This is a genomic window from Psychrobacter sp. 1Y4 (assembly GCF_051847555.1).
On record NZ_JBPYDE010000008.1, the window covers coordinates 115,344 to 173,014 of the forward strand.

Consider the following 57,671-nt stretch of genomic DNA (forward strand, 5'->3'; position numbering starts at 1 on the left):
CGCGTGACGGTCGCTACATTGAAAACATTGGCTTTTTTAACCCACTTGCCAAAGAGTCTGAAGAAGCAGTACGCTTAAACATGGAAGCGTATAATGCGTGGATCGCAAAAGGCGCACAGCCTTCAGATCGCGTTGCTTCATTAGCGAAAGCTTACAACAAATCAGCGACAACAAGCACTGAAGCAACTGCTTAAATGCTTAGCGTTGAGTACTTATAGTCAGTTTTTAGACTATTTAGTATGTTTAAAATAGATAGCGTAGCTGATTTGATCAGTATACGCGGTTAACTGTTTTTATTATTTAATTGCTTTTTTATTAGCAATCTCTGTTTTATTTATTGTTAGGTTAGACGTTATGTCATCTGTACCAGACGCTAGTACACTTATGAAAATTGGTCAGCTTAAGAAACCTTATGGTATCAAAGGCTGGTTATGGGTGTTTAGCGATACAGATGATCGTTCGGATATCTTTGGTATGCAGCCGTGGTGGATAAAAACTGCCACTGGTATTAAGCCATTGACAGTAAGTAAGTGGCGTCAGCAGGGTACAGGGCTTGTGGCTCAATTTGAGCAAGTTCCTGATCGTAATATTGCTGAAACTATGAATGGTGTTGCTATCTGGGTTGCAAAAGACTCATTACCTGAACCTGAAGAGGACGAGTTTTACTGGTCTGAACTGGTTGGACTTAGAGTTTTGAATGAGCAGGATGAGTATCTTGGTGATATTACTGAGATGTTTGAAACTGGCGCGCATGACATTATGCGGGTAGCAGCACATTCAGACAGCCTAGATAACGAAGAGCGCTTGATACCGTGGCATGCTCAAACTGTAATTGAAGTCGATATGACCAATAAAGCAGTTTATGTGGCTTGGCCAAGCGATTATTGATTCGATCTTTACGATTGAAGCAATTATATGTTCATGTAGGTGTCATTTAACGAGCATTATTTAAACAGAGGTCTGATGTATTTTGCTGTGATTAGTATTTTTCCTGAGATGTTTGCCACGATTCGTGAGTTTGGTATCACGGGACGAGCAGTGACTCAGGAGCAAGTCACAATTGAGTGCATCAATCCACGCGATTATACTACGGATAATTATCGCCGTATTGATGAACGTCCCTACGGTGGGGGTCCTGGTATGGTGATGATGGCTGAGCCATTATCAAAAGCAATTGAAGATGCGCGCCTGCGTGCCAGCCAGTATGGTTGCCGTATTGACAAAGCACATTGTCCAGTGATTTACATGTCACCGCAAGGACAAGTGCTAAGTGAGAACAACGTGGTCAGCATGACTGATTATGATGGCATGATTCTATTATGCGGTCGTTATGAAGGGATTGATGAGCGTTTATTATCACAGTATGTTGATATGGAAGTGTCACTTGGTGATTATGTACTGACTGGCGGCGAGCTACCAGCAATGGTACTCATGGATAGTGTGATACGTCGTCTACCCAATATAATGGGTGATGACAAGTCAGCTGAGCAAGATTCGTTCGTCGATGGTTTGCTTGATTGTCCACATTATACTAAACCGCATGTGTTTGCTGGTATGGAAGTGCCTAAAGTATTGCTCTCTGGACATCACGCCAATATTGCTAAATGGCGTTTTAGTCAACAGGTCGAGCGTACCAAAGTACGACGTCCAGATTTGTGGCAAGCATTTACCCCAAATACGCAGCAAGTTGCTTGGCTAAAAGCATTGGCAAAACAAAATAGTTTAAACACAGTTAACAACGAAGATTTTGATCAATAATGAAACAGGTCATACGACAATGGCCGTTTGTTAGACCCCATTTATGTTGTATCTCGTAAATGCGTGATACGATTAATTATTACAAACAGGTGATATGCGTAAAGCCTCTATTATCTAATGTGAGGAGATAACTCTCATGAGCAACAAGCATCCATTGGTTCAGGTCATCGAAAACGAACAACTACTTGAACGCCCAAATTTTGCACCAGGTGATACTATCGTGGTTCAAGTAAAAGTACGTGAAGGTGAGCGTGAGCGTTTACAGGCCTTTGAAGGTGTGGTTATCGCTAAGCGTAACCGCGGTCTGAACTCAGCGTTTACTGTCCGTAAAATGTCAAGTGGCGTTGGTGTTGAGCGTGCATTTCAATTGCATTCACCAATCATTGATAGCATTGAAGTGAAACGCCGCGGTGCTGTTCGCCGTGCGAAACTGTACTACTTACGTGAGCGTTCTGGTAAATCAGCTCGTATTCGCGAAAAGCTTGGTGGTCGTCCAGCTGCTCAGAAAAAGACTGATGCTGGTGTACCTGATGCAGTTGAAACTGCACCTGGTATCTAAGTTTAAGCATTACGTTTAAGCTTGCCAAAGCGCCTTAGCTGTTAATATGCCGCTTAGGAGTAAAGCAACAGTAGATACAAGCCCTTATTCATAGGTTTATTTATAAATAAGCGGGCCATACCAAAAAGACAAAACCCCAATCTGAGCACACGCCAGATTGGGGTTTTTGTATGTATGGCCTTAAATTCAAACCTAGGAGTCAACATTATCTATACGATTGCTTTGTTCCTTGGACTTGCTGTACTTACGCAAACGGATATAAATGGTCTTAGTGACCGTAGCGATAACTTTTTGCTGACTATCCACGATATCTGTTTGATATTCACGAAATACAGGTTCGCCGTCTTTTGCCAGCTCCTGAATAGTGGCAATTTCTGTACTAGGAATTTTCATGCGCGTTGTCACTTTGCTATTACCAGGGGCAACGAACTCAATATGCGAGCTTTTATCCCATACTACATAGGTACTGCCAAGTTGATGCATGAGCATAAGCATATAAAAAGGATCAACCATCGAGTATAAGCTACCACCAAATTGTGTGCCGACGATATTTTTATTCAGACTATTAAGACCCATACTGACCACACACAAGCCTTGATCTAAATCAACATGCTCGACCTTGATACCAGCGCCGACATAAGGAGCGTAGGTATTAATACGCAATTTAAGTAAGTGAGGCGTTAAAAGAGGCATGACGTTCTTTTTAGTTTTACGTTTTAAATTTTCTAGATTCTTGGGTAGGAAGCTCATATTATTATTCCTTTATATTTCTCTATCTTTTACGGTACGTAAAGATGCTCGTATATTGATAACCATCATTTTTATTAATGATGGCCTGAGCTAATTATAAACTGAACAAAAAACACCTATCATAGTCAAAAATAAAAACTGCTACCAGTTTTAAAGCGTAACGAATATTAATTATTCAACAATATCAATACTATAATAAACGTTTATCCTGTTATCAATGTAGAAGATGTCTGTTTATTAGGACTAAATGGTCTTTAAGAGCGGTGCTAGTCATACATCAAAATGCGAAGAAAAGGTCAAGAGTTGTGACGGCAAAACTCGCAATCTTAGTCTTGATAGCATACAATGGCTGCCAATTTGTGTTGAGCAGCTTATTTTTTGTACAATTTTGGGCAAAAAGTCGTTATAGATAAAAAACGAATCCTCAGTTGGCATAAGGAGATGTGATGAGTAGTAACGAGACCCCCGTTTCAAGCACCAATCCGCAGCAGTCAAATTCAGCTCACTACGATGATGAATTGCAAGGTAGCTATACTGATTTGCATCAGCCAAGCTCAAGCTTTGACAGTCGTGACGCCTATTTAAATCATGAACTACAGATTATGCAGCCCAAGCGCTGGCGCATAAATTTGCCATTTCGTGATTATCGTTTTGAATATGAAGATACCATTCCAGCAATGGCCGCGACAATCGGTAAAGTAGTAATGGTGGGCGCTATTGCCGCTACGTTTGCAGGGCCGCTTGGTCTCAGTGATGCCTTTGTGTTAGAAAACGTCCGTTATGAGCTATTAATCGTCGCGTTCTTTGTGATCTTATTCTCAGGCTTTTTGCTACCGACTGCCAACCTTGCGGGTACGCATGGCCCGCTTATTCCTCTTATTCCTATTGTAGTGGCAGCTGGTGGTCACCCGATGGCCTTTGGTCTGCTAATCGGTGCCTTTGGTCTACTATTGGCTATTAGTAAGGGTGGTAGTCTGCTGGCGAACCTGACCAGTAAAGGCGTGTGCGGTGGTCTGCTGCTGTATTTAGGCTTTATTGGTACCATCTCACAAGTCAAAAATCTGTTTGCTTGGGCAGAGGGGATTGGCATGGCACATATTGCCTTTGTGGTGATTTTGCTGACTATCATACTGTATGCCGTATTAGAAAATTTTCAAAAGCGTTGGCTTGCTGTGCCGCTTAGCTGCTTATTAGGTGGTGGCGTAGCTTTTGCGATGGGTGCGCCCTTTGCTTTCGAAACTGCACCTGGCTTGCCAAATATGAATCCAATGTATTGGTGGGGTGAAAACACTGGTTGGATGCTAGGTCTGCCAACGGTTGAAAGCTTCGTTGTGGTATTGCCGTTTGCGGTATTGGCCGTCGCTATGTGGTCGCCCGACTTTTTAGGTCATCAAGTCTTTCAAAAAATCAGCTATCCAAAGCGTACTGAGCGTGTCTTGATGGATATCGATGATACGATGACCAGCGCTTCTATTCGTCAGGTGGCAGGCTCTGTATTGGGCGGCGCAAACTTTGCCTCATCATGGGGTACCTATATCGTGCCAGCAGCGATCGCTAAGCGTCCGATTCCAGCAGGTGCGGTACTAACTGGACTGTTTTGTCTGATCGCTGGTATCTGGGGCTACCCAATGGATCTGGCTATTTGGGAGCCGGTAATGTGTGTGGCGTTGATCGTCGGTGTCTTTATCCCACTGCTCGAGGCTGGCATGGAGATGACGCGCGAAGGTAAAACCACGCAGTCAGCTGCCATTGTGGTATTTGCATCAGCACTGGTAAACCCAGCCTTTGGTTGGTCGATAACCTTAGTACTTGATAACCTTGGACTAATAGGCTCTAAAGAGCGAAGTGCGAGTTTATCAAAAATGAGTCGCTGGATTATACCTGTGATTACCTTTGTGATATTAACAGGTGTTATGGCGGTCGTTGGTATGTTGCCAGGTATTCCAGCACTATTACCGAACTTCCGTCATTAGAAATTTTGCCTACCCCAAAAAAATAAAAGCCAGCTTCATGCTGGTTTTTTTGTGCATAAACCTATAGTAAGCGATAGCTTGTAAAACTCAGGCTATCGCCCCATAATTAGCTGTATATCAGTATCTTAAGAGCAGCAAATTTATGGTTAACGTCTCAGAAACAAGTCCCGCAGATGATAAAAAAGCCCGTCTTAAGCATCTTATCAAACGCCTGCCAAATCTGCCAGGAGTCTATAAAATGCTGGGAAAAAACGGCGATATTTTATATGTGGGTAAAGCGAAGTCGCTAAAAAGTCGCGTCAATAGCTACTTCGCTAAGACCATTGACCATCCAAAGACGCGAGCATTGGTGGCACGGATTCACGATATCGAGACCATCATTACCCGTAGTGAAACCGAGGCACTGCTGCTTGAGCAAAACCTGATTAAAGAATATCGTCCCCCCTATAACGTATTATTGCGTGATGATAAGTCTTATCTATATGTGTTTATTTCAGCTGATAAACCTTATCCGAGATTGGCTTATGGACGCGGCAAAGGCAATCATCAAAAGGGGCGCTTCTTTGGTCCTTTTCCATCTGCTCACGCGGCAAAAGAGACATTGGTTTTGATGCAAAAAATGTTTCAGATGCGACAATGTACCAATACCTTTTTTAAGCAGCGTAAGCGTCCATGCCTTGAGTATCAGATTAAGCGTTGCCGTGCGCCCTGTGTCGGTTTGGTATCGCCAGAAGAATATGCAGAGGATGTGAATAACACCATTCGGTTCCTAAAGGGTGACTCAAGCGACATTCATAGTGCGTTAATTGAAAAAATGGAAGGTGCGGCTGAAGAATTAGACTTTGAAAAGGCGGTTTTTTATCGTGACCAGCTGTCTATGCTACGCGAAGTGCAAGCGCGGCAAGCAGTATATACCGTGCAGGGTGAGGCTGATGTGATTGCGATTGCCAGTCAGGCAGGCATGACTTGTGTTAACGTGTTGACGGTACGCGGCGGGCGCGTACTTGGTGGTAAAAACTACTTCCCTGATGTCGATAGCAGTGAGTCGCTCGCTGATAATTTATCCGCCTTCATTACCTCATTTTATTTTCAGGTGACCGATGACTTGCCGAGCGAGATTATATTAAGTCATAAACTGCCTGATCAGACAGCAATCAGCGAAGCACTAGCAACGCATTTTGATAGCAAAGTCGTTATCAAAACCAACGTACGTGAACATCGCTCAGAGTGGCTGGACTTAGCCAAACTGAATACCAACAATGCGCTTAAAACTAAGCTGGGTGATTATCTAGAGCTGCATTCGCGCTTTGGCGCTCTCAAAGACGTATTGTCTGATGTCACCGATCGAACGATTGATCGAATCGAATGCTTTGATATTTCCCATACCATGGGTGAGGCGACCATCGGCAGCTGCGTGGTCTTTGATCAAGGAGGCTCACGCCGCCGTGATTACCGTCAATATGCCATCCATGATATTCAAGGCGGTGATGACTATGCTGCAATGAAGCAAGTGTTGACACGGCGCTATAAAAAGCAGCCATTACCTGACTTATTGCTTATTGATGGCGGTAAAGGACAGCTGGGCATCGCTAAAGAAGTATTAACAGAGCTGGGTATTCTTAATGATACATTGCTCATCAGTGTGGCAAAAGGTGAGGGGCGCAAGGCCGGACTTGAAGTATTGCACTTTATCGATCATGAGCCGCTTGATTTGCCGATGGATAGCAAGGCGCTACATTTATTGATGCACATTCGTGATGAGGCGCACCGTTTTGCCATCACAGCGCACCGTAAGAAGCGTGATAAGCGCCGTTCATCGTCAGTACTAGAGGTTATACCAGGGCTGGGGGAGAAGCGCCGTCGTGACTTGCTGAATCATTTTGGCGGACTGCAGCAGTTGCTAGGTGCTTCCCAACAAGAGCTGGCAGGCGTGCAAGGAATTGGTCCGGTATTAGCAAAAACGGTTTATAAAGTGCTGCATGAGTAGTTGTGGTTTTTACAAAAAAAATGACAACAGCCTAAGACTGTTGTCATTCTAAAGTTAAATTCTATAACTGCTAAAAATCAAAACTCAATTGTTGATTTGGATAACTGCGACAGTGTTCGCAAACGCGCTCCCAACGATCAAATCGATAGCGCCAATACCAACGAACATGCACAGCTTTAGGATAATTACATTGAATGATCATAATGATCTCCATAATTATGATAGAAAATTCATAACCGTGCAGACATAGACATCTATTAGCAATTACTATAAAGTATGTAGACCTTCCCCAAGGTAAACAAACTCATAAGTAAGCTAAACGTTGAATATATTTTCACGATTATCTTATATAAAAGTTTTTTAAGCTCAGCAATTAATTTTGCTGAGCTTTTTTAATTTTTCATACTTGGTTTCTCCTTTGCAGTAGTAAACAATAAATGTCACATCAATGATATTAGCCTTCTTTTTTTACATAAGTCGCAAATCTAAAATTTAACCCACTTTTCTCATCATGCATCTGCTCAGACTCTTCTGCGACTTCAAATTCGCTTGGTAGCTCTGGATAAAAGGCATCGCAGTCAATTATTTCTGTGTCTACATACGTTAGCTCAATACGATCGGTATACATGAATGCTTCTCTAAAGACGCGCTCGCCACCAATCACGCAAATCGTATCAAGATGCGCACCGTGTGCGAGACTGGCTGCTTGTGTTAATGCGTCATCTAAATTATGTACGACATGAGCGTCGTTACGACCTTTGAGGCCTTTTTTCTCGGCATAATCTAGTTGCGTCGTAATGATAAAGCTAACACGCTTTGGCAATGGCTTACTGTTCATCGACTCAAAAGTCTTACGCCCCATTATGACGATACCTTGAACCTCGCCATTATTTGCTTTAGTCGTCATTTTTTTAAAGTGCTGCAAATCTGCTGAGATATGCCATGGCAGCTCGTTATCTTTACCGATACAGCGATTGCTACCGATAGCGACGATTTGGGCAACTTCAGTATGGGCATAACTCATAATGTATCCTTATTGTTTTCATCAGAAATATGAAGTAAAAAACAGATTTTTATACCGCGACTTTAGCTTTAATAGCAGGATGAGATTCATAACCATCAACGCTAATATCTTCATAGTTAAACGCAAAAATATCATCAATATCAGGGTTAAGCGTTAATGTCGGTAGTGTATAAAGCTCGCGCGTTAGTTGCAGCTCAACTTGCTCACGATGGTTTTGATAAATATGACAATCACCGCCTGTCCAGATAAACTCACCAACGTCCAACCCGCAAACTTGCGCGACCATATGGGTTAGCAGTGCATAGCTGGCGATATTAAACGGCACACCTAAGAATAAATCTGCTGAGCGCTGGTAAAGCTGACAGGATAGCTTATTATCCGCGACAAAAAACTGAAACAAGGTGTGACAAGGCGGCAGGGCCACTTGCTCGGCTTCACCTGGATTCCAGCCCGAGACGATTAAACGTCGCGAATTGGGATTGGTCTTTATTTGCTCTATGACTTGGGTAATTTGATCAATGCCATCTTTATTGTAGCCGCCTTCTTCGTTCTTTGTCGCGCTATAATTGCGCCATTGATGACCATAAACTGGCCCTAAATCGCCAGCAGAACGATTAAAGCGCGCTGTTTGTTCGCTCGTTGCCCATTCATTCCAAATACGTACGCCATTCTCTTGCAAGTAATCAACGTGGGTACTACCGCTTAAAAACCATAATAGCTCATAAACGATCGATTTAAAGTGAACTTTTTTAGTGGTTAACAACGGAAATCCTGACGCCAAATCAAAACGCAGCTGCGCACCAAAATGACTTAACGTACCAGTACCAGTACGATCACCTTTTTCAGTACCATCAGCCAATACTAGTTTTAATAAATCAAGATAAGCCGCTTCGTTCTTAGTAGTAATCATGACTTTTTAGATTCCATAGTCTTTGGTTTTAATGTATATCAATTTTAATGTCTCTCAACTTTCATACGTCTTAATAAGCAGATTGACGACCCCAATCATAAATATCGCGCTTGTAAGCATAAATGATTAAGAAAATACCGATAAGAATCATTGGTGCGCTTAGTATCTGCCCTTTAGTGACCCAGCCCAATAATATAAAGCCTTGATCGGCATCTGGCTGACGGAAGAACTCGACGATGAAGCGACCAAACCCATAACCCAGCATGAAGACGCCAGTGACTGCCATACGTGGACGCGGCTTGGACGAATACCACCACAATAACAAAAATAATAGCAGACCTTCAGTAAGCGCTTGATAAAGCTGTGAAGGGTGACGGGGCAGTAAGTACTGTCCATTTATTTCCATCATCAACTCTTGCAACTGAGGGTTGGCTTGCAATTGCTGCATATCAAAGGCGGCGGCTTGTGGAAAGTAAGTCAGCCAATTATAGCCGCCATCAGATACGCGTCCCCATAGCTCGCCATTAATGTAGTTGCCGATACGTCCAAATAACAGCCCTGTTGGCACACAAGGCACAATGAAGTCGAGCACTTGAAAAGGCGTCTTTTTATATTTACGGGCAAAATACAGCATACCAAGCCCAACACCGATCAGGCCGCCATGAAACGACATTCCGCCTTCCCAGACTTTAAAGAGATAGGCTGGGTTTTGTAGTAATTCACCGAACTGATAGAACAAGACGTAGCCGATACGGCCACCTAAAATAACCCCGAGCGCACCGAAAAACACTAAGTCTGAGACCATGTCACTTGACCAGCTATCACGCTTAGTACTGCGATACCAAGCCAAACCATAAGCGGCGGCAAAGGCCAATAAATACATTAGACCATACCAATGCACTTCTACTGGACCCAAGGACAGTGCCACGGGATCATACTGAGGATGAATCATCATAAGGGTGTCATAATTATTGATAATAGAATGCTGGTCATAATAGCAAAAATAGCTACTTAGGCATACCAAATTACTGTCAGGTTAGGTTCATCGTAACAACTTATCTGCCGCTGGCAACATCTAGAAAGAAAGACAGAAAACCGCTAAGATATAAAGCTGGGTTTAGAATAAGTACCATAAAGAATACCGGATAAAAATACTGTACAACAACAATAAGCAGATCAATAAGTCATTTTATATAGCGTCAGATCACGTAAGCTTGCGCTAACCAGCGATATTAACGGATTAATATTATTTTTGAGGATTATTATGCGCGCTTACTTTTTAATAGCATCAGTTTTTACTGATCACAATGATTCAAAGAAACCGAGCAGGTTGGTATTAAAACGGTTCATGATACCGCTAAGTCTAGTTAGCCTAGCAGCTTTAAGTGTGTCTTCTGTCCAAGCTGCCATGAGTAGCGTTGAACAAGTGACCATTTATCAAGGCTTAGCAAGTGTGACCCGTGCATTACCAATAAATGGTACCGGCGAGCAGACGCTGATATTTTCATGTTTATCGCCGTCTATTGATCAAGATAGTGTCAGCGTGCAGGCACTTGGCACTGTAAATGTCGGCGAAGTCAGTATTGAAACCTTGAGCGGTGAGCAAGCCGCGCAATGTCAGTACCAAGGTGATGCAAAAGTACAAACGCAGCAGAATAACTTGGCTGATATTACTGCAGAGTTAGAAGCGGCACGCTTAGCCAAAGCATACTTGCAAAATTTGACCAAAGTCACGCAAATAAGTACGGATGGTACATTGGCGAACAATGCGCGTGATTTAGAAACGCAAGCGGCAAGCATTAATAAAAGAATCCTGGATATTCGGCAGCGCCAAGCTCGCGCGCAAGATGCCCTTAATCAGATGATGGTAGGTAGTGCGACCTCAACACGTAATAGAGTGACGCAAGTGAGTGTGCGTACGGCTAGCCGTTCCCCAAGCTCAGTGAAACTGCATTATCAAGTACGCGGCGCAGGTTGGGAGCCAACCTATCAGGCACGCTTAAATACTGAGAGTAAAGAGCTTAGCATCACAGCTTCTGCCGTCATCGCCCAACAAACGGGAGAGAACTGGTCAAATATACCCGTTACTTTGAGCACTGCTAATCCCAATCAAAATACTACTAGTCAGCTGCCAAAAGTACAGCGTTTATCTTTATATGAAGCGCTGCAAGCTAAACGCGCTAGGTATGCGCCAGCTGCTATGGAAGCTGTCCCTGTGGTTGTTTCTGCAAGCGATAACTATGGCGGCGCCGAGTCTGCTGCGAACATGGCACCGCTGCCAAGTTTTACTGTTAGTAGCCAAAACAAAAATGGTATTACTGAGTATCGTTTGCCGCAGCGCGTCAGCATCCCAAGTGATGGTAGACGGGTACGGACGGTCATTGATGAGCAATCTGGTAACAGTAAGCTGTGGCTACGCAGTACACCAAGTGTCGAGCAAGCCGCCTATTGGTACGCATCAGCGCCTTTTTTGACCCCAGCTTGGATCGATGGCTCATTACAGTTATATCGCGATGATAACTATGTCGGACAGTCGCGCTATAGCTATCAATCGCTAAAAGAGCAGGGCATTGGTTTTGGGATTGATCCTAACGTGTTAGTAAAGCAGCTGACCGATGAAGACAAACAAGGCGATAAAGGGGTGTTCAATCGTTTGCAAACCTTGACGACTAAACAGGCCTATCAATTTACCAATCAGCACAATCGCAGCGTGCATTTGCAAGTTTTAAGCGCTGAGCCTATCAGCCGCGATGAGGATATCAACGTTACAGCGACCCATACACCAGCAGTTACTGAGCAGGATTGGAATGACAATAAGGGCATGGTCGCTTGGGAATTTGATTTGCCAAGTAGGCAATCGCGAGTGGTACAGTCTACTTATCAAATTAGCTACCCTGCCGATAAGAAGCTAAACACTAATTAATTATTAAAAATATAAAATAACAGTCGCGCTAAATGACAGGCTCTTAACAACTATAATTTTTAAAATATAAAGGAATTTTATGTGCATCGTGGCCATCGCTTGGCAACTATTTGATGAGTTGCCATTAGTACTACTGTCTAATCGCGATGAGTTTTTGCAGCGTCCAACTGAGCCGCTGCATCAGTGGTCTGATAAACCTATCTATGCTGGACGGGATAGCCAAAGTGGTGGTACTTGGCTGGGTATTCATCAAGAGCAGCATACCGGTTTTTATGAGCAAAACGGACGCTGGGCCGCCGTACTGAATTTTCGCGATGGTGTGCAGGGAAGCTTGGATGAACGCTCACGTGGTGCACTCGTCACAGATTTTTTGACCAGCAATATAAGTCCAATGGATTTTGCACGGCAAATCAGCTTGCAAGACTACGCGGGTTTTAACCTCATTATTGGTGATGCAGCGCAGGCCGTCATTGTTAATAATCGCGGCCATGCACCAACACCCTTGTATGCAGGCTTGCATGTTCTTTCTAATGGTCAGCCAGAAGATAGCTGGTTTAAGACTGAGCGCTTGCGTGGTCGGCTACGTCAAGAAGTACTGCCGCTAATTGCAGAAGATAACTCGTTTGAGTACTGGCGAGATGCTGCTCTCAGTGTGTTGTCAGACAATACTCCAGCGCCAGCAGATAAGCTACCAAATACTGGTATGGCTGCAGAGATTGAGCAGATGCTGTCTTCTGTTTATATCAAGCCTGTTGCTTTTGATGATACAGAAAAAAATGTACCAACTTATGGGACTCGCACGCAAAGTATTTTGACGCTACGTAATGATGCCAAAAATACAAAAGTTACTGCGAATATTATTAGTCGCGAATTTGATTATCATTCAAATCTGCAATAAAAAATGCTCACATTCATATCTAAAGTTTCTAGATATCAATGTGAGCATCCGTAATGCGCTTTGCATTAAATTGTCTAATTATTCCATCAACAAATGGTTGTCCTGTTCAGGAATAATTAACTCTTGTCTAAGAGGTAATTCGCGTGCCAGCTCTTGCAAAGCACGGCGGTATACCCCGCGTTTAAAATGAATCACTTGTCCTAGTGGATACCAGTAACTGACCCACTGCCAGTGATCAAATTCAGGTTTACCCGCATCAAAGCGGATGTGTTGCGCGTTCGGCTCATCTAAGCGCAGCAAAAACCATTTTTGTTTTTGCCCAATACACAGTGGATATTGCCCATGGCGCACGTAGCGCTTTGGCAGACGGTAACGTAACCAATCTTGCGTTACTGCCAATAAATCTACGTGACGAGGATATAATCCGACCTCTTCCCAGAGCTCCCGATACATTGCATCCATCGGCGTCTCCCCGCGGTCGATACCGCCTTGAGGGAACTGCCAAGCGTTGTGACCAATACGTTTCGCCCACAGTACTTGCCCCTGTGTATTTGCCAAGATGATACCGACATTGGCGCGAAAGCCGTCTGCATCTATCATGAACAAACCCTTAAAGTTGTTTAAAAATAGCTTATCTCAATAGCATAAAAATACAGCAATCATAATTATTGTTAGGTGAACGGTATATTCATACTAGTAAAACAAGCTTTATTACCATCATTAAACCAAGAAATAGACCAAATGTGTAACAGTATTTTGCTATAAAATGTTTCGTGAATTTAAACGTTAAAAATCAGTCACTTATGCAAAGGGTTTTATAGGTTTTATAAAACCTTCACTTTCATGAGCCAAGAGGAAAAGTACAGTAAGATTTAGTGATATCGTTAAAGTAATAAAATGACTTAAGTTATATGACAGATCGTCTATAAAACCTTGTTTTATCCTATGCTAAACTAACCTTGTACTGTTAGTATTCTCAAATATAAAAATATCTAAGCGTTTTAACCAAAGTTTATGAAAGGATAGCAAACAATGACAGAGTCAAAAGCGAGCGTTACCTGGCAAGAAAACAAAGCATTTATGGGTGTGTCGCCATCGGGGCATAACGTCCAAATTGATGCCGATAAAGAAAAAGGTGCCAGCCCAATGGAGTTGATACTATTAGGGTTAGGAGGTTGTGCCAGTTATGACGTTGTTGCAATTTTGCAAAAGTCTCGCCAAGACGTGACGGACGTGCGCTGTGAGTTGACGGCACAACGTGCTGAGACTGTACCAGCAGTATATACTGACATTCATATGCATTTTGTGGTCACGGGTCAAGATATCAAAGATAAGCAAGTTGAAAAGGCCATTCAATTGTCAGCAGAGAAGTACTGCTCTGCCAGTCGAATGTTGGTACAGGGCGGGGTAAATGTTACTCATGATTTTGAAGTCATTGCAGGGTAAAGGTAGAGACAATTATGAGTGCATTATTTGGGTTAATACCTGATACCGCTGCCGCTGCAATTTGGGCAATGGTGGTTGCAAGTTTGCTTCCACTAGCCATGGCGCTGATAGCAAAAGCTGTTGGTGGCTTTAAATTGGCTGACAATGCACATCCACGTGATTTTTTGCAACGTACGACAGGAGCAGCAGCACGTGCCAATGCAGCCCAGCAAAACAGCTATGAGACCTTACCTGTCTTTTTGGCAGCAGTCTTGGTTGCGATGTTATTCTTTGTGCCGCAATCGATTATCAATACCTTAGCATGGCTTTACGTGCTGATTCGTATTGGTTATGGCATGGCTTATGTTGCCAATTTATCAATGTTTCGTTCAGTGCTTTGGGTATTGTCAATAATATGCTGTTTGATGTTATTTTATCTTGCAATCCGAATTAGCATTTAATTTTTAGCCAATTTCTATTAGCTATGCAGTTATCTAAGCTGTTTTATCTTTGTAAAAAGTTATACAGTTATTGAACAGATAAATGGCTAATTATGACTGCGTACTCGACTGTAACGCAGCTATAATAGCAGCTTTACTTTTTTCTCGTTTGACCTTTTCCCACAGTGTCTGTGCTTCACTATAGCCTTTAGTGAGCATACCAAGCCACTGCTTATAACGGCCAACTAATACAAGGTCGTTTTTGGCTTGACCTTTCAAAAACTGAATCTGATTCGTAATTAAATCTTCCCACAATAAGGTTGTGCTACTTTCTAGATTCTGCTGATGGCCATGATCAATCTGTGCAATCAGATCTGGACGAGTAACAGCGCCGCGTCCTAACATAAGATGTGTTGTCCCTGACTGCACCATACAGCGTTGCGATTGTTCCACGTTCCAAATCTCGCCATTGGCAATGACTGGAATACTAAGTTTATTAAATGCTTTAATCTTGTCCCAATAAGCAGGTGGCTTATAACCTTGAGTTTTGGTACGCGCGTGAATAGTAAGCCAGTCTGCACCGCTATCGCTAATCGCCCCGCGAATATCATCCATACGACTGGTATCAGTATAGCCCAATCGAATCTTGGCAGAGACTGGAATGTGAGTAGGCACTGCCCGCCGTACCGCACTGATAATCTCATACATGACTTCTGGCTCATCCAATAGCACAGAGCCGCCTCGGTGATTGTTGACCGTCTTGGCAGGACAACCAAAGTTGATATCGATAGCAGGTGCGCCAAGCGTGCAGGCAAACGCTGCATTCTCAGCCATCAGCTGTGCTTCACTACCTAATAGTTGTACATGGATAGGGGTACCCGAGGCGGTCTTGGCATTATGATGCAATTCTGGGACATATTTATAAAACACGTGCGCTGGCAAGAGATGCTGGGTGATGCGAATAAACTCACTGACTGACCAATCATAAGGACGACCCAAATCTGACGCAATTTGAGTTAAGATTTGCCGCATTAACGGATCGGTCAGCCCTTCCATAGGCGCAAGGAGGCGGACGGGTTGTTTAAAAAATTGCTGCTTAATTTCCATAAATTACTTTTTTGCCAGTCTGTAATCCTGATATTAAATCTTGAATATTATGTACATCTAAGTTGGCCTGCGCGCGCGTACAAGCGACGTAAAGTAAACGCAATTCTTCAGGATTAATTTTCACGCCATTGGTTGTGACATCATAATAAAAGTCATCATCGAGCTGAACGCGCGACCACTCAAGTCCCTTCGCTTTGTGCGCGGTTGAGATCACATAATCAGCATTTTCAATACTGGTCAAGCTATTGACTGCTTGACTTAAAACATTGGTGCCGTGATCATCGACCAGTTTCACCAAAGTTTTAAGATCGCTACCTTCGTTGGTTTCAGAGTACTCTTGCACGTCGCCCCAATGATAAAAATAAGCCAGTTCAGGGACACCATAAGCTGATTTACCGTTTTTTAGATTTTCGGCAGCTTGGCAGAACTTGAGCATACGGTCAGTATCAGCCTGTAGCGCAACGCGATGTCCGAGTTTAAGCCCAGTTAGTAGTTGCGCCATAGCGGCGGCGTTGGTCCGGCAAAGGATGGCATCTTTTTTACTGTGTACCATGCCTTTTTCAGTAGATGAGTGTTTGTCTGGGTTGCCCTTGAGAGGCACATCTTCTTGTAGTGCCTTTAATAAGGTATTGGCCACTTCTGCAATCGGTTCACCAAAGCGAAAGGATTGGGTCAACAACGTTTGCGGTAATGGTAGCTTTTTCATCGCATTGACTGCACCGCGCCACTCATAAATCTGCTGATGGGCGTCACCAACATAAATGACTTGCTTTGATTGCTGAGTCAAAATGCCCATCATCAATGGGTCGGCATCTTGCGCTTCATCGAATAAAATGAAGTCAGCAGGTATGCTTGGCTTAGACAACGCCCATAATTTTAGATAGATATCATGACCGATACCGGCAGGATGGCGCGCATCGATAGACTGTAACCAGCGTTGTTCGACAGCAGGGTAGAGCATCTCACGCAGCTGTTCGGCGTCAGACTCATCGAGCCAGCTTGGAAATAAAATATGTCTTGGCGCCGGGTAGCTTGCATGAGTACTACAAAAATTGCTGATCGCGTCACTCACGAAACGCGCTAATCTGGCGGGCGTTAGTGTAATATATTTATTAATCCCATCCATTTGGCGCCGTACCTGTACTGGCTGCAAACCCAAATCGTCACCGAGGCGTTTGGGTGAAAAGCGCGGTAAAGATAGCTTGGCTGTTATATCACGAGCAACATGCCGATAAGCAAGCGAATGAAAGGTGCGGCAGTCCACATGACCTGGGAATTTTTGCCGTGCATCATTGGCAATGGCTTTATTGAATGCTAGGTATAAGCCGCGTCCCCGCAGGCGCTCACCGATAAGCTTTAACGTGGTGGTTTTACCAGCACCTGCATAGGCGACTACTTTAAATGACTTGTGATCCATCGCCATATTAAGCGCGCTGAGCTGCTCATCAGTGGGATCGCTCATATAAGCTGGCATAGATGCGGACATAAAAAGGCTACCTAAAATGCAAAAAATGATTAAGAACAACTGGGGTAAAAAAAACCACTGGATATTACCAATGGCTGGCTGGCAATTTAGTGATCATAACAAATGAAAAGAGCTACGTATGAAGGGAAAATGGATAACTGAGGTAGTGTCGGTTTAATTTAAGTCAGACACGCTGCCAGATTTACTCAGTTTGCTAACTGTCGTGTTTAAAGACGTATATTATCGAATCTAAAGACATATGTTTTAAACGGTACGCCTTTAAAAATAACACTGCCAAGCTAGTCATTATCAGATGTTAGGGCCGCGTTTTTGTCTTCTTTAATCAATATTTTGGCCAACAATAAACCAAGCTCAAACAGCAACCACATGGGGATTGCTAACATCAGCATAGACACCCCATCCGGCGGTGTTACCACTGCTGCAATGGCAAAGCAACCAACGATGATATAGCGGCGCTTATCTTCTAAACCCTGAATGGAGACAATGCCAACCAATATCAATAGCAAGGTGACTACAGGAATCTCAAACGTTAAGCCAAATACCATGAATAGTTTGAGCGCAAAACTCAAATAACTGTCGATATCAGTCATCGGTAATACGTTTTGCGGCGCAAACACGATAAAGAACTTTAAAACACCTTTAAGCACAATGAAGTAAGAGAAGGCGACACCAGCATAAAATAAAAAGATAGACGATGTCAGCACTGGTATAGCGATTCTTTTCTCTTTTTTATACAAACCTGGAGCGACAAACGACCAAATTTGATAAAGAATATAAGGCATCGCTACGAAGGCGGCAACGAACACAGTTAGGCGTATCGGCGCCATAAAGTTGGAAGTGATATCTGTCGCAATCATGGTCGAATTAACTGGTAGCTGCGCGACCAATGGATCTGATAGAAAGTTATATAGCTCGCGTGAAAACCCAACCAATGCCAAAAATATAACTAATATCGCCACGCAGATTTTGATTAAATGGCGACGCAGCTCTATCAAATGCTCTGTGATGGGCATATCGACAAGCTTGCTCACTATATCATCAGGATTGTCATCGAGCGATTCATTTGGCTGATCTAATGAGCTGTCTTCAATTGCCGCTATTTTCTCTTTGCGACTCTTTTGTCGTTTAAACAAACTCATTTGGGTGCCTCGCGTTTTGATAACGAGAGGGGAGTAGTTGAACCGTCTTGATCTGTATTATAGGCAGAAGAGTTTTGTGACGCATGCCTTTCTGATTGCTCAAATTCATCCTCATCAAATTCAGACTCCCAATACTCATCAATAGGTGGCATTTTTTCATCTAAATCATGATGTGAAAAACTCGAATGTGAAAAGTCGTCATGCAACAGATGGTCTGCTTCATAGTTCGGTAGATAGGGCGGTGCAGGTAGGCGACGTGACTGATCATAATCACTAAGACGAAACCACATCTTTTCCCATGGTTTGGTAATAAAGCGCGGCGGTGTATTGCTAGAAGCGTCTAAGGAGTCTTTAGTGTTGTTAGCAGTCTGATCAAAGCTTCCATCAACCGACTCTGTAACTTTGTATGGATCAGATGAAGACACATCAGATGAGTAGTTTGACAAACGATCTTGCTCATAGTCATAAGCAAATTCAGCTGGCATGTCTGAGTCTGAGAACAAGCCTTCCTCCGACATATGCATCATATGTTCATCATAGTCGTCTTCGAAGGACTCATCATTTGAGTTGTAGCTATTTGGATTATTGATAGCATCCATGCTTTGGTGCTGCGAATATTCAAAATCTTGCATACTACCACGCAATTCTGCCATTTCGCGCTTCATGTCCGCTTCAGTTTGGCGGATTTTAGCAAGTTCATCCTGCATTTGTTTGCGTGTCTCAGCCAAGTCAAGCTCAGCTTCAATTTCAGACTGCAGGGTTGAGACTGTACGGCGCAGCTTAGCGTACCATTGTCCAGCAGTACGTGCAGCCTGAGGTAACTTTTCAGGGCCAAGCACGATTAAGGCAATGACACCAAACAAGAGTAGTTCAGAAAATCCAATATCAAACATAATTGTCAAATATAGTCATAAATATACTATTCAGTGACGTTATTTATAAATAACATCTCTTATACTTTATGTTCATCATTAGAGGTGGTAGGGCTGATTTCTACATCATCAACCTTAGTACCAGTCTGTGAATTTGCTGAAGTAGTCGATTGAGTATTTGAGCTGGCATCGTGATCGAGTACACGGCGTTTACGCGCCTGTTCTGTCTCTTCGTCCTTGACAGCTTCTTTAAAGCCCTTTACTGCGCCGCCCAGATCTTTACCAGCGTTTCTAAGCTTGGAGGTGCCAAATACGACAACCACTACAACCAACAAAATTAGCCAATGGGTGATGGAAAAACTGCCCATAACGGTATCCTTATATCTTAATGAGACCAATATATCTTGTATTGTCTTACATTTATTACTTGCACAATAAACTGTTATTGCCAAATAAGAAGCAAGTTATTAAAGATACATTATAACGCGCACTGACAATAAAAAGTTGAAAACAACAATAATTACACAAGCTTATTTCAATTAAAGCTATCTTGCTGCTTTCTCATCAATACCCGAAAGTCCAAAACGTCGTCCCAGCTCGTTCAATACAGCATCAGATTCGATATCGAACCACGCCAGTCCTACTAATGTATGAAACCACACATCAGCCACTTCATAAATAAGCTCATGTCGCGCAGCGTTGTACTGTGTCTCATCTGTAAGCTGATCACAATTAGCGAAGTCCTTGGCAGCAATGATACTCTCAGTCGTCTCTTCACCCACTTTTTCTAGTATCTTGTTAAGTCCGCGAGCATATAAACTTGCTACATAAGAGCTGTCTGCAGATGCTTGTTTACGTTCAGCTAACACACGATCAAGCTGGCGCAATATTGCAGTCTGAGTCTCTTGGCTTGATAAACCATTCATATTAGAAACAGTATTTTTATGAGCAGTGCTTTTTACATTGCTATTAGTATTTTTATTTGACTGATAAATATCAGCAGGATCCTTTAATACAGCATCGACTGTTTGCCAGACGGGCTCTGCACCTGTCATGTCTAAACGCTGATAAAAACAAGACTCACGTCCAGTATGACAAGCGATACCACCGATTTGAGTGACGCTTAACACGATGACATCGGCATCACAGTCCAAGCGAATATCGTGTACCTGCTGAGTGTGCCCTGACGTTTCACCTTTATGCCACAGCTGATTACGCGAGCGCGAAAAATAGACTGCAGTTTGCGTTTTTGCCGTCAGCTGTAAGGACTCAGCGTTCATCCACGCCATCATTAGGATGCGTCCTGTCTCATAATCTTGAGCGATTGCAGGAATCAGGCCATCAGTATTGAATTTTATAGAGGTTAGCCAGTTAGGTGTGGTCATAATCTATCTTCTTATAGTTATAGACGTTTAGGTTGATAGAGAAATGGCAAGCATAAGGGTTATAAGGCTCACGTAATCGACGCCATTATAGCTCAAATGATGCTTGTTGGTTTAGTGCCTCTTTAATATCATTATTAAAAACTATACTTCTATTGGAGCGATAATCATACTGAACAAAAGATTTGCGGGCTTTTGCTACTAGTGAGCCATCATACATACGTGTCACTTTGATAGCCATCTCGCCATCCTTATCAGATATGTGCTCTATACCGACTTCAAATAGTAGCTCTTCACGAGCGCGTACACGACTAATAACGTTCAGCTGTAAATTGCTAACAATCAAACCTTGGCATTCTGCATTGATCTCTTTGATACCTTTAGAGTACAAAAACCTCGCCCTTGCCTCGGCCAATAATGCGATGAGTGATTCTAACGTTAGATGCTGCCCAACATCAATCTCTGTGTTACGGACACGCATAACTGTCTCAAAGACGAATACTCTATCATCAAACTCTAACTCACGGTCTATCAACGTTATCTCCTACATAAGTTTTCATAACGTCTGAGACGCCATTGTCATCAATAAAACATAGCTTAAGCAGACATTCAATCAATTTAGGAATAAGCGGTAGTATTATTTTACTAACTGCTTTAATTATGAGCAAGATTGAACATTTAAAGGCCTTTTCACCAAAGCGATGCTTGACATCTTATGCTGGTCTTATAACGTTACTTATTGTTGCAAAGCTGATGGATCTATAAAGAGGTAACCTTTGCAAACGATAGGTTGAATCATGCTGTTAAAACTTTATTTGGCAAAATCGTGACACTTCTGCTAAAATAGCGCCTCCCACCTCGAGGCAAATAAAGGTTTAGTGGTTGTTTTTGAAACCACTATATATAACCGACTATTTGACGACCAGGTTCTATTAAAGACAAAGAGGCAACTCATCATGAAAGTTAAGATGAAAACCAGAAGCGGTGCCGCTAAACGCTTCAAAAGAACAGCGAACGGCTTTAAGCGTAAGCAAGCCTTCAAAAGCCATATCTTGACCAAGAAATCAGCTAAGCGTATTCGCCAACTGCGTGGTCTAAAGATGGTGGACAAGTCTGACGAAGCAGCAGTTCGTCGTATGTGCCCATACATCTAATAGCCTATTGTCATCTGTTTTATTAAATATTTGACTTTGCAATTTGACAGCGATGTCTATCATTTATAGACATCGTGATTCGTTTAATAATGATTAAAATCTTGGAGTAATTTATGGCCCGTGTAAAACGTGGTGTACAGGCAAATCGCCGTCACAAAAAAATCTTAAAGCGTGCTAAAGGCTACTACGGTGCCCGTTCACGTGTTTATCGCGTAGCGGTACAAGCAGTGACCAAAGCTGGTCAATACGCTTATCGTGACCGTCGCAACAAAAAACGTACTTTCCGTCGTCTTTGGATTGCACGTATCAATGCTGGTGCACGCTTAAACGGTTTGAGCTATAGCCGTCTTATCAATGGCTTGAAAAAAGCAAACATCGCAATCGATCGTCGCGTACTTGCTGACATCGCTATGCATGATGCAGTCGCTTTCACAGCCTTGGTTGAAAAAGCAAAAGCGGAATTGGCCTAAGTATTAGTCATCCTTTAGGTTTGACGCTTTTTTAAGCAAATATCTATATGGATAGGACTAATATCAATTAATAGTACGATATTAATAAAAGCTACCGCTGGTCGGTGGCTTTTTTTATATTAACTATTTTAACTGTCTACATATTCAAGCCATTTATATAACGAGCCTTGGTATTGAAAATACTAGGTAAATGATTTGCAATATTTGGTCAAACCCCTACAATTACATACCATCAATAATCCGTTTAAATCAGGAATAATACGTCTTATGACTACCCCTGCTGCCACCAACGATTTGTCGGCGCTACCGACCTTGTCCTCAGAGCTTAGCGAGCTAAATGAGACTCAGCTACATGAGTTTACCAGTGCTGCTGAAGCCTTAATTCTACAAGTAACCGATGCGCGTACCTTACAAGACTTACGTGTTCAGCTAACGGGCAAAAAAAGCGCGCTGACAGGTTGGTCAAAGCAGATGGGTAAGCTTGGCCCCGATGACAAAAAAACCTATGGCGCCTGGTTACACAGCGTGCGTAGCCGTATCGGGCAAGCATTGACGGATCAGCAGCAGCAGTTAGAGGTGGCGGCGCTTAACGCTAAACTTGCAAGTGAAAGTATCGATATTACCTTGCCAGCACGTGGTGGTCAAAAAGGCCATCTACATCCAGTGACGATGATTACTCAGCGCATGCAACAGTATTTTGTGCAAGCAGGTTTTAACGTGGCGACCGGACCTGAAGTTGAGAGCGACTACTATAATTTTGAAGCGCTCAATATTCCATCACATCACCCTGCACGTGCGATGCATGATACGTTCTACTTTGATGCGCACTATCTATTACGTACACATACCAGTCCCGTGCAAATTCGTACCATGGAAAAAAGTGCGCCACCGATTCGTATCATTTGTCCAGGTCGCGTGTATCGTAATGACTCGGACCAAACCCATTCGCCGATGTTTCATCAGTTAGAAGGGCTTATGGTTACCGAGTCAAGCACCTTCGCTGAGCTAAAAGGCTTGATTAGTGAGTTCTTAGAAGCGTTCTTTGCCAAAGAGTTGACCGTTCGTTTTCGTCCGTCATTCTTCCCATTTACTGAGCCTTCTGCTGAAGTAGATATCCTTGATGATAATGGCAAATGGCTTGAGGTCATGGGCTGCGGCATGGTGCATCCACAAGTGCTGACCAACTGCGGTATTGATAGCGATAAATACACGGGCTTTGCTTTTGGCATGGGTATTGAGCGCTTTGCGATGTTGTATTACGGTATCGATGATTTGCGCCTATTTTTCCAAAACGACGTACGCTTCTTAAAACAGTTTGGCTAGATTTGGATTGTAATAAAAATACGCCTACCTTTATTCTAAAATCTTTACTATGAAATTTTGATCCGAGATATTTATGAAAATTAGCGAACAGTGGCTACGTCAATGGGTGAACCCCAACAATACCAGTGAGCAATTGGCTGAACAGTTGACCATGGCAGGGCTTGAGATTGATGATCGTTTTGCAGTTGCGCGCGCCTTTAGTGGTGTGGTGGTTGGTGAAGTCATCAGTGTCGAGCAACATCCTGATGCCGACAAACTACGCGTCACACAGGTCAATATCGGTGAAGCTGAACCGTTACAAATCGTCTGCGGTGCGCCCAATGTCACAGTCGGTATGAAAGCGCCCGTGGCAACCGTTGGTGCTGTGTTACCTAGTGATGACTCAAAAGGCTTTAAAATTAAAAACGGCAACCTTCGCGGTGTTGCCTCAAACGGCATGCTTTGCGGTGCCTCCGAGATTGATTTGACTGATAGCATCGATGGTTTGCTTGAACTGCCAGCTGATGCACCAATCGGCACTGATATCCGCGACTATCTAGGTTTAGACAATCAAATACTAGATATCTCTATCACGCCAAACCGTGGCGATTGCTTTAGCGTACGCGGCATTGCTCGTGAGATATCAGTCATCAACGACTTGCCGATGCAGCAGCCAGAGATTGCGACCAACGCTGTAACTGATGATGGCGCAAACGTTGCGGCAAGTGTAGAAGCAGTAGAGGCTTGCCCGCGTTATTTATTGCAGGCGATTAGCAATATCGATCGCAGTATCGATACGCCAAAGTGGATGCAGGATGCCTTGATTCAGTCAGGCTTACGTTCGCATAACTTTTTGGTGGACGTCACCAACTATGTGTTGATGGAGCTTGGCCAGCCGTTACATGCATTTGATGCCGATACCATCAAAGGTGATATTGTAGTGCGTTTGGCACAGCCTAAAGAAACGCTGATATTGCTTAACGAGCAAACCATTACCTTAACGGGCGATGAGTTAGTCATTGCTGATAATGAAGGCGTGCTGGCTCTTGCTGGGATTATGGGCGGTAAGCGTAGTAGTGTGACCGACAGCACAACCAATATCGTATTAGAGAGTGCGTTTTTTAATCCACTCGCCATCGCTGCTCGTGCGCGCCGTTTTGGCTTACATACCGATGCCTCACAGCGTTTTGAGCGCGGTGTAGACTTTGCGCTGCCAGAGTTGGCATTGGCCCGTGCTTGTGACTTGCTTACCAGTGTCACAGGCTCGCAGGCCGGTCAAGTTATAAAAACAGAAAGTAGCGAGCACTTGCCAGCCCGTGCACCTATTACGCTACCGCTGACAAAGATTTTTGATGTCATCGGTATCGACATTGAACCTGCGGTAATGGTACGTATCTTAACTCAGTTAGGGTTTTGGGTAGAGCAGCAAGCAGACGCACTTGTTTGTACGCCGCCATCGTATCGCTTCGATATGAGCATTAAAGAGGACCTCATCGAAGAGATCGCGCGTATCTATGGCTATGATAATATTCCAAGTGTCCTACCTCATTTGCAAGTCAGTATGGATTATGATGATACTGCCGATTTGACGCATGAGATGAAGCTAGCATTAGTCGATAATGGCTATATGGAAGCAATTAGCTTTAGCTTTAGCGATGCTAAGCTTGAGACGCTACTTGATGATGAGGCGTTAGGGGAGGTATTAGCACTGGCCAATCCCATCTCTAGTGATTTGGCAGTGATGCGCCGTACGTTGCTCTCAAGCTTGTTGCCTTGTGTACAATATAACCTAAACCGTCAGCAGCCGCGTGTACGTTTTTTTGAGACAGGTCTTAGCTTTGTTGGGCAAAGCATCAATGACTTGGTGCAGACGCCAAGTATCGCTTTGGTAGCAGTCGGTGATATCTGGGATGAACAAGCCTACCAAAACCGCGCCTTAGACTTTTATGATCTCAAGCATGATATCGAACAGCTGTTACCAGCTCAGATTGATCCTGCGCGTGTTCGCTATGAGCGTAGCGCGCTGGCCTTTTTGCACCCAGGTCAAAGCGCCAAACTCTATATCGACGATATTTATATCGGCTGGTTGGGTCAGCTGCATCCTAGCACTGCTAAACAGTTAGACATGCCTATGACTTGGGTTGCACAATTATCGCTTGCACCATTGTTAGACTTGGCTCGTGAGCAGCAAGTTATCGCTACCCCAAGTAAATTTCCACAAGTGCGCCGTGATATTGCTATTTTGGTAGATAGTGACATCAGCTTGCAAACGCTAGAGTCGACAATACGTAAAGCTGCAGGTACGTTACTGACTAATCTATGGTTGTTTGATGTTTATCAAGGGGACAAAGTGCCAGCAGGTCAGCGTTCGTTAGCCTTTGCTTTAGTATGGCAAGATAATATTCAGACTCTATCTGATGAAGTAGTAAAAATAGCAACGGATAAAGTTATTGAATCATTAGTTCAACAACATAGTGCTCAATTACGCGATAGTTAACTATATTTAGCTAAGTGACTATTAATAAAGAGATTTATTTCGAGATTTGTTAAAAATAGAGTAAAAATACTTTATAATACCTACACTTGAATTAAAGACTCGGTGATTTAATGATTGTAATCAGTGAGTCATTTATCTTTATATAGTAGTCATACCGCTAAACCATGATACCCGATATCTCGACATAGCATAGGAGTCGTACTTGTGAGTACCTTAACCAAATCTGACATGATCGAGCATTTGATGAATCATCTTAACTTGACAAGACAAGAAGGACGCTGTCTGGTTGAGAACTTTTTTGATGAGTTGTCAGATAGTTTGATTGAAGGCAAAGAAGTCAAGCTTTCAGGCTTTGGCAATTTTGAGCTTAAAGATAAAAACAGCCGTCCAGGTCGTAACCCTAAAACTGGAGAGCCTGTTGCAGTATCTGCGCGCCGTGTAGTGACGTTTAAAACTGGGCAAAAATTCCGTCAACAAGTTGATCAGCATCTATTTGATCAATAATATTAAGTTTAATGACTGAGTTTGAGGATGATGAGTGAAAGAGTGGATAGTCACTCTTATGTGGTCATACTGAAGGTTAAATATTTATAATTTTAATTAATTTATTATTGAAAAGTATAAATATCATGCATAAAAAAAGAGAGCATCGGCTCTCTTTTTTTATTAGTATATTCTATTATATGAGTAGCAAAAATTACTGAGCTGGCTCTTCAACAACTACAACTTCGTCAGCAGCATCAACAGCAGCAGTATCAGTTTCGCTAGCTACGTCCATGCTAGTAGTATCGCCGTCTACAGGAACTTCAGCGTCCATTTCGTCAGTAGCAGTTGCAGCTTGTGCTTCAGCAATGTCAGCTTCGGCATCGGCAGCAGCAGCTTCGGCATCAGCAGGAACAGCTTCGCCTTCAGCATCAGCTTCGTTAAGCTCTTCTTGTGCGTCTTGAACTTCTTCTTGTGCATCAGATAAGTCTTCAGCAGCGTTTTCTGTGCTGCTGTCGCAAGCAGTTAAGCCCATAGAAGCAGTCATGATACCAGCAAGAGCAAGTAATTTAAGTTTCATAAGATAATCTCCGTAAAATAAAATGAGCAGTAGCCACAACAAAAGGTTGAACGTTCGAATTATTTCGAAAGTCAACTAATACTAAGTGCAGCTACTCAGCTTTCACGCATTCTATATGTTTTCTTTTCAAATGAGAAGAGAATGTACAATTAAGTAACAATAAAATAGTGAAGAAACTTGGGCAATGTCACTTTGATATAATTTTTAATACAACTTACAAAAGTGTTTTCCGTATAATTAATTGAAACATAGAATAATAAACAACTAATAGATAAATTTTGTAACTAAGGTTAAGGAGTCGTAAAATTCTTTGTTAGCGATAAAAGAATGTAACAGACTGGTTTTACATATATTATTCGTTGTTCGATTATTCAAGAGATGGGCAGACAAACAGTGAAAAAATCATATCAAGAAAGAATATTTTTAATAAAATCTATATTAATAATTAGGTAATAATATTAATTATCTAAAAGATAGGTTCTGAAAGAAGTATAATTTTTGACTTATCAATAGTGATAGTTGTAATCATAACAATATTTATCATAAATTTAGGGGATGTATTATGAAATGGCGAGGCAGACGAGGGAGCTCTAACGTTCGTACCAGTAGTGGCGGTGGAAAAATGATCGGTGGCGGTATTGGCGGCATCATTATAGCTGGTATCTTGTGGTTAGTTTTTGGCGTAAATCCAATGACTGCTCTACAGACTGGTCAAGTGATAACAGGTGGTGGTACCAGTACCTCAACTGAACCAGCCACAAGTGACGATCGTGATACACAGTTTGTTAAGGTAGTACTGGCTGACACAGAAGAGGTTTGGCATCAAGTATTTAATGAAGGTGGTCAAACTTACCAAGAGCCTTCACTTATCCTCTTTAATGGTCAAGTAAGCTCAGCTTGTGGTAGTGCTACTGCTGCTACAGGTCCTTTCTACTGCCCAAGCGACCAGACTGTCTATTTAGATACATCATTTTTTGCAGAAATGCGCCAAAATCTTGGCATCTCTGGAGATCAGCAAGGCTCAGGTGATGATGAAAACCAAGGTAGAGCTGGCGATTTTGCACAGGCTTATGTCATATCGCATGAAGTAGGTCATCACGTACAGACATTGCTTGGTATCACTCAGCAAGTCAATGAAGCAAGTCGTCAGGTGACTCGCACGCAGGCTAACAAGCTTTCTGTATTACAAGAATTGCAGGCCGATTGCTTTGCAGGGGTTTGGGCGCAGCGCAACCAACAGCGTGTACAATTTTTGGAGTCAGGTGATATTGATGAAGCAATCAACGCTGCAAGTCAAATCGGTGATGATCGTCTTGCGCGTGCAAGCGGTCGTGCAGTGACACCAGACAGCTTTACTCATGGCACCAGTCAACAACGTGTGCAATGGTTCACGCGCGGTTTGGAGAGTGGTAATGTACAATCATGTGATACCTTTAGTGGTGCTTTATAATTAATGACAATGTAAAAGCTTATTTATAATAGACAACAAACAATAAAAGGCCTGCAATATCAATTGCAGGCCTTTTATAAAATTAACTCATATCTTATAAATTAAATACATTTTAAATAAAAAATATTCAAAACATAGAATAGAGAAAATAACGACTTATTTATTATCTGCTGTTTTCAAGGATATACGCACCAGCACCACCAACAGCTGCACCACCAAGTGCACCACGAGCGATATCTTTACTATCACCACCACTTCTAATAAGTGCACCAGCCGCAGCGCCTGCAGCTGCACCTTTAGCGGTATTACTGACACCGCTATTATATCCACCATATCCACCAGTTGAGTTGCAACCAGTCATGATCAAAGCTGAACTTGCAATAGCAGTCATCGCGATAGATTTAGCAAATTTCATATTATCACCTATTAAATAATCAAAATTAAAAAGTATATTATGTAAAGCTTATTTATACTGTAGTTAATAATATACTCATAATATTTATATAGTCGTAGTAGATTGGCTAAGCTTTACAAACACTTTGTAATTTATGTTGCCCCACTGTGTCATTGGTAGTGCTTTTACTTATAATTCTTGTATTTATTAAACTATTAAGCTAACACTTTTGGACTTTTTTATCAGGTTAAAGATAATAGAACTCATTAAACTTTAACTATTAATATCTGATAGAACTATCTTGTATAAAATAAATGAAATAATAGAAGTCAAATTGATAAATAATAATTGCTTAGTTTTGAGATTTACGTTTCATTTGTTCAAAAAACTCATCGTTCGTCTTAGCTTCTTTTAAACGATCTAATAAAAACTCAGTTGCTTGAACACCATCCATTGGTTGTAATAACTTACGTAATATCCAAACTTTACGTAGCTTATCTTCATCAAGAATACGCTCTTCACGACGAGTGCCTGACTTTTTGATATTGATGGCTGGAAAGACGCGTTTTTCGGCCAAATCACGTTCAAGAGTGATTTCTTGGTTACCAGTACCTTTAAACTCTTCAAAAATGACGCTATCCATCTTGCTACCAGTATCGATAAGGGCACTAGCAATAATCGTCAAGCTCCCTCCTTCTTCAACGTTACGTGCTGCACCAAAAAAACGTTTTGGGCGCTCAAGAGCAGTAGCATCAAGACCACCAGTCAATACTTTACCGGATGAAGGGATAACTGTGTTATAAGCGCGAGCAAGGCGCGTGATAGAGTCCAGCAGAACGACAACATCTTGTTTGTGTTCAACCAAACGCTTGGCTTTTTCGATGACCATCTCAGCGACTTGTACATGGCGCTGCGGCGGCTCATCAAACGTTGAGGCAACCACTTCACCGCGCACTGTGCGTACCATCTCTGTCACTTCTTCTGGACGCTCATCAATCAGTAAAACAATCAGATAACATTCAGGGTTGTTACGCGTAATGGACTGTGCAATCGTCTGTAACAGTACGGTTTTACCTGCTTTTGGTGGAGCGACAATAATAGAGCGTTGACCCTTACCAATCGGCGCAATCAGATCAATGATACGTCCAGTTAAGTCTTCTGTTGTGCCGTTGCCAAGCTCAAGCTTAAGATGCTCGGTAGGAAATAGCGGGGTTAGATTTTCAAAAATGAGCTTATGGCGCGAACGATCTGGCGTATCGAAGTTGACTTCACCTACTTTTAGTAAAGCAAAATAACGTTCAGAGTCTTTTGGTGGGCGAATGGTACCAGCGATACTATCGCCTGTTTTTAGGCTAAAGCGTCTGATTTGACTTGGGCTGACATAAATATCGTCAGGGCCAGCCAAATAAGAGCCTTCTGATGAGCGTAAAAAGCCAAAACCATCTGGTAGGACTTCTAGTACGCCATCACCATAGATAGCTTCGCCGTTACGAGCATGCGTTTTTAATATGGCAAAGATTATGTCTTGTTTACGGCTACGTGCCATATTATCAAGACCCATTTCTTTAGCAATAGCCAATAGCTCAGTGATTGATTTTTTCTTTAATTCAGTTAAATTCATAGGTAGGTCATTAACGATTTATCGGGTGAGAACTGCCATTAGCAGCACAACCCACGACATTGATTAAAACAACGATAGTGTAGCGATAGGATGTGTGCACAGAGTTAAGATTTATATAGCATTGATTTTTATGTATCAGATTATCATCAGCTGCGCAAAACTGTGTCAGGATGACAAATGTGAATATAAAGAGGACTATATAAGAGTTTGGGATATAAAAGCTTGCAATGAAAGCTCTATATCAATAATTATAGTTAGTAGTTTCGTTCAGTATACAATTGTGTTTTGTGTTGATAAACACGAGGAGAATAGCGTTAAGACGCATCAGGAAATTTTATGTTTCTCTTGACAGCAGACTATACGGTTTTAAAGTCAGGCTTGTCAATTATTTTTGTTAAAAAATTTGCATAATTTGCTTTTTGACCAATAAAAATGCAAAAAAGCCATCATCTTGTACAGATAATGGCCAATTTTGATCATTTATTCAAACAATCGAGGGTATTGATATATAATTTATAAATGCTTATCAAGTACTTTAGCAAGTTCAGATTTTGGCTGTAAACCCATTACTGAGTCTACTTTTTCGCCGTCTTTAAAGACGAATAAAGTTGGTATGTTACGAATACCAAAGCGGCTTGCTGCCTGTGGATTGTTGTCTACATCGACTTTGACGATTTTTACTTTGCCTTTATAGTCGTTGGCTAAATCTTCTAAGATAGGCGCTATCGACTTACAAGGACCACACCAAGTCGCCCAAAAGTCTACTAGGACTGGGACATCAGATTGTAGTACGTCTTGGTCAAAGTCTGCATCGGTGGTATTAACAATAAGGTCTGACATAATTATTCTCTCTTGTTGTATCATCTTTTGGCTAGTAATAGATAAAAATAGTTTGATAAATTGGGTGGAAACATATATCTGCTATATGAGCCAGTCCTATTTATCTGTCTAACAAATTACCCAGTTACAGCCTAAGAAGTATGGAATGAAAGTGAAAATGTGCCATTATATTAGCATGTTTGCCACGTCTTGACAGACAAAGGGTGGTTAAAATGCTTAACAACTAGTATTAGTACAATAAATCGAAACACAAATTAACACAGGCTATATCTTGGTAGTAGATTGTCTTTATAATTCGCCTGGTAAAAACGTATACATAACCTACTATGCTTTTTTGCCGTATTTAAACCCATTTACAGAAGTAGCTATTTTTTATGCCTTTTACCGATGAAGACATCGCTGCCATGAATTTACAAGAAACTCAGTATCCAGTAGAGTTTTTTCAAAAATTTGCGCGCGAGATTACCGTTTATGAAGATGACGATATTTGGGTAGTAGACAAACCTGCAGGGTTATTAAGTGTCGATGGTAAGACTTTAAAGGTCAGTCTATTGGCACGACTTGAACGCGCAAATCCTGACGTAAAACTCATTCATCGGTTGGATATGGATACCTCAGGCCTGCTTATCTTTGCAAAAAATGCGGCCGCTCAGACCAATATTAGTAAACAATTCATTGACAGATTGCCGCAAAAGACTTATCAAGCACGGGTTTTTGGTACTTGGGAGACAATAGGAGCCACGGGGAAAATATCTGTGCCCGTAAGATATGAGCCGACAACCAAGCCGCGGCATATCGTTGACCATGATTGGAGTAAGAACGCCTTGACCTTGTATGAGGTACTCGCTTATGAACAATGTAACGGTCAAGCAGCCACTCGTGTTGCGCTAAAACCGGTGACAGGACGTAGCCATCAGTTGCGCGTGCATATGGTACATGCAGGGCACGTCATTATCGGTGATCCTATTTATGCAGAAGGACTGGCATTGCAGATGGCACCGCGTCTAAATTTGCATGCCCAGCAGCTACGTCTAAAGCATCCTGTACTTGGCGCTTGGATGGACTGGGAAAGCGCGGTACCGTTTTAGACGTGGCACATTTTAAAAATAACAAACCAAGCTTAATGCCTAAATTTAGTCGTGTAGAGAGTAGCAGCTATACAAACGAAGTATAAATCGAGGGTAATCAGTTACTAACATAGGATGAGATGATGATCGGTGTTGATTCTATAAAAAATATGACCAAAGCTCGCCTGACGCACTCCCTGATGCGCTCAAAATCTCAACCGAACGTGACGGCGGATTATGAGGTCTTAATCATTGGCGCTGGTATCTCTGGAATTGGTATGGCATGTCGCTTGCAGCAAAACTATCAAAAGCTGTTCAATCATTATTTGAAGGCAAAGAAGCGCAATAAAGATAAAGCTACCAAGCCATTTATTATATTAGAGAAGCGTGCAGACTTGGGCGGTACATGGGATTTGTTTACTTACCCTGGTATTCGTTCGGACTCTGATGCTTTGACTTTTGGTTATAGTTTTCGTCCATGGTTAGATCATAAGATGTTAGCCAAAGGTGATGACATCAAAAGCTACATAGCAGAGACTGCGCGCGAGTTTGAGGTTGAAAAACATATACGCTATCAACATGACGTGCAGCAACTATCTTGGTCAAGTATTGCTAAACAGTGGACTGTCGTGGTCAAAAACCATGCTAGCGGTGAAGTATATACGATGACAGCGAAATTTATCGTTGGTGCAACTGGTTATTATGACTATGATGCAGGATATCGACCACATTTTGAAAGTGAAGAGCAATTCCAAGGTGATATCGTGCATCCACAGTATTGGCAAGATGTGGATTATAACGATAAAAATATCGTAGTGATTGGTAGTGGTGCGACTGCGATGACCTTAGTACCAGCGCTAGTCGATGAAAATGGTGAGCAATGTGCGCGTCATGTAACCATGCTACAGCGCTCACCGACTTATGTAGCCAGTGTGCCGGGCGATGATTATGCACTTGACTGGCTAGCGGGTAAGTTTTCACCTTTATCAAAGCATCAGGCATATACCTTACTACGTACACGCAATGTTCTGATGCAACAAGGTCTGTATCAATTTGCCACCCATGCGCCCAATGTCCTAAAAGCAGCATTAAAGCATGGCGTCAAAAAAGAGTTAAAAGGCAGCGGTGTCGATGTTGCTCATTTTATGCCTACTTATAATCCATGGGATGAGCGTCTATGTGCGGTACCTGATAGCGACTTATTTACTGCATTGCATGGCAAAAGAGCAGAGGTTGTGACCGATCAAATCAGTCATTTTACCAAGACTGGTATCGCCTTAACATCTGGCAAGCATATAGAAGCAGATATTATTGTGACTGCAACAGGGCTTAAGCTCCAGATACTAGGCGGAGCTGCGCTATATGTCGATGGTGAGCTTATCGATGTCGGTGCGCGCATGACTTATAAAGCTGTGATGCTTGAGGGCGTACCCAATATTGCCATGATGTTTGGCTACACCAATGCTTCATGGACGCTAAAAATAGATCTAGCGTGTCAATATGTAGTCAGAATGCTTAACTATATGAAAAAGCACCGTTATAGTGTAGTTTTTCCGCAGGCTACAACGGAGCAAGAGCAGGTGCAAATGCAGCCAGATACGGTACTTGGTGCGCTATCAGCAGGCTATGTACGCCGTGCAAAAGATAAGCTACCCAAGCAGGGCGATCGCTATCCATGGCGTGTGACGAACAATTACCTAAGTGACCGTATTATGCTCAAATACCGTAAAATAGAAGACAACTGGCTACATTTTACTCGCTAGATATTTATTGAGAATCGTTGACGAAATCTGCCACTTGTTTACTCAACATTTGCCATAAAGTCTCTTGCGCACTTTTGCTACCCCAAGCATTATGCGGGCTAAATATTACGCGTGGATGATCGCTCAAGCTCAATAGGGGGTCATCTGCTGTAATAGGTTCTTGTTCAAAGACATCCGTGGCATAACCAAGGATTTGTTGATTATGGATAGCATCTGCCAGGGCCTGGCTATCGACAATACCGCCGCGAGCGACATTCACCAGTAAAGGTTGTTTGCTCATTTTGGCTAAGGTGTTTCGATTGATAAGGTGTTTAGTCTGCTCATTTAATGGACAGTGCAAGCTTATGACATCAGATCGATCAAGTACCTCATCAAAAGCCGTATAGTCATCGTTACGCGGTGTATGACCTTGGTGATCCGCCCACAATACCGTCATACCGAACGCACGGGCTATCTCGGTCACACGCTTACCGATAGTACCGACACCAATGATACCTAGGGTCTTATCTTCTAAATCTACAAGAGACGTATCAAGCAGACAAAAGTTACCGTTGTCTCGCCACGTACCATCCGCTACTTTTTGATGATAATAAATGCCAGCACGCATTGCATTGAGCATTAGCATAAAGGTATGTTCAGGCACGCTTTTGACCGCGTAACCTGCCACGTTATATAAAGCAACGTTGTGCGTCTTGCAAGCTTCTTGATCAACGTTGTTCATACCAGTGGCGGTCAGTTGAATAAGTTTGAGCTTAGGGAGCTTAGCAATCACCTCTGCGTTAATCTGAACTTTATTGGTAAATATAATGTCAGCTTCTTGGCAGCGCTCAATAATAAGGTCGGAATCTGCAGGTGTATCATCGTAAGTGATATAGTCAGTCACGCCTGCAGGTACTGACAAATCTACGCCATCAGAAAATGTTCCTTTATCTAAAAAAACCGCTTGCATAATTAATCCTTATTTATAAAAATTTTGATTTAGAAAGTTTTTATCTTGTTTTTATTAAGGTAAGTAGAATAGATGCTTGGACGTTTTTTCATAAAACGAAGCATACTACTTCGGGCGTCAAGTTTGGGTATCAAGCCAGCTGTTTGCTGTTCTTGCTAGTATCGACTCAATGTAGCATGCTTTGAGCAAAAATTGAAAAATACGTCAGTAAGCGTAAAGATATTAGTTGCTCTAATAGTTACAGATACTACCAACTATTGGCAACTTATTACTTTAGGTATGGTCTTCACTATAAGTTTCATAAAACGCCGCTCATTTTATTATCTGTATTCCTCATCGATCTGCTCTTGAAAAACCAACTTATTGCACGCATTTAGCCGGTAACGTTATATAATAGTGCACTTGACTGGTTTTGCTAAAAAGTCGCTTAACTAAGTTAATATATGCATCTTTAAACGATAGTGCTGACTATCGTAACAACTTCATTGTGCTTTACTTAAGAGTAGTACGATGTTGTTGTCGCCCATTTTCTTATCATCTGAGTACAAAAGACATCGCCTTATGACTATCTCCATCGCCTCATTGCATAGTACCGAATTCGCCGTTGGTCAACGCCATTTATCTGACACCGAGTCCGAGCTTGGCTTGGGTGTGGTTATCGATGTCGACGACCGCTGTGTACATATTTTATTCCCGCAAAGCGAGGAGACGCGCGTGTATGCAAAAAACTCTGCACCGTTGTCACGTGTCGTGTTTAAGGTTGGTGATAGTATCAGTGACCAACAAGGAAATAGCTATACGGTCACTGCGGTTGATGAGGTGATGGGCGTGCTCAAGTATAGTGTCGATGAGCACGAAAAAGGCATTATGGAAACGCGTCTTGCAGCAAATATTACCTTGGCAAAGCCGCTTGAAAGACTGTTGGCGGGTCGTATTGAACGCGGAGACTGGTACGAGCTGCGTCAAGATATATTGCGTATGCAATCAGCGCTGGCAGGACATCCACTGAAGGGTCTCATGGGAGCGCGTGTCGATATCATCGAGCATCAGCTGTATATTGCCCACGAAGTTGGCAAACGTATTGCGCCGCGTGTACTGCTTGCTGATGAAGTCGGTCTGGGTAAAACCATCGAGGCAGGTCTTATTATTCATCAGCAGCTCTTAACCGGTAAAGCTGAGCGCGTCTTAGTATTGGTGCCTGATAGTTTGCAATACCAATGGATGGTTGAGTTACGCCGTCGCTTTAACCTAAACTTTGCTTTGTTTGATCTGGTCCGTACTGCGGCGATTAAAGAGCATGATCCTGAGCAAAATGTGTTTGCTACTGAGCAATGTATTATCGCTGGTATGGATCTGCTACTTGACCATCCTGACTTATATGATCAAGCGATAGAAGCAGGTTTTGATTTGTTAGTCGTCGATGAAGCGCATCATTTGCATTGGGATGAAGCAGCGGGCGGCAACGAAAAATATGACTTAGTGGCTGACTTCGCTGAAGAGACGCCTGGGGTGATGTTACTAACGGCTACGCCTGAACAGCTGGGTGTTCAAAGCCATTTTGCGCGCTTGCGTTTGCTCGACTCTGATCGCTTTGATGATTTGGATGAGTTTATTGCCGGTCAAGAAGCCTTTGCGGAAACTGCGGCCGTGGCTGGTGTATTGATAGAAGATAAGTCGTTAAATGACGGACAAATCGCTGCTCTAACTGCCCTGTTGAATTTAAATGACGATGAGCTGGCAACGATTAATGAAGATGATAAACTACGTACGTATGCCCTTAATGAGCTATTGGATCGTCATGGCACAGGGCGGGTGTTATTCCGTAATACCCGTGAGAGTGTTCAGGGGTTCTATGGACGTAGCAGTCAGGCGTATCCATTGCCATTACCTGAAGCGTGGCAGGACAGCTATCAAACCAAGGGCAAGCTGCGCGAACAGCTGTGGAGCGAGGAAAATCAGCCTGATGGCGGCTGGTTAGAAGATGATCCACGTGTCCCATGGTTGATTGATATCTTAAAAAGTGAGCTTAAACAAGAAAAAGTCTTACTGATCGCTCGTAGTGGGGCAACCGTAGAGAGTTTAGAGGCGGTATTACGCTTACATGCTGGTATTAAGACTGCTATCTTTACCGAGCAAATGACGTTGCTTGAACGTGACCAAGCAGCCGCATTCTTCGCCGATAGTGAAGGCGCGCAGATATTACTATGTTCAGAAATTGGCTCTGAGGGTCGTAATTTTCAGTTTGCAAGTCAGCTGATACTGTGGGACCTGCCGGCCAATCCAGATACGCTAGAGCAGCGTATCGGTCGTCTAGATCGTATTGGGCAGACGCAGCAAATCACACTGCATGTCCCTTATGTACAAAAGACCGCACAAGAACGCTTATATCACTGGTATAACAGCGCCCTAAATATGTTCAATCAGATATCTCCCACGGCCCAAAGTGTGCAAGAACAGTATATTCAAACGCTCAAACCGCTACTTGAAGGTGCCGATACTGCAGAGAGTCGCGATGAGTTAAAAGCTCTCATCGCTGAGGCGTTACAAATGCGCTTGGCGCTAGAAGCACAGCTACAGGCAGGACGTGATCGTCTACTTGAATACAACTCATGCCGTCCACGCGTCGCTGGGCGTATTGCAGATGCGATGCGTGATTTTGATGATAATAATGTGCTACCGCCCTTTATTGAGCGCTTTTTGGCATCAGCAAATGTCGATTATAGTATTCAGCGTGATGGTTCTTGGGTGCTTGCGCCACTCGATAGCACTGAAGTTAGTGAGTATATTGAGGGGCTGCCACTTGGCGATGAAGAAGGTATGACGTTGACCTTTGATCGCGAGCTTGCACTGCAGCGTGAGGACATCGATTTTGTCACCCATGAACATCCATTGATGCGATCGATCTACGAGCTTGCGAGCACGAGTACCTTTGGTAATACGACGGTGGCAATGCTCAAGAGCAATGCCATTCCTCAAGGTATGATTATGCTTGAGGTTCATTTTAGGGTCGAAGCGATCGCGCCAAAGCTACTTAACCTGCCAGCGACTCTACCGACTCAAAACATTCGTGTCTTTATCAGTGAGCAAGGAAGTGATTTATCCGCACGTATCAGTAGCGAGATGATTATGCCGCATATTGATCGTTTGGACAAAACCCGCGCGCGTCAGGTGGTTAAAGTGCGTAGTGATGTGATTGAGAGTCGTTATTACGAGGCCGAGGAGATTGCACGAGCACAGCTGGCTGACATTGGTGAGCAAGCAAGGGCGCGCTTTAATCAGCAATGGTCACGTGAGATTAAACGCCTCAAGCATTTGCAAACCATTAATCCAAATGTGCGCCCAGAAGAAGTTGAGCGCCTAGAGCAATTGCAAGCGCAAGGTGAGCAAGCATTAGCGAACTTATCATTGGTACCGGATTCTATCCGTGTGCTCGTCACGGTAAAGCCGTAGCTATCACCAGTATTGCTAAAAGAGGTGTTATATAACGCCTCTTTTTTACACAATTAATCATTTGGTCGTTTAAGTTTAAAACAACATTTGGTTATTCCTATATTCGTATAAATAAAATCTAACCTAAGTAGTCAAGTTAATGCGGGCAAGTAAGTCTGTAGCAACTGGTCAAAGCTTACAATATTGGTTAAGATGTTTTCTATTTTAAAGATCTAGTATCATTTTTAGGTGCCAAACAAGCGGTTTTAAGCGTTAACGCATTAGTACGGCTTTTCAGTAATAGTCGCTCAAAAATAAGGAAAATTACTGCCATGTCTGATTATCCACAACTGATTGATGAGCTGCTCGCTACGGTGGCACTTATTGAAGTCAGTCCTGATGTATTTGAAGGCAAAAGCCATGACTACGTTGGTAAGCGTATATTTGGCGGGCAAGTACTGGCTCAAGCTATGATGGCTGCAGCTCATACACTGGATACAGATAAGCCTTGTCACTCGCTACATGGTTATTTTTTGCGCGGTGGCGATATCAATCAACCGGTGATTTATCAAGTAAGGCGCTTACGGGACGGTCGTAGTTTGTCAGCACGCGAAGTGACGGCGATTCAGTATAAACAAGTCCGTGGTAAGCCGCCTGTTGAACAAGTGATATTTTCGATGATTGCTTCATTTGCACCGATGGAAGAGGGTTTAGAATATCAAGAAAATATGCCTGTTTATCCACCACCTGAAGATTTACAGACTGAGCAAGACCTAAAAGAGAGCTACGTGGGTAAAGTACCAGATGCGCTTAAGGGTCGTTTTATGCGTCGTCGTCATGTGGAGATTAAGCCTGTCAAGCCGCGCGATCCTATACATCCAGAGCCAACGAAACCGAAGCAAGCCAATTGGTTACGCATCCGTGAACTGGGCTCGCAGCCAGTTGCGATTCAGCAAGCACTCTTGGCGTTTTCTTCTGATTTTTATTTAGTAGGAACGGGGCTTATGTCTCATGGCATCAGCTTTATGACCAGTGGACTACAAGCGGCTAGCATTGATCATTCAATGCATTTTCATCGCAGTTTTGATATAAATGATTGGCTGTTATATGACATGTGGAGTGATACGACATCCAATGCGATGGGGCTAAACCACGGACAGTTTTGGCAAGATGGCAAGCTGGTTGCCACCGTGCAGCAAGAGGGCTTGATGCGTCTGCGCGTGCCAAAGTCTTAGCACTATATATCTTTGTTATAATCATCAAAAAAAAGCGACTCATGATTAATTGTGAGTCGCTTTTTTTATGGCATATGTAGTTTTTTAGACAGTCAAGTATGAAGGTTTATTCTAAAACTTTGATCATCGCTCGTGGCAATCCAAGCGTTGCCCGCGCATCATCAGTATTTAACCAATTAATATTAACATCAGCTGCTTGTAAGGCTTTGCTTATTTCAGCCTTTTGTTTGGCGTCTAAAGTCAATGAATGCGGCTGCAAATACCAATGAAAATGCGTCAGTGAGTGTTTAATCGGTGCGTCATTCAATAAAGAATTACTGAATGATTCCGTTACCAAGTCGTTTTTTATTAGCCATTCATTGATAATCTGCTCAGCGGTAGTAAACTCTGCTTCGTATATTTTTTCTTTACTACGGACATCATTTGCTACGTTTGATAACTTATCATCGTTCGCAACTTGCTTTTTATCAGTCGTCTTAACACTGGCTTTGCCTTCAATTTTTTCTACAAACCGCAAAGGCAAACTCCATAATCCGCCCCAAATACCGTTATCAGGGCGCTGTAGCCATAAGATGCTGCCACCTGCATCTTTAATTAGTAGAGCATTGCTAAACTTGCTTGGTTTGGGCTGTTTTTTTGCTTTGACGGGATAATCCGTTTCGCGACCTTGTGCATGTGCCAAGCAATCATCTTGTAGTGGACACAATAAGCAAGCAGGCTTGCTACGCGTACATAAGGTTGCGCCCATATCCATCATAGCTTGTGCAAACAGCCCTGAACTCTCTCTAGGGGTCAAACGTTCAGCCAATGCCCATAGCTCTTTAGTCGTCGCAGACTTGGTAATATCACCATCAATCGCTGCCCAGCGTGTCAGCACGCGTTTGACGTTACCATCACAGATGACGCCATATCGATGCAGCCCCATTGCCATAATCGCCCCAGCGGTAGAAGGGCCAACGCCAGATATCGCTTCCCAACCCTCTAAAGTTTGAGGAAAGTCGCCAGTCTCATCAATTATGTCGATCAATTGCTTTGCGCCTTTATGCAAATTCCGTGCGCGAGCGTAATAGCCCATGCCCGCCCAATGCTCAGCGATAGTATCCCAATCCGCTGCTGCTAAATCCTGCACCGTCGGAAACGAGTTCATAAAACGCGCAAAGTAGGGCAGTACAGTCGTTACTTGTGTTTGCTGGAGCATGACTTCCGATAACCAAACGACATAAGGATTGGGCGTATCGGTCTGATGTTGTTGCCAAGGTAAATCGTGGCGACCGTTTTCGGCAAACCAATCTAATAAGCGTGGGGCGAAGGAGTTTAGTGATTTGGATGCATAGTTGAAATTAGGTTCTGAGTTAACGGTTGTCTGAGTCATAGGATTTTTTAATTATCACTTGAGGTTATTAATCCTATTTTACCACTACATATTCTATGAGTTGGGTTTGTATGATTTACTATGAGAATTAATGATTAAATACTGTACTGTTATTAGTAAAGCACCATGCTCTCTATGCAGCTTACATACTAAAGTTTTCAAAAGGATTGATGAATTTGAAGCCATACGTCAAAACGCTTATTAATGCTGCGTAACCAGAAATTTTAAGAATATTCTCTCGTAAAGATTTAAGGTTATCTATACCATACTTATGAACAACATTGGCTAAATCAGATAATGCTTCAATTTCAAAGTTATTAATAACAATTTCACTTAATGAAGTTATATTTATTTGTTCGATAATATCACTTGGGTAATTGAATGCAGCCATTGCTACGATACTTAAAAGGGGGATCGAGTATAAAATATAATCGCTAATAGGGTGTGACTCATAAACTTTGAATAACTCCCTAAATTTGAGATAATGCACTATTTTGTATGCAATGTCCTGAGCAACTATCAACGCTATAACAAACATCATGTAAAGAAATTTGACTACTAAAACAAGAATAGTTATAAAAAATAGTAAAGTGAGCAGCCAAGTATAAAAAACTGTTTTCCCAACATCTGACTCATTTTTTGCGACGAAATACATAATAAATGGTGGAATAAAGGTTAAGAACAGAGTTGTATACAATGCAGTATTATAAAAAACACTTCTCAAAATTAGAAATAAACCCAAACTAAGTCCATAATAAGTTAATGAAAATCTATTTTCATGGAACCACCACTTAAGCTCGTAAGTCATATCTAAACTCAAATTTTTGTAGGATGAACCCAGCGCGCTGATAAATAATCTTAAGAATTACTTCCGATTCTTTCTTGCCCGTTTTTTGCGTAAGCGCTTTTCTTCTAGTTTGGCTTCTTTTTTCGCTTCCGCTTGTGCGCGTATCTCTTCTACTAATAATAGCTCCACTTCACGCATTTTTGGTGTCTCTAACGTAATGCGCCCTAGGGTGCCACTGCGCAGCTCATTGACCAAAATCTCAGACATACGGTAAGTATCAACGATGCCGCCTCTTTTTAGCAGGCCTCGGTTACGTCCAGCAACTTCGAAAAGCTCCCAATCAGTTTGGGGCAAATCTTCGATTTTATAGCGTTCTTTAAGCAGCTCAGGATAAGCTTCAATTAAATATTCAGCGGTGTAACCAGCCACATCAGCGAAATCAAATGCGGTGTCTTTGATACCACCTGTAGCCGCCAAGCGATAGCCTGAATTTGGGTTTTCAATCTTTGGCCAAAGCATACCAGGGGTATCATAAAGCATGATGTCGTTATCGATTTTGATCAGCTGTTGAGATTTAGTCACGGCAGGTTCATCGCCTGTTTTAGCGATGCTACGTCCAGCCAAGCTGTTAATCAAAGTCGATTTGCCAACGTTTGGTATGCCCATGATAAGCACCTTGATTTGCCTACCAGTGCCGACTTTATTGGGGATTAGCCGCTTACACAGCTCGACAATTTTATGTACGTCGTTGGTTTTGTTATCATCAAAAGCGATGGCTTTTACTTGATCCTGACTTTCTAAATACTCAATCCACGCTTGCGTTTGATCAGGGTCGGCGAGGTCTGCTTTATTGAGTATTTTGATGACGGGTTTTTGTCCACGTAGCGCTGCGACCATAGGGTTTTCGCTACTGTATGGAATGCGTGCATCGATGACCTCGATGACGACATCCATCTCTGGCATAATTTCTTTAATCTCGTTACGGGCTTTGTTCATATGTCCAGGGAACCACTGGATACTAGCGTTACTCATTGATATCACAACCTTCTTTAAATGGAGTGCCAAAAGTAGAACAATAAATTTTTACTTTTGTGATGAGGTCAAGTTTACTACACAATGAGGGGTTGAATGCGCCTAAAGTAGATTGCTCGCTTTATTTTAATTTGCCTAAACGTATTATTGCAAAAGTGCGTCTTAAAAAAAGCTTTGATCAGGTAAGAATTTACACGCTTAATAAAGGGCTTTTTATACAAAAAAAGCGAAGCATGAATATCATGCTCCGCTTTGAATTTTATGATCACTGTAATCAGTTGAAACTGTTAAATAATTACCCTAAATTTGCTTTCATAAACTCGAGCATATTTTCCCAACTTTGCTTAGCTGCGCTTTCGTTGTAGCCTAAATCGATATCATTTTTAGCGGCACGCTCATCTGCATTTGGATTGGTAAAGCCGTGCTTAGCATTATCATAGACATCAACCGTATAGTCTACGTCAGCTGCGTCCAATTCAGATTTTAGATCTTCTATTGCATCCATTGATACCATAGAATCATCACGACCATGGGCAACCAGTACTTTGGCTTTAAAGTTACTGTCTGCAGGTTGTTTCGCTGCTGGGTTACCGTGGAAAGTAGCGACTGCTTTTAATGGCATGCCCTCGCGTGCCATATCAAGAACGACTTTACCACCGAAGCAATAACCAATCGCGCCTAGGTTATCGCCATTGACTGCCAGTTGGCTACTAAAGTCATTAAGGATTAAGCGGCAGCGTGCCATTAGCATATTTTGGTCTGCAAGTACTTGTTCCATCCACATATTGGCCATAGCAGCATCTGCAGTCAGTTTGCCTTCACCGTAGACATCCATTGCCACCGCTGCATAACCAGCCTTAGCCAAATTTTCGGTGATGGTCTTAGGATGGTCAACCACACCCCACCACTCTGGTGCGACCATAATACCAGGCGCTGGATTGGTATCAGAAGCATCTTCTGGCAGTGCAATATAGCTAATAAGCTCAACGCCATTGTCTGTCGTGCTGACTAATTCATAAGTTTGAATAGACATATTATTATCCTTTTTTATATTGTGAGTTTTATTTAGGGGGTTTGTACATGTTCAATTGTTTGACTCGTCCTACCTTAACGCCCACGACCAACAAAAACAGCTATAATACTGTAACGCTCTTTATCAAAATGATACTGTGACTTTATAAAACCCTACTATGACTCCATGAGGCCAAACTTGTTAGATCCATCAAGTTCATTTTCAAAAAAAGTATCTGATAAAACATCCAATACAAAGCCCGACGAGGCCGATAGTGCAACGCTACGTCCACAGTTTTGGACCCGATTTAATCTAGATGAATTAAATCATAGTGAATGGGAAGCATTGTGTGATGGTTGTGGCAGTTGTTGTTTGATTAAATATATGGACGATGATGATGAGGAAGAACTGGTCGAATATACGGATGTGACCTGTCAGCTCATGGACTGTGCGACAGGCTATTGTAGACATTATGATACGCGCCAAGAGTACGTACCTGATTGTATTCAACTGACGATTGAGAATTTGCCCAATATGATGTGGTTGCCAGCGCACTGCGCGTACAAACGTTTGTATAAAGGTCAAACGCTACCAGACTGGCATCTACTATTAACTCAAGATGCCGTCATAACGCAGCAGCAAATGCGCGCGGTCAATGTCGGGGTAGCAGGGCGCTGCATCTCTGAGATTGGTATCTCTGATGAGGAGATGGAGACGCGAGTGGTTAACTGGGTTACGCCTTAGTTGTCTTGACGCCTTGTTTGTCAAAATCTTTAGCTATCAAAAACATTAATCATTAGAAGCCTTGGCAGCAGACTTAGCTTCTGCGTCAGCTTTGGCTTGTGAGTCTGCTAGCGGCGGTATGGGAATACCTTGGCGAATCTGAGCTGAAAACCTGCTACCATTAGCCTGAGTGTCTAGATCGGCCTGATTGTCAAAACCTCTAACCTTTGGGTTAATATGGGCATGCTCATACCAGGTAGCCATTGACCAAGGCTGGCCACTGTTCTTGGGATTGGCATCTAGCATACCGACATCATACAGATAGTTTGGTAACCAGCCAGATACCCAAATTCGATAATCCCATGGCAGACGTTCGCCGCTAACGATGCGCGCCATATAAAAAATAATATTGGTGCAGTTACTGGTTAAGGTATTATACCAAGCGGGCTTAGCATTGAGCTCATCGGCTGCAATCAAGTACGACTCAAACAATGATCTGACTTCCGACTGCTGCAAATGGCTAACAGGCAACAAATACACTTGCTCACCGCGCGCATTGCTACGAGTATAAATAATATCGCGCTCTTCAGAGGCAATGAGGCTAAGCTCGTAACGTCTAAAAAAGCCCGCTAGTGCCGAAAACGATTCACCATCTTCTTTACGAATCTCAAAAGAAAAGGCAAGCGGGCGATCATCTTCAAAACGAAAACTGACTAAGGTATGAGCAATGAGAGGTCCCATCCAATAAGAGTTAATGACATCGACTCCGGACAATTTAGACATATCAACTGTACGCGTCTCCCAGTGCGCAGTCGCGTCCTCGTCAGTATGCCAATCAAAATTACGCACATTGGTAAAGGTAATCAAATTAGGATTGGCCGCATCGCGCTTATAGGCGACCCTTTGACTAACCTCAGGCATCCAGTCGCGGTTTTGTTTGGCTTCAATAGAAAAAAACCACCCAAGACCCAGCAGCCAGACAGCCGCATACAGTCCACCTAGCCAAGTAACGATGGTTCTTTGTTTAAAGGACTGATTAAACGTGTTGTTAATAACTTTACTTGGAAGCCTTGGTTTGGTCTTTACAAGCAGTAGCGATGTAAGCAAACCGATAACTAACGCATACGCCACCCAAGTTATAGGATTATATGCGCCAAGCTGATACCAGATTAACATCAGCAACCATAATGCTGATAACAACAGACCAAGAATGACCAAAAAAGAAACAAGATAGTATCGCCAGTCGTTTGTCTGACGTGCAAGGTTGTGCTTGTCTTTAAAAGCGTCAAGAGGGGTTTTTCGTGATGATCGAAGCCGAGAAAAAAGAGAGCGAAGCGACATAAGTGTGGGCTAGGTAAGTAAAGTCGTTGACGATAGCAAAGTTTATAACACACTGACAATACAATTTGGATAAATTTGTCGTTGAATGTCTGATTGGCTTGCGATAAAGTGAAGCTAATTTAGACTGGTCTATTTATCCTTAATGATCAATGTTACCTATTATTAGTGATATTTGTGACTAACGATACTTGTAATTAATGATACCTAGGCTTGTTTATTTTACTCTTCACGACGCAATCTATTAATATATTAATTATACTAAACTAAAGAGGTTAACTCATATCGCCATGTCTGACGACGCTCCAAGCCCGAGTAGTTGGTCGATGCGCGGCTTAAAACGCTGGCTATCGACCGCCCCTGAAACCCGTGATGAATTGATTCGTTTGGTACAAGACTCCCGTCAGTTCTTAGAGCCAGACACAGTTGATATGCTCGAAGGTGTACTGGACTTGCCAGCCACACAAGTACGTGAAATTATGACACCGCGTCCGCAAGTGATTGGCTTGCACGAAAGCAACAACCTTGCTGATGTGATGGACATTATCCTTGATACCACGCATTCACGCTATCCTGTTTTTGACAGTCAAGACGATGATGCCGTTATTGGTATTTTACTTGCCAAAGATTTGATTCCTATTCTTGTTCATATGGTGCGCGATCAAGAAGATAAAATCGACAGCAAACGTCTAAAAGACTTGGTACGTCAACCTCTCTATATTAGTGAAACTGCGCGCTCTGATACGTTACTGCGCTCATTACAGCGCACTCAAGTACACATGGCGATTGTGGTCGATGAGTTTGGAAATTTTGCAGGCGTAGTCACGATGGAGGACTTGTTAGAAGAAATCGTCGGTGACATCGTCGATGAGCACGATGACTTTGATGAAGACAGTGATATTAATAATATTATCGCCGATCCTGAAAAGCCTAACACTTGGCGAGTACAAGCGTCTACGGTGATTGAAGACTGTAACGATGAGCTGGGCAGCCATTTTGATGATACCGATGTCGATACGATGGGCGGTCTTGTCATGCAAACACTTGGCTATGTGGGTGATCTAGAAGGTGAGAGCGTACAAATAGATGATTGGGAAATCAAAGTAATCGATGCAGAAGGACGCTTTATTCAAAATCTAGAGCTGACCAAGACCACCGACACTCAGCGCCTGTTAATAGGTAGCCATTAGTGTATCGATGATAGTATGATGATGAGATAGACGTTTATTAAGGTAGACGACTATTAGATAGTCAATATAATATCTGATATCTGATAAACGCCATGAGCATTTATATTGAGCTTATATGACAACAGCACGACTTCGGTCGTGTTTTTTGCTTTTTAGCCTATGCTTTTTTTGCTACGCAAATTTACCCATTAATGAATACAGACTGGTATCATGGGCGCATTTAATTTTAAGCATTCTTAATTTTGAGAATTGACAGCCAACCACTGTCAAAAACAGCCGTTGTCGGACAAATAATCTCAGATTTAACGTTTTGAATAATAAGGTTTCGGATAATAGCTATGCGCCTGTCTACTGTTGATTTACAAAAGCGTTTGAACCCCACTAAGCCCAAGCAACTATCGCTTGGGTTGTCTATTTTGATAGCTTGGCTCGCAGGTGCGATATTTATATTTGCACTTGCACCTTATGATATTTGGCCACTAGCGCTAGTGTCACCTGCTATCTTATATGGTCTATTGTTACCAGCGATGACTGGCAAACGTGCGTTTATTATCGGACAAGCATACGGTACGGGGCTTTGGTGCGTCGGCGCATTTTGGCTGTATACCTCCATTCACGTTTATGGAGCGACGCCTGCATGGCTTGCACTCATTATGATTGCGCTTATGGGCCTAGGCATGGGGTTGTTCCATGGCTTTTTAGCGTTGTTGTTTAATCGTGTAGTCGGTAAGCAGCCTTTATCGTTTGCCGCGCTTTGGGTACTACAAGAATGGACGAAAACATGGCTATTTACAGGGTTTCCGTGGTTGTTCGTCGGCTATGCCTTTACTGAACAGTATTGGTTGTCGTCACTTGCACCCATCGCTGGGGTATTTGCCATCTCCTTTGTCGCCATCCTATTGGCAGCAAGTATCGTTGAGCTGCTGCGCCGTCGCGGCGGTTACATGGTGGCTGCCATCGCCTTGTTAATCATCAGTACGTCATTGTGGCTGATTAACCCGCAGTGGACAAAGCCTAAAGGCACGCCTGATTTGTCCGTATCATTAATTCAAGGCAATATTCCGCAAGATCTCAAATGGTTGACCGAATATCAAGTAGAAACGCTCAATATTTATGCCAAATTAACCAGCACGGAATGGGGACGCGATCTTATCCTTTGGCCTGAATCATCGATTCCAATGTTTCAGACAGAGGCCGTTGGTTTTATCAGCGAGATGGTAAAGATGGCCAAAGCCACTGATACTACATGGGTGACAGGAATTCCTTATAAGGATGAGGCGGCGTTTGATGCAACTCAAGATAAGTACCCACCATTTTATAATAGTGTCGTTGCGTTAGGTGCGGATGCAGAAGGCTTGTATAAAAAACAGCGTTTAGTGCCGTTTGGTGAGTATATTCCATTTGAGGGGTTATTAGATATACTACCCAATTTGGCAGGTAGCCAAGACATCATGAGCTATAGTCGCGGTAGTGATGAGCAATTACCGTTACAGGTACGCGGACACAATCTAGGCGCGGCGGTTTGTTACGAGGTTGCTTACCCTGATACCACTCGTAAAAACGCCATCAGTACCGACTTTTTATTGACCATCTCAAACGATGCTTGGTTTGGTACGTCGGCAGGTCCATTGCAGCATCTACAAATGGTACAAATGCGGGCGTTAGAAAATGGCCGCTGGTTTATGCGAGCCACCAACACAGGTGTGACTGCTATCATCGATCATAAAGGCCGTATCGTTGAGCGCGCACCGCAGTTTGAGCGCACCGTATTACGAGGTGATGTGCAAGCGCGGGTTGGCAATACACCATTTATGCGTTTTGGTAATTATCCAATTTTATTCATCATTGCGCTATTATTACTGCTGAGCTACCTTGGCAAACGCGCCGCCGCTCGTGCTCGTCTTGGTAAATAAAAAGGACATCGTCAATGGCTTATAAGCAGGTACTAAATAATAATTCCTTCAAATAGTTAAGGGTTTTAACACATTGGTACAAATTGCGATATAATAGGCTAAAATTTCAAATATTTTGCGCAAGGTGGATAAGGTATGTCAGAAGATATCGTCAACAACAATCCAAAAAAAGAGTTTATATATGCTTTGGGCGGCATTGCCTTGTTCTTGGGTATTGTCTTACTTATTGGTATCTCAGCATTCTTGCGTCCAGCAGGTGAGCACATCACAGCTGAAACGACTGAAGCCTCGGCAGCGGCTGATGAAGCAGAAGCGATCGCTGTTGAAGAGCCAGTAGTGACTGATACTGCTGTTGCTACTGCAGAAGCCGCGTCAGCAGACACTGATACCGATGCAGCAGTAGGTGCTGGCGAGAGTGCGACTGAAGCTGCCGCTGATGCTACGGTTACGCCTGCTGAAGACACAAGCGGTGCAGTGGTTAGCGCTGAAGCTGGTACAGCCACTGCTTCTGGCACAGTGAGCCAAGCTGCGGTTGAAGATACCGAACTCACCGCAGAACAAGCTGACGGTGATCTGGAGGCTGGTACAACTGAAGATACGACTACTGCTCAATAAACTAATGAGACTGTTTGATAAAATGGTTAAATACTATCGTTAGTATTTCATGATAGATAGTTAAGTAGTAGCGTTTTTAAAAAGCACCGAGCTATTATTTTTAATAGCTCGGTGCTTTTTTGTCTCATGTTTTCGTAAGTGACTGTTCAATTAATGAACATTCTTTTCCTTTACATATTTGTAATCTGATGAAACAATAACGCGCATTTATGACTGTCTGTCTTACTAGCGATGGACTTGGTCATCTCTATCGTAGTATCGCAAAGGAATAAACTTATGAGCACGGAAGTAAAATCAGAGGTTAGTGCTACTGAGCTAGAAGCACTAGATAATGGGTTTATGGGCCATCCCAAACCGCTGCGCCCTTTATTCTTTACTGAGATGTGGGAGCGGTTCTCTTACTATAGTATCCGTCCGCTGTTGGTATTATTTATGGTGGCGACGGTGGGAAGCGGTGGCTTTGGTTTCGATGAAGTTACCGCTTCTGCTATCTATGGTATTTTTGCAGGCTCTTTGTACTTGGCAGCGGTACCAGGTGGCTGGCTTGCTGATAACTGGCTTGGTCAAGAGCGTGCATTATGGTGGGGCAGTATTATTATCGCGCTTGGCCATTTATGTATCGCGCTCTCCGCAATGTTCGGTATGACATTATTCTTCGTTGGTCTCATCTGTATCGTGTTGGGGTCGGGGTTATTTAAAACCTGTATTTCGGTGATGGTTGGGGCGTTATACTCTAAGGGTGATGTGCGCCGTGACAGTGGCTTTACTCTATTTTATATGGGTATCAATATCGGCGCTTTATTAGCTGCCCTTATCGTTGGGGTATTTAAAGAGCAAGGCATGTGGCATGTCGGCTTTGGGGTTGGTGGACTGGGTATGTTGGTCTCGCTACTCATCTATCGTTTTTCTGCTCAAAAGACATTGACACGCTATGCACAAGCAAAAGGCATCGCTGCTGAGTGGGAGCGCTCAAATGACCGTTTTAACAACATCGGTCGCTGGGTCATAGGATTTGTGGCTTTACTGGTCGCAGTCGTTGTGCTGGTCGCGTCTGGTATAATGCCGTTTGAGCCGCAAATGGTGGCAGAGTATATGACCTATATCATCGCAAGTGTGGTGATACTGTATTTTGCGATTATGTTTATTTCACCAAGGCTGGATAAAACCGATAAGCTGCGTTTGCTGATTTGCTTCATTTTGATTATCGGCTCAACGCTGTTTTGGTCAAGTTTTGAGCAGCAGCCAACATCATTTAATCTATTTGCTGATCGCTATACTGATCTAAACGTTTTGGGTTTTGAGATACCAAGCATTTGGTTCCAGTCACTTAACCCTTTATTTATTCTTCTTTTAGCACCCATCATTAGTATTGTTTGGGTCAAGCTTGGTAACCGAGGTCTTGAGCCAAGTAGTATGGTGAAGTTTGCCCTTGGGATGTTACTCGCTGCGGCAGGCTTTGGTCTGATGATTATCGCCTCAAAAAGTATTTTGACCAATGATACGGGCCTAGCATCGCCTTTATGGCTAGTTGGTAGCTTGCTGCTCTTGACACTTGGCGAGTTGGCACTTAGTCCTGTAGGTCTGTCGTCAATGACGAAACTTGCACCAAAGGGCATGCAAGGACAGATGATGGGGCTTTTCTTTGCATCTTTAGCGATGGGTAATTTGGTTGCGGCATTCTTCGGCGGCAATGTGTCAGCTGATAAAATTGAAGGTCTACCAACATTATTTACTACAATGACCGTCTTTTTGGTGGTGACGGCTGCCATCTTGTTAATATTAGCAAAGCCTATCAATAATATGCTCAAAAAGAGCGAGCATGCTGATAAGGCTGTCCAATAAATAGCGCTTTAACGTTACTTTTGTACAGGCTATACGCTCAATAAAAGACAAATTTAAGACGTGTTACCAGTTGTGGGAACGCGTCTTATTGGTTTACTTGTTAAGATATTTGTCTAAGCTATTGAAAGCCTGCGCTGTGCCCAAACATCTAATGATGTTCTACTAAAATACTATACTACTCTTTGTAGCAGTTAGCCTCGTTTATTTGAATTTTTATGAAAACTTAGTGCTAGATATAAATGATCTAAATACTGATCGTTTACTTAATGCTCAAGATTTACCCGCTCGAATAAGACGACTAACCATAGTCGCCTCACGATAAAACCTCTCTAAAATCAATAAGGAAACATTCGATGAATAAACAAGCCATACATGATCGTATCGATAGCTTACGTAAAACTTTAGTCGCACAAGACCTTACCGCCATTATTGTACCGTCAGCCGATCCGCATTTATCTGAGTATTTACCGGAATATTGGCAAGCGCGGTTATGGTTGTCAGGGTTTACAGGCTCAGTTGGTACACTCGTTGTCACGGCCGATTTTGCAGGTCTATGGACTGATAGTCGCTATTGGGTACACGCCGCTGACCAGCTAGAAGGTACTGGTATTAGCTTAGAAAAGCTTGCTCCTGGTCAGCCAAACCATATCGACTGGTTAGCTACGCATTTGGCAGAGGGTGATAGCGTGGCCGTGGATGGCAATGTGCTGTCTATCGCTGAGCAAGATAAGCTATTAAATGCATTCGATGCTAACGACATTACCTTAATCACCGAGCGTGATGTGTTGACAGAGATATGGACAGATCGTCCAGCGCTACCATCAGCAGATTTATATCAGCATAGTGCGCAGTTCGTTGCACAGTCCGCTAGCTCAAAACTTGCTGCAGTGCGTGAAGGTATGGCTGAGGCAGGCGCGACGCATCATTTGCTATCAAGCCTAGATGATATAGCTTGGCTCACCAATTTGCGCGGCGCTGACGTCGATTATAACCCCGTATTTTTATCACATATGCTCATCAGTGACGATAAGGCGACGCTATTCGTTGATAATAACAAAGTCAGCAGCGATATTGAAAAATCCCTAAAAGATAGTGGTATCATGTTAGCTGATTATGATGCCGTACAAGGCGCATTGAGCGAGATGACACCAGAAGACCTACTGTTATTAGATCCAAGCAAAGTTGCTGTGGGTACGCTATCAAAAATGGCGGATGATGTGGGCTTTATCGAGCAAATGGCACCAAGTACATTACTCAAATCTGTTAAGTCTGATGCTGATATTGAGCATGTACGTGAGGCAATGCGTCAAGATGGCGCAGCATTGAGTGAGTTTTTTGCTGCTTTTGAGCAGCGTCTAGCAGACGGTGAACGTTTAAGTGAGCTGGACGTGGATAGCATGCTGATTGAGGTACGTAGTCAGCAGCCGCATTATGTCTCGCCAAGCTTTCCAACGATTGCAGGCTTCAATGAAAATGGTGCATTGCCGCATTACCGTGCGACGCCAGAGAAGTTTAGCTACCTTGATGTAAGTGAGGGCGAGGGCGGCTTACTACTGATTGATTCGGGCGCTCAGTACCAAAACGGCACTACTGATATCACTCGTGTGGTCGGCATTGGTACAGTCACCAATGAGCACAAACGCGACTTTACTACGGTGCTCAAAGCCCATATTGCTTTGGCGCGTGCAAGCTTCCCTGATGGTATTGCCTCGCCATTCATTGATGCAATCTGCCGTGCACCATTATGGCAGGCACAAATGGACTACGGTCATGGTACCGGTCACGGCGTTGGTTACTTCTTAAACGTCCACGAAGGCCCGCAAGTCATCGCTTATAGTGCCAGTACGCCAAAAGAGCGTGCGATGAAAGAGGGGATGATTTCTAGTAATGAGCCAGGATTATACCGTGAAGGTAAGTGGGGCATTCGTATTGAAAACTTAGTAGTCAATATGCCGGTGGCAAATGCTACTGAGACTGAGTTTGGTGAATTTTTAAACTTTGAAACCATTACCTATTGCCCGATTGATACCCGTTTGCTCGATACAACTTTGCTCAACCAAGTAGAGGTCGATTGGCTCAATGATTATCACAGCCAAGTCTATGCTGAGCTAAAGGATCGTGTTGAAGGTGCAGCACTTGAATGGCTGACCGAACGTACACAAGCTATTTAAAATAAAGACTGGTTAATGCTTGATTGAAATACAAAAAGCCCCGTAAAAATATTTACGGGGCTTTTTTAATGGAGCTCTTTAACGGATATCTAAAAGCTGTCGATAAATCAGTTAATAGACTAGTGTTTTTTAGCCATATTTTCTTGAACAATATCTTCAACCGCTTGGTTTTTTTCTGTGATTCCGGCAAGCTGCTGACCCACTTCCGCTCGTAACCATGATTTTAAGTCCTCAGATATTTGCATCATTTGCTCACTCAGATAGTCATCTACATGCATCTCTAGCTCTTGAATTAAGCTCTCGTGGGCAGCAGTCAGTTCTGGGTTTTTAAAAGACAAATCAATTGCTGCGCCTTTTTGAGGTTTTACGATAGTGTTTTCAGTCTGACTGACCGTATAAGAGTGATCATTGACACCGTTTTTTTCGTTGTTGGTAGGACTGTGTGCATCGCTCGTAGTTTGCTTGTCGTTCGTAGCGGCTTCGGTATCGCTCTTCTCTTGCTCAGCACCGCTTTGTTCATCCGCTTCTTTCTGAGCTTGTTCTGCTTGTTGTTTTTCTTTTTTAGCTTCTTCTTGTTCAATTTTTGCAACATCACGTGCTTTTTCTTCTTCAAGCTTTTTTTCTTCAGCTAAGCGTTGTTGTTCCGCAGCGGCACGTTGTTCTGCTTGCTTATCAGCAAGCGCTTTTGCAGCCGCTTGCTCAGCTTTATGCGCACTATATAGCTCATCAAGGTGTGCATCTAAGTCTGGCAAACTAAAGGTAAAGCTTTCGTAGGGGGTGTCTGTTTGCAGCAGAGTCGTGATATCCGTTAACTCTTGGACGATGGCGGCCCGTATCTGCTCTGGCGCGCGCGTCCAACGCTGATAGAATTGATGCGAAAACGAATAGCTTGACATAGACTCTTCCATAAATTTTCTAAAAATTACCCCTTATCATACGCAACTATGATAAGGGGTTGCAAGCGGACAAACGTAGCAAAACTGCTACCGACGTTACATCAATGGCCCTATTCGCTTTTATGGATATTATAGGATGCATCTAAGACCCAATAACTGTAACAACTACGTTAATTATGACCAACGTGCAAAAATCACTGAGCCATTGGTACCGCCAAAGCCAAAGCTATTGGATACTGCATAATTGAGATTATCAACCTTACGTGATTGATTGGCCACGTAGTCTAGATTACAGTTATCCTCGACATTATCTAAATTAATCGTTGGCGGTACGTGCTGATTTTGCAAAGCCAATATCGTAAAGATAGCTTCAACACCACCAGCTGCGCCCAGTAAGTGTCCAGTCATAGATTTGGTGGAGCTAACCAAGATGCTGTCTTTAACGGATGCAAAAACAGTTTCAATAGCGATCGATTCAGCGACGTCACCAGCAGGGGTACTAGTACCATGAGCATTGACATAACCGACGCTTGACGGTTCGATACCAGCATCATCAAGGGCACTTTGCATGGCGCGAGCAGCACCATTACCATCTTCAGGAGGTGCCGTAATGTGGCTGGCATCGTCACTCATACCGAAGCCGACGACTTCAGCAAGGATAGTTGCACCGCGTTCTTTAGCATGGGCAAGGCTTTCAAGTACCAATACGCCTGCGCCATCACCCATCACAAAACCATCACGATCTTTATCGAATGGGCGTGATGCTTTGGTAGGCTCATCATTACGGGTAGAGAGCGCATGCATCGCCGCAAAACCTGCCATACCTAATGGGCTTGAACCCCTCTCGCTACCGCCAGCAATCATGACATCAGCATCGCCGTAAGCGATTAGACGTGCAGCCAAACCGATAGCGTGCGTCCCTGTCGTACACGCAGTTGCAGTAGCAAGATTGGGACCTTTAAGTTTGTGTTTGATAGCTACCAGTCCAGCTGCCATATTGGCAATAGAACCCGGTACGATAAATGGTGATACTTTTTTAGCGCCTTTTTCAGTTAGCATAGCGCAGCTGTCTTCAATAGTCTGAATACCACCGATACCAGAGCCTAATATGACACCGAAACGCTCCTGATCGACATTTTGTACTGGCGTATCATTAGCGCTAACTTCTTCAATAAAGCCAGCCTCTTTTAATGCCATTGCAGTAGCCGCGACACCATAGTGCATGAATGCATCATAACGGCGTGCATCTTTAGGGCTCATATATGGCGTAGTATCAAAGTCTTTGATCACACCTGCGATTTGGGCACGGTAATCAGTCGCATCAAAGTGTGAAATGGTTGAAATACCACTTTCGCCATTGAGCAACCGTGTCCATGTGCTCTCAACATCCACACCTAGCGGGGTAACAGCCCCCATACCAGTAACGACGACACGCATCTCATCAGGACGTTCATGATGAGGAGGCTTACGACGCCGTTTTGATTCAGCGTTGGTATGTTGCGGTATCGGTGAACTGCTGTTTTGGCTCATGTGATATATCCTGTACTTGCGATCCTAAAAGGGTGAGACTACTTGTTTTATTGTAAATATTCTAAAATTACGCAATATTATTTATAGCGTTATCCCGCTACTTTAGCAACTATTATAAAGCACATAAGTGCACGTCTGTAAACTTAATAATTCATAGAATGATGACGCAAGAGTAAGATAAAACAAAAAGTTAGCACAATATTGTTGAATTACTAGTCATTGCGCGTTTAAATATTCTTTAAATCTAACAACTTATTTACTTATTAGGCAAAACATACTTGCCCTAATACCACGCTTTTACTTGCGCCTGTTACTGCTGGCAAGTTACCTGTTTCACCCATCAAAGTTTGGCGTGCCAGCCAAGCGAAGGCCACAGACTCTAACCAAGTTGGCTCAAGTCCTAGACTTGCCGTAGTCTCTACTGTGCAATGGGGCAGATGCGCTTGCAAGCGGGTCATTAAGTAATTATTCAATGCACCGCCCCCGCAGACATATACCGAACCATCTACATGTGCATTAATAAACATGTTAATTTGCATGCTAGCACTGATAGCCGTAAGCTCCGTCAAGGTCGCTTGTACATCTGCTGATGAGTAGCGAGTAGAGGCAGAAATCTGATCAAAGTGTTGTAGCTCGCTTTGTAGCCACGCTAGGTTAAAGTCCTCACGCCCTGTACTTTTGGGATAAGGTTTCGCAAAAAACGGGTACTCTAATAATTGATTGAGTAGCGGTTCAATGACCTGTCCAGACTGCGCCCATGCGCCGCCCGCGTCATAGCTGTGATCGGTATGTAGCGCGGTCCACGCATCAAGTAATAAATTGGCAGGGCCAGTATCATAACCAACAACAGGGCTATCATTGGCTGGCAAGACGGTTATATTGGCAATACCGCCCAAATTTAATAACACGCGTGTGCTATCAGGTGCGGCAAACAATGCTTGATGAAAAGCAGGAACCAAAGGCGCGCCTTGTCCACCGACTGCCATATCACGGCGACGAAAGTCGCTGACCACGCTAATGCCAGTGCGCTCAGCGATGACATTGGCATCGAGTAGTTGTAAGCTAAAGCCCAATTGCGGACGATGACGTACCGTCTGCCCATGACAACCAATTGCCAGCACCGACTCACCATCAGTATTTGACTGCTTCAATAATGTATTAACCACGTCGCTTGCAAATTCAGCATATTCTTTACTTACCCAGCCAAACCAGTCCAATTCGCTGTTTGGTTCATCAGCGGTTGACGTTAACTCTTGGATACCGTTAGGTTGGCACAACGCTAAGAGCACCTCACGCAGTCGCGGCGGAAAATCTTGATTATAAGTTGCCAACAGTTGCATCGGTGGTTGAGTATTGCCTGCATTATTAAACTGACAAAGCACT

The 57,671-nt window shown here is 43.0% G+C and carries 51 protein-coding genes (2 of these 51 cut by a window edge); 26 read left to right on the plus strand and 25 right to left on the minus strand.

From position 1 onward, the window contains the following. From rpsP to rplS, 4 genes are all read left to right on the plus strand, one after another. Positions 1-194, plus strand: the 3' portion of a protein-coding gene (gene rpsP, locus ACS8FC_RS08755) for a 30S ribosomal protein S16 (RefSeq protein ID WP_299221048.1). 79 nt of this gene lie to the left of the window's left edge; only the last 194 of its 273 coding nucleotides appear in the window; its start codon lies off the left edge, out of view; the stop codon is at positions 192-194. Positions 195-354: 160 nt separating this feature from the next. Then, positions 355-888 carry a ribosome maturation factor RimM gene (gene rimM / locus ACS8FC_RS08760; protein ID WP_439296492.1) on the plus strand — a complete coding sequence of 178 codons (534 nt, stop codon included), beginning with the start codon at positions 355-357 and terminating at the stop codon, positions 886-888. 75 nt (positions 889-963) lie between these two features. Then, positions 964-1,758 (plus strand): tRNA (guanosine(37)-N1)-methyltransferase TrmD, encoded by a 795-nt coding sequence (gene trmD, locus ACS8FC_RS08765; RefSeq protein WP_439263180.1) that lies wholly within the window; start codon positions 964-966, stop codon positions 1,756-1,758. 136 nt (positions 1,759-1,894) lie between these two features. Further along, on the plus strand, positions 1,895-2,317 hold the full coding sequence (gene rplS, locus ACS8FC_RS08770) for a 50S ribosomal protein L19 (RefSeq protein ID WP_299221044.1): 423 nt from the start codon (positions 1,895-1,897) through the stop codon (positions 2,315-2,317). A 192-nt stretch (positions 2,318-2,509) separates the two neighbouring features. Here the strand turns inward: rplS and ACS8FC_RS08775 are convergent, their stop codons facing one another. Further along, a complete protein-coding gene (locus tag ACS8FC_RS08775; RefSeq protein ID WP_439263093.1) occupies positions 2,510-3,067 on the minus strand; it encodes a DUF4442 domain-containing protein in 558 nt (185 codons plus the stop codon). Positions 3,068-3,513: 446 nt separating this feature from the next. Here ACS8FC_RS08775 and ACS8FC_RS08780 point away from each other — a divergent pair, with 446 nt between their 5' ends. Next, positions 3,514-5,040: a DUF3360 family protein gene (locus tag ACS8FC_RS08780; RefSeq protein WP_439296493.1), complete on the plus strand. Its 1,527-nt coding sequence runs from the start codon at positions 3,514-3,516 to the stop codon at positions 5,038-5,040. Between the two features lie 142 nt (positions 5,041-5,182). Next, positions 5,183-7,027, plus strand: a complete 1,845-nt coding sequence (gene uvrC / locus ACS8FC_RS08785) for an excinuclease ABC subunit UvrC (protein WP_439263097.1) — start codon at positions 5,183-5,185, stop codon at positions 7,025-7,027. Positions 7,028-7,481: 454 nt separating this feature from the next. Here uvrC and ACS8FC_RS08790 read toward each other — a convergent pair whose 3' ends face one another. The 3 genes from ACS8FC_RS08790 to lgt all read right to left on the minus strand — a co-directional run bounded on the left by ACS8FC_RS08790 (position 7,482) and on the right by lgt (position 9,916). Further along, a complete protein-coding gene (locus tag ACS8FC_RS08790; RefSeq protein ID WP_439296494.1) occupies positions 7,482-8,051 on the minus strand; it encodes a dihydrofolate reductase in 570 nt (189 codons plus the stop codon). A gap of 49 nt (positions 8,052-8,100) precedes the next feature. After that, positions 8,101-8,961 carry a thymidylate synthase gene (locus ACS8FC_RS08795; protein WP_439296495.1) on the minus strand — a complete coding sequence of 287 codons (861 nt, stop codon included), beginning with the start codon at positions 8,959-8,961 and terminating at the stop codon, positions 8,101-8,103. A 70-nt stretch (positions 8,962-9,031) separates the two neighbouring features. Further along, the gene (lgt, locus tag ACS8FC_RS08800) at positions 9,032-9,916 is read right to left on the minus strand and encodes a prolipoprotein diacylglyceryl transferase (protein WP_439296496.1); all 885 of its coding nucleotides are present in this window, start codon (positions 9,914-9,916) and stop codon (positions 9,032-9,034) included. A gap of 432 nt (positions 9,917-10,348) precedes the next feature. Between lgt and ACS8FC_RS08805 the strand changes: the two genes are divergently transcribed. Together ACS8FC_RS08805 and ACS8FC_RS08810 are read left to right on the plus strand one after the other, a co-directional pair. Beyond that, a complete protein-coding gene (locus tag ACS8FC_RS08805; RefSeq protein ID WP_439296497.1) occupies positions 10,349-11,884 on the plus strand; it encodes a DUF4139 domain-containing protein in 1,536 nt (511 codons plus the stop codon). A 79-nt stretch (positions 11,885-11,963) separates the two neighbouring features. Continuing rightward, positions 11,964-12,782: an NRDE family protein gene (locus ACS8FC_RS08810; RefSeq protein ID WP_439296498.1), complete on the plus strand. Its 819-nt coding sequence runs from the start codon at positions 11,964-11,966 to the stop codon at positions 12,780-12,782. 78 nt (positions 12,783-12,860) lie between these two features. Here ACS8FC_RS08810 and ACS8FC_RS08815 read toward each other — a convergent pair whose 3' ends face one another. Further along, complete coding sequence (locus ACS8FC_RS08815) at positions 12,861-13,382, minus strand: RNA pyrophosphohydrolase (RefSeq protein ID WP_068038310.1); 522 nt, start codon at positions 13,380-13,382, stop codon at positions 12,861-12,863. Positions 13,383-13,814: 432 nt separating this feature from the next. On the opposite strand from ACS8FC_RS08815, the gene ACS8FC_RS08820 reads away from it, so the two are divergent. Together ACS8FC_RS08820 and ACS8FC_RS08825 are read left to right on the plus strand one after the other, a co-directional pair. Next, positions 13,815-14,228 (plus strand): OsmC family protein, encoded by a 414-nt coding sequence (locus ACS8FC_RS08820; RefSeq protein WP_439296499.1) that lies wholly within the window; start codon positions 13,815-13,817, stop codon positions 14,226-14,228. A gap of 14 nt (positions 14,229-14,242) precedes the next feature. Beyond that, positions 14,243-14,668 carry an MAPEG family protein gene (locus tag ACS8FC_RS08825; protein ID WP_439296500.1) on the plus strand — a complete coding sequence of 142 codons (426 nt, stop codon included), beginning with the start codon at positions 14,243-14,245 and terminating at the stop codon, positions 14,666-14,668. A 90-nt stretch (positions 14,669-14,758) separates the two neighbouring features. Here the strand turns inward: ACS8FC_RS08825 and ACS8FC_RS08830 are convergent, their stop codons facing one another. The 7 genes from ACS8FC_RS08830 to ACS8FC_RS08860 all read right to left on the minus strand — a co-directional run bounded on the left by ACS8FC_RS08830 (position 14,759) and on the right by ACS8FC_RS08860 (position 21,168). Beyond that, entirely contained in the window at positions 14,759-15,754 is a 996-nt protein-coding gene (locus tag ACS8FC_RS08830) for a tRNA dihydrouridine synthase (protein WP_439296501.1), read from the minus strand. Beyond that, positions 15,744-17,240, minus strand: a complete 1,497-nt coding sequence (locus tag ACS8FC_RS08835) for a UvrD-helicase domain-containing protein (RefSeq protein ID WP_299221011.1) — start codon at positions 17,238-17,240, stop codon at positions 15,744-15,746. The genes ACS8FC_RS08830 and ACS8FC_RS08835 overlap by 11 nt, the downstream gene beginning before the upstream one ends. A gap of 278 nt (positions 17,241-17,518) precedes the next feature. Further along, on the minus strand, positions 17,519-18,379 hold the full coding sequence (tatC, locus tag ACS8FC_RS08840; RefSeq protein WP_439296502.1) for a twin-arginine translocase subunit TatC: 861 nt from the start codon (positions 18,377-18,379) through the stop codon (positions 17,519-17,521). Further along, the gene (gene tatB / locus ACS8FC_RS08845; RefSeq protein WP_439296526.1) at positions 18,376-19,272 is read right to left on the minus strand and encodes a Sec-independent protein translocase protein TatB; all 897 of its coding nucleotides are present in this window, start codon (positions 19,270-19,272) and stop codon (positions 18,376-18,378) included. The genes tatC and tatB overlap by 4 nt, the downstream gene beginning before the upstream one ends. A gap of 59 nt (positions 19,273-19,331) precedes the next feature. After that, positions 19,332-19,619, minus strand: coding sequence for a Sec-independent protein translocase subunit TatA (gene tatA / locus ACS8FC_RS08850; protein ID WP_439296503.1), 288 nt, complete (start codon positions 19,617-19,619; stop codon positions 19,332-19,334). Between the two features lie 177 nt (positions 19,620-19,796). Then, entirely contained in the window at positions 19,797-20,636 is an 840-nt protein-coding gene (gene hisI / locus ACS8FC_RS08855; protein ID WP_439296504.1) for a phosphoribosyl-AMP cyclohydrolase, read from the minus strand. 85 nt (positions 20,637-20,721) lie between these two features. Then, entirely contained in the window at positions 20,722-21,168 is a 447-nt protein-coding gene (locus ACS8FC_RS08860) for an acyl-CoA thioesterase (protein ID WP_299220998.1), read from the minus strand. 421 nt (positions 21,169-21,589) lie between these two features. Between ACS8FC_RS08860 and rpmI the strand changes: the two genes are divergently transcribed. The 5 genes from rpmI (at position 21,590) to ACS8FC_RS08885 (ending at position 26,560) form a co-directional block, all read left to right on the plus strand. Then, a complete protein-coding gene (gene rpmI, locus ACS8FC_RS08865) occupies positions 21,590-21,787 on the plus strand; it encodes a 50S ribosomal protein L35 (protein WP_058369592.1) in 198 nt (65 codons plus the stop codon). 113 nt (positions 21,788-21,900) lie between these two features. Then, positions 21,901-22,257 (plus strand): 50S ribosomal protein L20, encoded by a 357-nt coding sequence (rplT, locus tag ACS8FC_RS08870; protein WP_299220996.1) that lies wholly within the window; start codon positions 21,901-21,903, stop codon positions 22,255-22,257. 267 nt (positions 22,258-22,524) lie between these two features. Next, positions 22,525-23,580 (plus strand): phenylalanine--tRNA ligase subunit alpha, encoded by a 1,056-nt coding sequence (pheS, locus tag ACS8FC_RS08875; protein WP_439263122.1) that lies wholly within the window; start codon positions 22,525-22,527, stop codon positions 23,578-23,580. 73 nt (positions 23,581-23,653) lie between these two features. After that, positions 23,654-26,056, plus strand: coding sequence for a phenylalanine--tRNA ligase subunit beta (gene pheT, locus ACS8FC_RS08880; RefSeq protein ID WP_439296505.1), 2,403 nt, complete (start codon positions 23,654-23,656; stop codon positions 26,054-26,056). Between the two features lie 204 nt (positions 26,057-26,260). Then, on the plus strand, positions 26,261-26,560 hold the full coding sequence (locus ACS8FC_RS08885) for an integration host factor subunit alpha (RefSeq protein WP_299220987.1): 300 nt from the start codon (positions 26,261-26,263) through the stop codon (positions 26,558-26,560). A gap of 193 nt (positions 26,561-26,753) precedes the next feature. On the opposite strand, the gene ACS8FC_RS08890 is transcribed toward ACS8FC_RS08885, so the two are convergent. Beyond that, positions 26,754-27,119 (minus strand): hypothetical protein, encoded by a 366-nt coding sequence (locus ACS8FC_RS08890; protein WP_439263125.1) that lies wholly within the window; start codon positions 27,117-27,119, stop codon positions 26,754-26,756. Positions 27,120-27,681: 562 nt separating this feature from the next. Between ACS8FC_RS08890 and ypfJ the strand changes: the two genes are divergently transcribed. Beyond that, the gene (gene ypfJ / locus ACS8FC_RS08895; RefSeq protein ID WP_439263126.1) at positions 27,682-28,569 is read left to right on the plus strand and encodes a KPN_02809 family neutral zinc metallopeptidase; all 888 of its coding nucleotides are present in this window, start codon (positions 27,682-27,684) and stop codon (positions 28,567-28,569) included. A 163-nt stretch (positions 28,570-28,732) separates the two neighbouring features. On the opposite strand, the gene ACS8FC_RS08900 is transcribed toward ypfJ, so the two are convergent. From ACS8FC_RS08900 to trxA, 3 genes are all read right to left on the minus strand, one after another. Continuing rightward, complete coding sequence (locus ACS8FC_RS08900) at positions 28,733-28,984, minus strand: hypothetical protein (protein ID WP_299220979.1); 252 nt, start codon at positions 28,982-28,984, stop codon at positions 28,733-28,735. Positions 28,985-29,315: 331 nt separating this feature from the next. After that, on the minus strand, positions 29,316-30,584 hold the full coding sequence (gene rho, locus ACS8FC_RS08905) for a transcription termination factor Rho (protein WP_075103494.1): 1,269 nt from the start codon (positions 30,582-30,584) through the stop codon (positions 29,316-29,318). 513 nt (positions 30,585-31,097) lie between these two features. Continuing rightward, positions 31,098-31,424 (minus strand): thioredoxin, encoded by a 327-nt coding sequence (gene trxA / locus ACS8FC_RS08910; RefSeq protein ID WP_439296506.1) that lies wholly within the window; start codon positions 31,422-31,424, stop codon positions 31,098-31,100. Positions 31,425-31,798: 374 nt separating this feature from the next. Here trxA and ACS8FC_RS08915 point away from each other — a divergent pair, with 374 nt between their 5' ends. Next, positions 31,799-32,512, plus strand: coding sequence for an RluA family pseudouridine synthase (locus ACS8FC_RS08915; protein ID WP_439263130.1), 714 nt, complete (start codon positions 31,799-31,801; stop codon positions 32,510-32,512). 203 nt (positions 32,513-32,715) lie between these two features. Continuing rightward, positions 32,716-34,254 carry a flavin-containing monooxygenase gene (locus ACS8FC_RS08920; RefSeq protein WP_439296527.1) on the plus strand — a complete coding sequence of 513 codons (1,539 nt, stop codon included), beginning with the start codon at positions 32,716-32,718 and terminating at the stop codon, positions 34,252-34,254. A 4-nt stretch (positions 34,255-34,258) separates the two neighbouring features. Here ACS8FC_RS08920 and ACS8FC_RS08925 read toward each other — a convergent pair whose 3' ends face one another. Continuing rightward, on the minus strand, positions 34,259-35,203 hold the full coding sequence (locus tag ACS8FC_RS08925) for a D-2-hydroxyacid dehydrogenase (RefSeq protein WP_439263132.1): 945 nt from the start codon (positions 35,201-35,203) through the stop codon (positions 34,259-34,261). Between the two features lie 561 nt (positions 35,204-35,764). Between ACS8FC_RS08925 and rapA the strand changes: the two genes are divergently transcribed. Beyond that, complete coding sequence (gene rapA / locus ACS8FC_RS08930) at positions 35,765-38,653, plus strand: RNA polymerase-associated protein RapA (protein ID WP_439296507.1); 2,889 nt, start codon at positions 35,765-35,767, stop codon at positions 38,651-38,653. Between the two features lie 311 nt (positions 38,654-38,964). Continuing rightward, positions 38,965-39,867, plus strand: a complete 903-nt coding sequence (locus ACS8FC_RS08935) for an acyl-CoA thioesterase (protein WP_299220966.1) — start codon at positions 38,965-38,967, stop codon at positions 39,865-39,867. Positions 39,868-39,973: 106 nt separating this feature from the next. On the opposite strand, the gene mutY is transcribed toward ACS8FC_RS08935, so the two are convergent. The 4 genes from mutY to ACS8FC_RS08955 all read right to left on the minus strand — a co-directional run bounded on the left by mutY (position 39,974) and on the right by ACS8FC_RS08955 (position 44,091). Next, complete coding sequence (gene mutY / locus ACS8FC_RS08940; RefSeq protein WP_439296508.1) at positions 39,974-41,239, minus strand: A/G-specific adenine glycosylase; 1,266 nt, start codon at positions 41,237-41,239, stop codon at positions 39,974-39,976. Between the two features lie 142 nt (positions 41,240-41,381). Next, positions 41,382-41,630 carry a hypothetical protein gene (locus tag ACS8FC_RS08945; RefSeq protein ID WP_439296509.1) on the minus strand — a complete coding sequence of 83 codons (249 nt, stop codon included), beginning with the start codon at positions 41,628-41,630 and terminating at the stop codon, positions 41,382-41,384. Positions 41,631-42,104: 474 nt separating this feature from the next. Continuing rightward, the gene (gene ylqF / locus ACS8FC_RS08950) at positions 42,105-43,058 is read right to left on the minus strand and encodes a ribosome biogenesis GTPase YlqF (RefSeq protein ID WP_439296510.1); all 954 of its coding nucleotides are present in this window, start codon (positions 43,056-43,058) and stop codon (positions 42,105-42,107) included. Positions 43,059-43,353: 295 nt separating this feature from the next. After that, positions 43,354-44,091 carry a dienelactone hydrolase family protein gene (locus tag ACS8FC_RS08955; protein WP_439296511.1) on the minus strand — a complete coding sequence of 246 codons (738 nt, stop codon included), beginning with the start codon at positions 44,089-44,091 and terminating at the stop codon, positions 43,354-43,356. Between the two features lie 165 nt (positions 44,092-44,256). On the opposite strand from ACS8FC_RS08955, the gene ACS8FC_RS08960 reads away from it, so the two are divergent. Then, positions 44,257-44,814: a YcgN family cysteine cluster protein gene (locus ACS8FC_RS08960; protein ID WP_439296512.1), complete on the plus strand. Its 558-nt coding sequence runs from the start codon at positions 44,257-44,259 to the stop codon at positions 44,812-44,814. A 45-nt stretch (positions 44,815-44,859) separates the two neighbouring features. On the opposite strand, the gene ACS8FC_RS08965 is transcribed toward ACS8FC_RS08960, so the two are convergent. Continuing rightward, on the minus strand, positions 44,860-46,134 hold the full coding sequence (locus tag ACS8FC_RS08965; protein ID WP_439296513.1) for an Lnb N-terminal periplasmic domain-containing protein: 1,275 nt from the start codon (positions 46,132-46,134) through the stop codon (positions 44,860-44,862). Between the two features lie 287 nt (positions 46,135-46,421). On the opposite strand from ACS8FC_RS08965, the gene ACS8FC_RS08970 reads away from it, so the two are divergent. The 5 genes from ACS8FC_RS08970 (at position 46,422) to ACS8FC_RS08990 (ending at position 53,862) form a co-directional block, all read left to right on the plus strand. Then, a complete protein-coding gene (locus tag ACS8FC_RS08970; RefSeq protein WP_439263149.1) occupies positions 46,422-47,321 on the plus strand; it encodes a CBS domain-containing protein in 900 nt (299 codons plus the stop codon). Between the two features lie 338 nt (positions 47,322-47,659). Then, on the plus strand, positions 47,660-49,234 hold the full coding sequence (gene lnt, locus ACS8FC_RS08975) for an apolipoprotein N-acyltransferase (protein ID WP_439296514.1): 1,575 nt from the start codon (positions 47,660-47,662) through the stop codon (positions 49,232-49,234). A 135-nt stretch (positions 49,235-49,369) separates the two neighbouring features. Beyond that, a complete protein-coding gene (locus ACS8FC_RS08980; RefSeq protein WP_439296515.1) occupies positions 49,370-49,849 on the plus strand; it encodes a hypothetical protein in 480 nt (159 codons plus the stop codon). A gap of 276 nt (positions 49,850-50,125) precedes the next feature. Then, positions 50,126-51,691: a peptide MFS transporter gene (locus ACS8FC_RS08985; RefSeq protein ID WP_439263155.1), complete on the plus strand. Its 1,566-nt coding sequence runs from the start codon at positions 50,126-50,128 to the stop codon at positions 51,689-51,691. 353 nt (positions 51,692-52,044) lie between these two features. Further along, entirely contained in the window at positions 52,045-53,862 is a 1,818-nt protein-coding gene (locus ACS8FC_RS08990) for an aminopeptidase P family protein (RefSeq protein WP_439296516.1), read from the plus strand. 119 nt (positions 53,863-53,981) lie between these two features. On the opposite strand, the gene ACS8FC_RS08995 is transcribed toward ACS8FC_RS08990, so the two are convergent. The 3 genes from ACS8FC_RS08995 to ACS8FC_RS09005 form a co-directional block, all read right to left on the minus strand. Continuing rightward, positions 53,982-54,758 carry a hypothetical protein gene (locus tag ACS8FC_RS08995; protein WP_439263157.1) on the minus strand — a complete coding sequence of 259 codons (777 nt, stop codon included), beginning with the start codon at positions 54,756-54,758 and terminating at the stop codon, positions 53,982-53,984. A 174-nt stretch (positions 54,759-54,932) separates the two neighbouring features. Beyond that, positions 54,933-56,288, minus strand: coding sequence for a beta-ketoacyl-ACP synthase II (fabF, locus tag ACS8FC_RS09000; protein ID WP_439263159.1), 1,356 nt, complete (start codon positions 56,286-56,288; stop codon positions 54,933-54,935). A 263-nt stretch (positions 56,289-56,551) separates the two neighbouring features. Continuing rightward, a protein-coding gene (locus tag ACS8FC_RS09005; protein WP_439296517.1) for an anhydro-N-acetylmuramic acid kinase crosses the window boundary here: on the minus strand, positions 56,552-57,671 show its 3' portion. Its footprint extends 197 nt past the window's final position; only the last 1,120 of its 1,317 coding nucleotides appear in the window; its start codon lies beyond the right edge, outside the window; it ends in the stop codon at positions 56,552-56,554.

Coding starts and splice junctions, on each gene's coding strand:
- ACS8FC_RS08900 (WP_299220979.1), bottom strand. CDS start 28,984: ATGAAATTTGCTAAATCTATCGCGATGACTGCTATTGCAAGTTCAGCT.
- ACS8FC_RS08795 (WP_439296495.1), bottom strand. CDS start 8,961: ATGATTACTACTAAGAACGAAGCGGCTTATCTTGATTTATTAAAACTA.
- pheT (WP_439296505.1), top strand. CDS start 23,654: ATGAAAATTAGCGAACAGTGGCTACGTCAATGGGTGAACCCCAACAAT.
- ACS8FC_RS08790 (WP_439296494.1), bottom strand. CDS start 8,051: ATGAGTTATGCCCATACTGAAGTTGCCCAAATCGTCGCTATCGGTAGC.
- rapA (WP_439296507.1), top strand. CDS start 35,765: ATGACTATCTCCATCGCCTCATTGCATAGTACCGAATTCGCCGTTGGT.
- ylqF (WP_439296510.1), bottom strand. CDS start 43,058: ATGAGTAACGCTAGTATCCAGTGGTTCCCTGGACATATGAACAAAGCC.
- trmD (WP_439263180.1), top strand. CDS start 964: ATGTATTTTGCTGTGATTAGTATTTTTCCTGAGATGTTTGCCACGATT.
- lgt (WP_439296496.1), bottom strand. CDS start 9,916: ATGATGATTCATCCTCAGTATGATCCCGTGGCACTGTCCTTGGGTCCA.
- lnt (WP_439296514.1), top strand. CDS start 47,660: ATGCGCCTGTCTACTGTTGATTTACAAAAGCGTTTGAACCCCACTAAG.
- ACS8FC_RS08960 (WP_439296512.1), top strand. CDS start 44,257: ATGAGGCCAAACTTGTTAGATCCATCAAGTTCATTTTCAAAAAAAGTA.
- pheS (WP_439263122.1), top strand. CDS start 22,525: ATGACTACCCCTGCTGCCACCAACGATTTGTCGGCGCTACCGACCTTG.
- rplT (WP_299220996.1), top strand. CDS start 21,901: ATGGCCCGTGTAAAACGTGGTGTACAGGCAAATCGCCGTCACAAAAAA.
- fabF (WP_439263159.1), bottom strand. CDS start 56,288: ATGAGCCAAAACAGCAGTTCACCGATACCGCAACATACCAACGCTGAA.
- rpmI (WP_058369592.1), top strand. CDS start 21,590: ATGAAAGTTAAGATGAAAACCAGAAGCGGTGCCGCTAAACGCTTCAAA.
- tatC (WP_439296502.1), bottom strand. CDS start 18,379: ATGAGTTTGTTTAAACGACAAAAGAGTCGCAAAGAGAAAATAGCGGCA.
- ACS8FC_RS08945 (WP_439296509.1), bottom strand. CDS start 41,630: ATGGCTGCATTCAATTACCCAAGTGATATTATCGAACAAATAAATATA.
- ACS8FC_RS08990 (WP_439296516.1), top strand. CDS start 52,045: ATGAATAAACAAGCCATACATGATCGTATCGATAGCTTACGTAAAACT.
- ACS8FC_RS08835 (WP_299221011.1), bottom strand. CDS start 17,240: ATGTCCGCATCTATGCCAGCTTATATGAGCGATCCCACTGATGAGCAG.
- ACS8FC_RS08965 (WP_439296513.1), bottom strand. CDS start 46,134: ATGTCGCTTCGCTCTCTTTTTTCTCGGCTTCGATCATCACGAAAAACC.
- ACS8FC_RS08810 (WP_439296498.1), top strand. CDS start 11,964: ATGTGCATCGTGGCCATCGCTTGGCAACTATTTGATGAGTTGCCATTA.
- ACS8FC_RS08820 (WP_439296499.1), top strand. CDS start 13,815: ATGACAGAGTCAAAAGCGAGCGTTACCTGGCAAGAAAACAAAGCATTT.
- ACS8FC_RS08780 (WP_439296493.1), top strand. CDS start 3,514: ATGAGTAGTAACGAGACCCCCGTTTCAAGCACCAATCCGCAGCAGTCA.
- ACS8FC_RS08970 (WP_439263149.1), top strand. CDS start 46,422: ATGTCTGACGACGCTCCAAGCCCGAGTAGTTGGTCGATGCGCGGCTTA.
- ACS8FC_RS08955 (WP_439296511.1), bottom strand. CDS start 44,091: ATGTCTATTCAAACTTATGAATTAGTCAGCACGACAGACAATGGCGTT.
- ACS8FC_RS08775 (WP_439263093.1), bottom strand. CDS start 3,067: ATGAGCTTCCTACCCAAGAATCTAGAAAATTTAAAACGTAAAACTAAA.
- ypfJ (WP_439263126.1), top strand. CDS start 27,682: ATGAAATGGCGAGGCAGACGAGGGAGCTCTAACGTTCGTACCAGTAGT.
- ACS8FC_RS08925 (WP_439263132.1), bottom strand. CDS start 35,203: ATGCAAGCGGTTTTTTTAGATAAAGGAACATTTTCTGATGGCGTAGAT.
- tatB (WP_439296526.1), bottom strand. CDS start 19,272: ATGTTTGATATTGGATTTTCTGAACTACTCTTGTTTGGTGTCATTGCC.
- mutY (WP_439296508.1), bottom strand. CDS start 41,239: ATGACTCAGACAACCGTTAACTCAGAACCTAATTTCAACTATGCATCC.
- ACS8FC_RS08915 (WP_439263130.1), top strand. CDS start 31,799: ATGCCTTTTACCGATGAAGACATCGCTGCCATGAATTTACAAGAAACT.
- hisI (WP_439296504.1), bottom strand. CDS start 20,636: ATGACCACACCTAACTGGCTAACCTCTATAAAATTCAATACTGATGGC.
- ACS8FC_RS08890 (WP_439263125.1), bottom strand. CDS start 27,119: ATGAAACTTAAATTACTTGCTCTTGCTGGTATCATGACTGCTTCTATG.
- uvrC (WP_439263097.1), top strand. CDS start 5,183: ATGGTTAACGTCTCAGAAACAAGTCCCGCAGATGATAAAAAAGCCCGT.
- ACS8FC_RS08825 (WP_439296500.1), top strand. CDS start 14,243: ATGAGTGCATTATTTGGGTTAATACCTGATACCGCTGCCGCTGCAATT.
- ACS8FC_RS08980 (WP_439296515.1), top strand. CDS start 49,370: ATGTCAGAAGATATCGTCAACAACAATCCAAAAAAAGAGTTTATATAT.
- rimM (WP_439296492.1), top strand. CDS start 355: ATGTCATCTGTACCAGACGCTAGTACACTTATGAAAATTGGTCAGCTT.
- rplS (WP_299221044.1), top strand. CDS start 1,895: ATGAGCAACAAGCATCCATTGGTTCAGGTCATCGAAAACGAACAACTA.
- tatA (WP_439296503.1), bottom strand. CDS start 19,619: ATGGGCAGTTTTTCCATCACCCATTGGCTAATTTTGTTGGTTGTAGTG.
- ACS8FC_RS08995 (WP_439263157.1), bottom strand. CDS start 54,758: ATGTCAAGCTATTCGTTTTCGCATCAATTCTATCAGCGTTGGACGCGC.
- ACS8FC_RS08815 (WP_068038310.1), bottom strand. CDS start 13,382: ATGATAGATGCAGACGGCTTTCGCGCCAATGTCGGTATCATCTTGGCA.
- ACS8FC_RS08935 (WP_299220966.1), top strand. CDS start 38,965: ATGTCTGATTATCCACAACTGATTGATGAGCTGCTCGCTACGGTGGCA.
- ACS8FC_RS08830 (WP_439296501.1), bottom strand. CDS start 15,754: ATGGAAATTAAGCAGCAATTTTTTAAACAACCCGTCCGCCTCCTTGCG.
- rho (WP_075103494.1), bottom strand. CDS start 30,584: ATGAATTTAACTGAATTAAAGAAAAAATCAATCACTGAGCTATTGGCT.
- ACS8FC_RS08985 (WP_439263155.1), top strand. CDS start 50,126: ATGAGCACGGAAGTAAAATCAGAGGTTAGTGCTACTGAGCTAGAAGCA.
- trxA (WP_439296506.1), bottom strand. CDS start 31,424: ATGTCAGACCTTATTGTTAATACCACCGATGCAGACTTTGACCAAGAC.